The organism is Thermostichus sp. MS-CIW-36 (assembly GCF_054059035.1).
Window position 1 is genome coordinate 168444 of sequence record NZ_JBSSBR010000002.1, and the last position, 56047, is coordinate 224490.

At 59.8% G+C, this 56047-nt stretch carries 42 protein-coding genes (1 of these 42 running past the window's edge); 28 read left to right on the forward strand and 14 right to left on the reverse strand.

The annotated features are described in order from the left end of the window. On the forward strand, positions 1 to 360 hold the 3' portion of the coding sequence (locus tag ACVWVQ_RS02130) for a cofactor assembly of complex C subunit B (RefSeq protein ID WP_457506630.1). 180 nt of this gene lie to the left of the window's left edge; 360 of the gene's 540 nt are visible here — the last part of the coding sequence; the start codon falls outside the window, past its left edge; it ends in the stop codon at positions 358 to 360. Positions 361 to 378: 18 nt separating this feature from the next. Here ACVWVQ_RS02130 and mutS read toward each other — a convergent pair whose 3' ends face one another. Further along, a complete protein-coding gene (gene mutS, locus ACVWVQ_RS02135) occupies positions 379 to 3048 on the reverse strand; it encodes a DNA mismatch repair protein MutS (RefSeq protein ID WP_457506632.1) in 2670 nt (889 codons plus the stop codon). Between the two features lie 466 nt (positions 3049 to 3514). Here mutS and ACVWVQ_RS02140 point away from each other — a divergent pair, with 466 nt between their 5' ends. The 5 genes from ACVWVQ_RS02140 to ACVWVQ_RS02160 all read left to right on the forward strand — a co-directional run bounded on the left by ACVWVQ_RS02140 (position 3515) and on the right by ACVWVQ_RS02160 (position 10454). Beyond that, positions 3515 to 4558 (forward strand): FecCD family ABC transporter permease, encoded by a 1044-nt coding sequence (locus tag ACVWVQ_RS02140; RefSeq protein ID WP_457506674.1) that lies wholly within the window; start codon positions 3515 to 3517, stop codon positions 4556 to 4558. Beyond that, entirely contained in the window at positions 4555 to 5388 is an 834-nt protein-coding gene (locus ACVWVQ_RS02145; protein WP_457506634.1) for an ABC transporter ATP-binding protein, read from the forward strand. Before ACVWVQ_RS02140 ends, ACVWVQ_RS02145 begins: the two co-directional genes overlap by 4 nt. A gap of 65 nt (positions 5389 to 5453) precedes the next feature. Then, positions 5454 to 7883, forward strand: coding sequence for a TonB-dependent hemoglobin/transferrin/lactoferrin family receptor (locus ACVWVQ_RS02150; protein ID WP_457506636.1), 2430 nt, complete (start codon positions 5454 to 5456; stop codon positions 7881 to 7883). 46 nt (positions 7884 to 7929) lie between these two features. Further along, entirely contained in the window at positions 7930 to 9231 is a 1302-nt protein-coding gene (locus ACVWVQ_RS02155; protein ID WP_457506638.1) for an energy transducer TonB, read from the forward strand. A gap of 335 nt (positions 9232 to 9566) precedes the next feature. Then, positions 9567 to 10454 (forward strand): ABC transporter substrate-binding protein, encoded by an 888-nt coding sequence (locus ACVWVQ_RS02160; RefSeq protein ID WP_011434267.1) that lies wholly within the window; start codon positions 9567 to 9569, stop codon positions 10452 to 10454. A gap of 317 nt (positions 10455 to 10771) precedes the next feature. Here the strand turns inward: ACVWVQ_RS02160 and ACVWVQ_RS02165 are convergent, their stop codons facing one another. Next, a complete protein-coding gene (locus tag ACVWVQ_RS02165) occupies positions 10772 to 11155 on the reverse strand; it encodes a hypothetical protein (protein WP_457506640.1) in 384 nt (127 codons plus the stop codon). A 92-nt stretch (positions 11156 to 11247) separates the two neighbouring features. Between ACVWVQ_RS02165 and rppA the strand changes: the two genes are divergently transcribed. The 4 genes from rppA to recF all read left to right on the forward strand — a co-directional run bounded on the left by rppA (position 11248) and on the right by recF (position 15501). After that, positions 11248 to 11937 carry a two-component system response regulator RppA gene (gene rppA / locus ACVWVQ_RS02170; protein WP_414355523.1) on the forward strand — a complete coding sequence of 230 codons (690 nt, stop codon included), beginning with the start codon at positions 11248 to 11250 and terminating at the stop codon, positions 11935 to 11937. A gap of 22 nt (positions 11938 to 11959) precedes the next feature. Then, positions 11960 to 13426 (forward strand): sensor histidine kinase, encoded by a 1467-nt coding sequence (locus tag ACVWVQ_RS02175; protein ID WP_414374970.1) that lies wholly within the window; start codon positions 11960 to 11962, stop codon positions 13424 to 13426. A 49-nt stretch (positions 13427 to 13475) separates the two neighbouring features. Beyond that, positions 13476 to 14168, forward strand: a complete 693-nt coding sequence (locus ACVWVQ_RS02180; RefSeq protein ID WP_457506642.1) for a DNA-binding protein — start codon at positions 13476 to 13478, stop codon at positions 14166 to 14168. A 166-nt stretch (positions 14169 to 14334) separates the two neighbouring features. Further along, a complete protein-coding gene (gene recF, locus ACVWVQ_RS02185; protein WP_457502350.1) occupies positions 14335 to 15501 on the forward strand; it encodes a DNA replication/repair protein RecF in 1167 nt (388 codons plus the stop codon). 87 nt (positions 15502 to 15588) lie between these two features. On the opposite strand, the gene ACVWVQ_RS02190 is transcribed toward recF, so the two are convergent. Beyond that, a complete protein-coding gene (locus ACVWVQ_RS02190) occupies positions 15589 to 17139 on the reverse strand; it encodes a YifB family Mg chelatase-like AAA ATPase (protein ID WP_457506676.1) in 1551 nt (516 codons plus the stop codon). Between the two features lie 478 nt (positions 17140 to 17617). Here ACVWVQ_RS02190 and ACVWVQ_RS02195 point away from each other — a divergent pair, with 478 nt between their 5' ends. From ACVWVQ_RS02195 to ACVWVQ_RS02205, 3 genes are read left to right on the forward strand one after another with little or no spacing between them, the layout of a single operon-like run. Continuing rightward, the gene (locus ACVWVQ_RS02195; RefSeq protein WP_457506644.1) at positions 17618 to 19591 is read left to right on the forward strand and encodes a peptidase M3; all 1974 of its coding nucleotides are present in this window, start codon (positions 17618 to 17620) and stop codon (positions 19589 to 19591) included. A gap of 32 nt (positions 19592 to 19623) precedes the next feature. Next, positions 19624 to 20559, forward strand: coding sequence for a DNA adenine methylase (locus tag ACVWVQ_RS02200; protein WP_457506677.1), 936 nt, complete (start codon positions 19624 to 19626; stop codon positions 20557 to 20559). A 28-nt stretch (positions 20560 to 20587) separates the two neighbouring features. Further along, entirely contained in the window at positions 20588 to 20920 is a 333-nt protein-coding gene (locus ACVWVQ_RS02205) for a BolA family protein (protein WP_414330062.1), read from the forward strand. 171 nt (positions 20921 to 21091) lie between these two features. Here the strand turns inward: ACVWVQ_RS02205 and ACVWVQ_RS02210 are convergent, their stop codons facing one another. After that, entirely contained in the window at positions 21092 to 22213 is a 1122-nt protein-coding gene (locus tag ACVWVQ_RS02210) for a PP2C family protein-serine/threonine phosphatase (protein ID WP_414355531.1), read from the reverse strand. A gap of 442 nt (positions 22214 to 22655) precedes the next feature. Between ACVWVQ_RS02210 and ACVWVQ_RS02215 the strand changes: the two genes are divergently transcribed. The 11 genes from ACVWVQ_RS02215 to rsgA all read left to right on the forward strand — a co-directional run bounded on the left by ACVWVQ_RS02215 (position 22656) and on the right by rsgA (position 37137). Beyond that, complete coding sequence (locus ACVWVQ_RS02215) at positions 22656 to 24410, forward strand: hypothetical protein (protein WP_457506646.1); 1755 nt, start codon at positions 22656 to 22658, stop codon at positions 24408 to 24410. Positions 24411 to 24495: 85 nt separating this feature from the next. Continuing rightward, a complete protein-coding gene (locus ACVWVQ_RS02220; protein ID WP_414374974.1) occupies positions 24496 to 25536 on the forward strand; it encodes an NADP(H)-dependent aldo-keto reductase in 1041 nt (346 codons plus the stop codon). Positions 25537 to 25709: 173 nt separating this feature from the next. Continuing rightward, on the forward strand, positions 25710 to 27569 hold the full coding sequence (locus ACVWVQ_RS02225; protein WP_457506648.1) for an S-layer homology domain-containing protein: 1860 nt from the start codon (positions 25710 to 25712) through the stop codon (positions 27567 to 27569). A 134-nt stretch (positions 27570 to 27703) separates the two neighbouring features. Beyond that, positions 27704 to 28624: a hypothetical protein gene (locus ACVWVQ_RS02230; protein WP_457506650.1), complete on the forward strand. Its 921-nt coding sequence runs from the start codon at positions 27704 to 27706 to the stop codon at positions 28622 to 28624. Between the two features lie 87 nt (positions 28625 to 28711). Beyond that, entirely contained in the window at positions 28712 to 29932 is a 1221-nt protein-coding gene (locus ACVWVQ_RS02235; RefSeq protein ID WP_011434466.1) for a DUF445 domain-containing protein, read from the forward strand. 40 nt (positions 29933 to 29972) lie between these two features. Next, positions 29973 to 31634, forward strand: coding sequence for a bifunctional metallophosphatase/5'-nucleotidase (locus ACVWVQ_RS02240; protein ID WP_457506652.1), 1662 nt, complete (start codon positions 29973 to 29975; stop codon positions 31632 to 31634). A gap of 156 nt (positions 31635 to 31790) precedes the next feature. Further along, the gene (grpE, locus tag ACVWVQ_RS02245; protein WP_414407151.1) at positions 31791 to 32528 is read left to right on the forward strand and encodes a nucleotide exchange factor GrpE; all 738 of its coding nucleotides are present in this window, start codon (positions 31791 to 31793) and stop codon (positions 32526 to 32528) included. Between the two features lie 179 nt (positions 32529 to 32707). Then, entirely contained in the window at positions 32708 to 34516 is a 1809-nt protein-coding gene (gene dnaK / locus ACVWVQ_RS02250) for a molecular chaperone DnaK (RefSeq protein WP_414329166.1), read from the forward strand. A 130-nt stretch (positions 34517 to 34646) separates the two neighbouring features. After that, a complete protein-coding gene (gene dnaJ / locus ACVWVQ_RS02255; RefSeq protein WP_457506654.1) occupies positions 34647 to 35831 on the forward strand; it encodes a molecular chaperone DnaJ in 1185 nt (394 codons plus the stop codon). Next, positions 35828 to 36097 (forward strand): sulfurtransferase TusA family protein, encoded by a 270-nt coding sequence (locus tag ACVWVQ_RS02260; RefSeq protein WP_414329168.1) that lies wholly within the window; start codon positions 35828 to 35830, stop codon positions 36095 to 36097. Before dnaJ ends, ACVWVQ_RS02260 begins: the two co-directional genes overlap by 4 nt. After that, positions 36094 to 37137 (forward strand): ribosome small subunit-dependent GTPase A, encoded by a 1044-nt coding sequence (gene rsgA / locus ACVWVQ_RS02265; protein WP_414398405.1) that lies wholly within the window; start codon positions 36094 to 36096, stop codon positions 37135 to 37137. The genes ACVWVQ_RS02260 and rsgA overlap by 4 nt, the downstream gene beginning before the upstream one ends. Before the next feature lie 170 nt (positions 37138 to 37307). On the opposite strand, the gene ACVWVQ_RS02270 is transcribed toward rsgA, so the two are convergent. From ACVWVQ_RS02270 to rpmH, 5 genes are all read right to left on the reverse strand, one after another. Further along, positions 37308 to 37889, reverse strand: coding sequence for a Uma2 family endonuclease (locus tag ACVWVQ_RS02270; protein ID WP_457465401.1), 582 nt, complete (start codon positions 37887 to 37889; stop codon positions 37308 to 37310). Positions 37890 to 38074: 185 nt separating this feature from the next. Further along, on the reverse strand, positions 38075 to 38656 hold the full coding sequence (locus tag ACVWVQ_RS02275; RefSeq protein ID WP_414417340.1) for a Uma2 family endonuclease: 582 nt from the start codon (positions 38654 to 38656) through the stop codon (positions 38075 to 38077). An 88-nt stretch (positions 38657 to 38744) separates the two neighbouring features. Beyond that, positions 38745 to 42305: a chromosome segregation protein SMC gene (gene smc / locus ACVWVQ_RS02280; protein WP_457506656.1), complete on the reverse strand. Its 3561-nt coding sequence runs from the start codon at positions 42303 to 42305 to the stop codon at positions 38745 to 38747. 83 nt (positions 42306 to 42388) lie between these two features. After that, positions 42389 to 42790, reverse strand: a complete 402-nt coding sequence (rnpA, locus tag ACVWVQ_RS02285) for a ribonuclease P protein component (protein WP_414355543.1) — start codon at positions 42788 to 42790, stop codon at positions 42389 to 42391. Positions 42791 to 42883: 93 nt separating this feature from the next. Further along, positions 42884 to 43024, reverse strand: coding sequence for a 50S ribosomal protein L34 (rpmH, locus tag ACVWVQ_RS02290; protein WP_011434477.1), 141 nt, complete (start codon positions 43022 to 43024; stop codon positions 42884 to 42886). Between the two features lie 226 nt (positions 43025 to 43250). On the opposite strand from rpmH, the gene dnaA reads away from it, so the two are divergent. Together dnaA and ACVWVQ_RS02300 are read left to right on the forward strand one after the other, a co-directional pair. Further along, positions 43251 to 44654: a chromosomal replication initiator protein DnaA gene (gene dnaA, locus ACVWVQ_RS02295; protein ID WP_457506659.1), complete on the forward strand. Its 1404-nt coding sequence runs from the start codon at positions 43251 to 43253 to the stop codon at positions 44652 to 44654. 244 nt (positions 44655 to 44898) lie between these two features. Beyond that, entirely contained in the window at positions 44899 to 45504 is a 606-nt protein-coding gene (locus tag ACVWVQ_RS02300) for a hypothetical protein (protein WP_457506661.1), read from the forward strand. Between the two features lie 125 nt (positions 45505 to 45629). Here the strand turns inward: ACVWVQ_RS02300 and ACVWVQ_RS02305 are convergent, their stop codons facing one another. The 3 genes from ACVWVQ_RS02305 to ACVWVQ_RS02315 all read right to left on the reverse strand — a co-directional run bounded on the left by ACVWVQ_RS02305 (position 45630) and on the right by ACVWVQ_RS02315 (position 49499). Then, on the reverse strand, positions 45630 to 46451 hold the full coding sequence (locus tag ACVWVQ_RS02305) for a class I SAM-dependent methyltransferase (RefSeq protein ID WP_457506663.1): 822 nt from the start codon (positions 46449 to 46451) through the stop codon (positions 45630 to 45632). 107 nt (positions 46452 to 46558) lie between these two features. After that, positions 46559 to 48469 (reverse strand): ATP-dependent zinc metalloprotease FtsH, encoded by a 1911-nt coding sequence (gene ftsH, locus ACVWVQ_RS02310; RefSeq protein WP_457506665.1) that lies wholly within the window; start codon positions 48467 to 48469, stop codon positions 46559 to 46561. A 154-nt stretch (positions 48470 to 48623) separates the two neighbouring features. Continuing rightward, positions 48624 to 49499: an SDR family NAD(P)-dependent oxidoreductase gene (locus tag ACVWVQ_RS02315; RefSeq protein WP_414406525.1), complete on the reverse strand. Its 876-nt coding sequence runs from the start codon at positions 49497 to 49499 to the stop codon at positions 48624 to 48626. 235 nt (positions 49500 to 49734) lie between these two features. Here ACVWVQ_RS02315 and ACVWVQ_RS02320 point away from each other — a divergent pair, with 235 nt between their 5' ends. Next, positions 49735 to 50322 (forward strand): hypothetical protein, encoded by a 588-nt coding sequence (locus ACVWVQ_RS02320; protein WP_414374067.1) that lies wholly within the window; start codon positions 49735 to 49737, stop codon positions 50320 to 50322. 22 nt (positions 50323 to 50344) lie between these two features. Here ACVWVQ_RS02320 and ACVWVQ_RS02325 read toward each other — a convergent pair whose 3' ends face one another. Continuing rightward, positions 50345 to 52870, reverse strand: a complete 2526-nt coding sequence (locus ACVWVQ_RS02325; protein ID WP_457506679.1) for a DNA gyrase/topoisomerase IV subunit A — start codon at positions 52868 to 52870, stop codon at positions 50345 to 50347. A gap of 96 nt (positions 52871 to 52966) precedes the next feature. Between ACVWVQ_RS02325 and ACVWVQ_RS02330 the strand changes: the two genes are divergently transcribed. Then, positions 52967 to 54019, forward strand: a complete 1053-nt coding sequence (locus tag ACVWVQ_RS02330) for an arsenic resistance protein (RefSeq protein WP_457398334.1) — start codon at positions 52967 to 52969, stop codon at positions 54017 to 54019. Here ACVWVQ_RS02330 and ACVWVQ_RS02335 read toward each other — a convergent pair. Beyond that, positions 54016 to 55926: an ABC-F family ATP-binding cassette domain-containing protein gene (locus ACVWVQ_RS02335; protein ID WP_457506667.1), complete on the reverse strand. Its 1911-nt coding sequence runs from the start codon at positions 55924 to 55926 to the stop codon at positions 54016 to 54018. The two genes, ACVWVQ_RS02330 and ACVWVQ_RS02335, sit on opposite strands and share 4 nt — an antisense overlap. Between the last annotated feature and the right edge of the window lie 121 nt (positions 55927 to 56047).

Sequence of the window (56047 nt, forward strand, 5' to 3'; positions counted from 1 at the left end):
GCCACCTTTGCAGGGCAGGGTCAGGCTAGCGTGGGGCTGGCCCTTTTTTTGACGGGGCTGGCGGGGACGGGACTGGCCTGTTTGGCCTTGGTGCTGCAGACCCTTGAGCCGGGGTGGGGAGCTTGGCCCTGGATGGTGGTGCTGGCTTCTCCTTGGGCGGGTTGGTACTACCGGCAGCGCAACCAACGCCCGGAACAAATCCGCCTGAAACTGCAGGAAGCCGACGAGGACTCTGTCCCGCTCTCGTCCTGGGAACGAACGCCAACGGCTTCTGGATCCCACCTGTGGGTGGAGGGGCATCGGGATGAGCTGGATGGGCTGGCTGCAGCCCTGGGGTTGCAAGAACGGGATCTGGATTAGGGGTAGGGGAGTCTAAGGCTAATCGGGAAAGAGAGGTGCTGGGATCAAAGACAGTTGATCCCCAACGGCAGGGTCGGGGATCCCATTGGGAGCGGGCTCTTTTTTGGAGTTCTTTTGGGCGAGGCGGCTTTTCCCTTGGTTTCTCAAGCCCAGGCCGATGCGGCTGTGTTTTTCCACCAAGGCCAGCACCTGTTCGGCCCGCTGGATTACCGGCTGCGGCAGGCCAGCCATGCGTCCCACCTCGATGCCATAGGAGCGATCTGCCCCCCCAGGCTGTACCTGGTGCAAGAAGATGATGCGATCTTGCAATTCCTTGACCACCACCTGAAAGTTGGCCACGTTGGGCAGCAAGGTCTCCAGTTGGTTGAGCTCGTGGTAGTGGGTGGCAAAGACCGTACGGGCGCGCACCTGAGTGGCCAGGTATTCCGCCACCGCCCAGGCAATGGAAAGGCCATCGAAGGTAGCGGTGCCTCGGCCAATCTCGTCCAGCAGCACCAAGGAGCGCTCGCCGGCGTGGTTGAGGATGTTGGCGGTCTCGTTCATTTCCACCATGAAGGTGGACTGGCCGGTAGCCAGATCGTCCACAGCGCCAATGCGGGTAAATACGCGGTCGCAGAGGCCCAACTCTGCCCGCCGCGCGGGGACAAAGCTGCCCATCTGGGCCAGGATTTGGATGAGCCCAATTTGCCGCAGGTAAGTGGACTTGCCGGACATGTTGGGCCCGGTGAGGACGATCAAATCGGGGCCGTGGGGGGATCCCAGTTGCACCGAATTGGGCACGAAGAGGCCCTGGGGCAGGGATTTTTCCACCACCGGGTGGCGACCCTCCTCGATGATCAGCCGGCGGTCTGTTGTGAGGAGGGGACGGGTGTATCCCTGCTGCACTGCCACTTCCGCCAGGCCAAACAGAGCATCGACGGCAGCCAGGGTCTGGGCCACTTGGCGGATGGCTTCGGCCCGGGATCCTGCCTCTTGGCGCAACTGCACAAACAGCTCGTATTCCCGCTGGTTGATGCCGGTTTGGGCTGTGAGGATGCGGGCCTCTTTTTCTTTGAGCTCGGGGGTAATAAACCGCTCTTCGTTGGTCAGGGTTTGCTTGCGGATGTACTCTTTGGGGACTTGGTGGGCCTTGGCACGGCTGATGCTGAGGTAGTAGCCGAAGGCCTTGTTGAAGCCCACCTTGAGAGTGGGGATCCCAGTGCGGTCGCGCTCGCTTTTTTCCAACTGGGCAACCCACTGGCGGTCTTGCTCCACCTGCTGCCGCAGCCTGTCCAGCTCGGGATCCACGCCGGCTCGGATGAGGCCCCCCTCGGTGAGCACAGGGGGAGGGGAGGGCAGGAGGGTGTGCTCGATGCGTTGGCCCAGCTCAACCAGGGCGGGATCCACCTGTTGCAGGCTTTGCAAGAGGGGAGTCTTGGCTTCCCCCACCAGCTCGGCCAACTGGGGCAGTTTGCCCAAGGAGGATCCCAAGGCCACCATCTCGCGCGGGTTGGCGGTGCCCGATCCGACGCGGTTGGCCAGCCGCTCCAGGTCGTACAGAGAGTCCAGAAGGGATCCCAGGCGGGCCCGCAGAGAAGGGTTTTCCAAAAGCTCTTGGATGGTGTCTTGGCGAAGGCGGATTTGCTCTAGATCCCGCAAAGGCTGCAGCAACCAGCGCCGCAAAGTGCGCCCCCCCATGGCTGTACGGCTGTGATCCAGCACCCAGAGCAGGGATCCGACAAAGGATCCCTCTCGGATGGTCTGGGTGAGCTCCAAGTTACGCCGGGTTTGGGCATCCAAGATGAGGTAATCCGTCAACTGGTAGGTGCGAGGGGGACGTAGGAGGGGGTGGCCCCCCTGGGGAGAAGGCTGCACCAGGTTCTTTTGCGTCTCCTCCAGGTAGTGCAAGAGCCCTCCCGCCGCCCGAATTGCCAGGGGCAGCCCCTTGCAGCCCAAGCCCTCCAAAGAGCGCAGGCCATAGGTCTGTAGCAAGTTTTCTCGCGCCACCGCCAGCTCAAAGGGCTCCGCCGGGCGCAGGGTATAGGTGTACTGGCCGGGCAGGCCCAGGGGAGCTTGGGGATCCCCAGGCCGAATTAAGCCCAGGCCCAGCCCTTCCTCGGTGGGCAGCAGGATCTCCGCCGGCTGCAGCCGGGCCAGCTCCTGTTCTAGCTGCTCTTGCCCCTCGCTCTGACACACCCAGAACTCGCCGGTGGAGATATCCGCATAGGCTAGGCCCCAGCGGCAGGGAGCCTGCTTCGATCCTTTGAGCCGCACGACGGCTGCCAGGTAGTTGTTTTGCCGCGCCTGCAGCAGCTCCTCTTCGAGGACGGTGCCAGGGGTGATCACCCGCGTCACTTCCCGCCGCACCAAGCCCTTGGCCTGATCTGCCGGCTCCATCTGGTCGCAGACGGCCAGGGCATAGCCTTTGGCCACCAACTGGGCAGCGTAGCGGTCGAAAGCATGGTAAGGGATCCCGCACATGGGCACCCGCCCTATGGCCCCTGCTTCCCGCCCGGTGAGCACCAGCTCCAGCTCCCGCGACACCCGCTGGGCGTCCTGGAAGAACATCTCGTAGAAATCCCCCAGGCGGTAGAGCAAGATGGCGTGGGGATACTGCCGCTTCAGCTCCACATAGTGCTGCATCATGGGGGTGAGCAGGGTGGGATCCACCTCTAAGGCATCCCAAGTAGGCTCGGCGGAAGAACTCATGGCATCAAAACGTGGGCAAGCAATGGGCTGAAGGTTCGGAGTCTAGCCAACTCGGGCCGACCAGCTTGGGCCATTCTAGATCCAGGTCTAGATGAAGTTTGAGACGTTTCCCCAGCCCTTCTCCCCTGATTCCCATTTCGCGGTTGGTTGCCATGACCTCGCTCAGGGTAGTTGGATCCCCCCTGAGGTAAGTCTGAATGGCTGGGCAGAGGCGCTGCCCGGTCTTGTCCAAAAGCCCTGAAGCGCAAGAGGGAGAAATTTAAGCACAAGCTATTGAAACTGACTTGCAACATCCAAGAAGCCTTGCTATTCTAGCGACTACGTTTTGTTGAGTTTGACTTTCAATAAAGCTCGGGAGGGAGGCCTGGCCAACTTGGCTGAGTTTTCCATCCCGCCCTTGCGGGCGGAGGGGGTTTCTTGGCCTCAGAAGGCTCTCTTCCTGGGCAAAGCTCGAGAGGTTTTCCCGGTGCTGGTCGATCGCGAGTGTCCGTATACAGAGGTTGAGGGGGGCAGAGGCTGGGGGCAAAGAAAGCGGCTGCTCTCGCCAATCGGTTTGACCTGTTTGCTATTGAGTTTCATTTTCCTAGTACTTTTGGTCTCGATTGCTTTGGGATCCGTTCCCATGACTTTCCCAGAACTCTGGCAAGCCCTGTGGGGGCAGGGGGATCCCATTCGGCAGACGATTGTTTGGCAGTTGCGGCTGCCGCGGGCGCTCTTGGCCCAGTTGCTGGGGGCGGCTCTGGGGATGGCAGGGGCCCTGTTGCAGGGGATGCTGGGCAATGGGCTGGCGGATCCCTACCTGCTGGGCATTTCGGCGGGGGCGGGCCTGGCGGCGGTGGGGTTGCTCACCTTGGGAGAGTGGACGGCTTGGGTGCCCCTGGCCGCTTGGGTGGGCGGGGTGCTGACTACCGTGTTGGTGTACGGGTTGGCGCGTACTCCCTCGGGACTGGCGGTGGAGCGGCTGATCTTGGCGGGGGTGGCCGTCAGCGCCCTGTTTGGGGCCATTAGCTCCACCTTGTTGTTGATGGCAGATGACCGGGTGCAGGTGGCTCTCACCTGGTTGATCGGCAGCTTGAGCGGGCGGGGCTGGCCGGAGGTGCGGGTGGCCGGGGTGTACATCCTGGTCGGGCTGGGGCTGGGCTGGGCGCAGGCGCGGGCTTTGAACCTGCTGGGCCTGGGAGAAGAGATGGCGGTGAGCTTGGGGATCCCTCTGGCGCGGACGCGGGTGGTGATTGGTCTGGTGGCGGCTTGGCTGGCGGCAACCGCCGTCAGTGTGGGGGGGTTGATCGGCTTTGTCGGTTTGGTGGTGCCCCACATGGTGCGGCAGGGGGTGGGATCCGATTACCGCTGGCTGTTGCCCCTTTCTGCCTTGGCAGGGGCGACCCTGCTGAGCGGTGCCGACATCCTGAGCCGTTTGGGCCCGATAGAGCTGCCGGTGGGGATTGTCACCGCTGTGATGGGGGCTCCCTTTTTCGGCTGGCTGCTGCGGCAGCAGGGGGCGGGGCGATGAGAGAGCCCATCCTGCAGGTCGAGGACTTGAGCGGGGGCTACGGATCCCGGACGGTGGTGCGACAGGTGAGCTTCAGCGTGCAACAGGGGGAATGGCTGAGCATTGTCGGCCCCAATGGTTCGGGCAAATCGACGGTGCTGCGGCTGTTGAGTCGGGTTCTGATTCCCCAAGCTGGGCGCGTGTACCTGGACGGTCGGGATCTGCACCGGCAGCTCACCCCCCAACAGGCGGCACGGCAGTTGTCCCTTTTGCCCCAGCAGCCGCAGATCCCGGTAGGGCTGACGGTGCGGCAACTGGTGAGTTTGGGGCGGTCTCCCCACCAGCCCTGGTGGGCGTGGCAGTTGACGCGGGCGGATCGGCAGCGGGTGGAGTGGGCTCTGGAGCAGACGGGATTGGGATCCCTGGCCCTGCGGCGGGTGGAAACCCTCTCGGGGGGCGAGCGGCAACGGGCTTTTCTGGCGCTGGCTTTGGTGCAGGAGCCGCAGGTGCTGCTGTTGGATGAGCCCACCACCTTTTTGGATCTGCGCCACCAACTGGAGCTGCTGGAGCTGTTGCAGCGCTTGCAACAGGAGCAGGGGCTGACGGTGGTGACCGTGCTGCACGACTTGAACTTGGCCATTCGCTACAGCCGGCGGGTGGCTCTGCTGGGATCCGGCCAGATGCAGGCCCTGGGGTCTCCCTTGGCGGTGTTGACCCCCAGCCAGGTGCGACAGGTGTTTGGCCTGGAGGTGGAGTGGATCTCGACTCCGGTAGGGCCACAGCTTTGCCCCCTGCGCAGCACAGCTCCAGCGGCAGCAAGGCTCCTCTCCCTGCCGGTGTCAGGGTGCTGAGGGAGGGTTTGTCCGGTTTTGCAGTGAGTTTTTCCTGGGGTGGATTTCGAGGAGCATGAGAGGTTATGCGCGTGAACGGTCGTTGGTGGCGGGTGGTGAGTTTGGGGTTGAGTTTGGGAGTGGGCTGGGGATCCCTGTCCCAGGCTCAGCCCAATGCCCGGATCCCTGATTCGACAACTCCGCCGCTGTTGGCCCAGGCCACCCCTGCACCGACCACCCTGCCAGAGCAGATTAGGGAGCTGGAGGCGCAAATCGAAGCTGCCCGCCAGCGGGGGGATCAGGCAGAGGTGGAGCGGCTACAGGCCGAACTTCGGGCTCTCCAGCAGGAAGGCACGCCGATCTTTAACCTGCAACAGGTCACCGTAACCGGTACTCGCACCGAGCGCACCTTGGCCGACTCGCCCGCCAGCATTACCGTCATCGACCGGGAGCGGTTGCGGCGGGAGCTGGTTCAAAACATTCAGGATCTGGTGCGCTACGAGCCGGGGGTGAGCGTGCGGCGCAGCGTTCGCTACGGCCTGCAGGACTTCAACATCCGCGGCCTCGACGCCAACCGGGTGTTGATCCAGGTGGATGGGATCCGCCAGCCGGAGCGATTTTCCTTCGGCCCCTTCACCATTGGCCGGGATACCTTTGAGCTGGAGACCCTGAAAACTGTAGAAATTATCCGCGGCCCCGCCTCCACCCTCTACGGCAGCGACGCGCTGGGGGGTGTGGTGACCTATACCACCCTGGATCCAGCCAATCTGCTGGGGGAACGGGACAGCCATGTGGGCCTGTCCAGCCAGTACGACAGCAAAAACCAAGGGTACGTCAACACCCTCAGCTTGGCGGGTCGGCAGGATAACTTGGAGGCCCTGCTCATCTACACTCGCCGCGACGCCAGAGAGCCGGATATCCAGGCGGATCCCAGTTTCAAGGATCGGCAGACGGTGGAGGGAGACAATGTTCTGGCCAAGCTGGTCTATCGCTTCAGTCCCTTTGACAGCCTCACCCTGACGGCGGAATACTTCAACAACCGCACCACCACCACCTTTTCGCCCCGCAACCTGGATCCCGGCATCCGCTTTTTCAGGGAGACCATTGAGACCGAGCGCAGCCGCCTCAGCTTGGAATATCGCTACGCCAACCCCGATACCCCCGCTTTTGAGCTGGCCACCGTCCAGATCTACTACCAGCCGGCCCGCACCCAGGAGCCCAGCGTGGAAGAACGCACCCTCACGGTACAAGATCGGCCCGTGCCTGTGCGTCGGGATACCTTCAACGAGCTGGTCAGCAACATTCTGGGAGCCAGCGTACAGGCCCAGAGCCGCTTCCAAACCGGGGATCTCTCCCACCGCTTGGTGTATGGAATGGAGATCTCCACCACCCGCAACGAACGTCCCCGCAACCGCTTCCAAACCAACCTGCTGACCGGGGCAGTCACCCAAAACATCCCCCCGGACACTTTTCCCACCAAAGATTTTCCCGACTCCGATACCGTGCGCTTTGGGCTGTATTTGCAAGATGAGATCGACTTTGGGGGCGGCAACTTTACCCTCATCCCCGGCATCCGCTACGACACCTACCGCCTCACCCCCAGCCCTGACGAAGCCTTCTTGAAAAGTGGGGCAGAAGCCGCCAGCCTGTTTGCCGATGCCATTTCTCCCAAGGTGGGCCTGGTGTGGAGGATTAATCCCAACCTCACCTTTACGGCCCAGTACAACACCGGTTTTCGGGCCCCTCAGTACAACGAAATCAACAGCGGCTTCACCAACCTGGTCAGCCCCTTCTTCCGCTACCGCACCCTTTCCAATCCCAACTTGCGACCGGAAACCAGCCAAGGCTTTGAAGTGGGGTTGCGGGGGATCTACCCCCAGGCCAGCTTTAGCTTGGCCGCCTACTACAACACCTACAACGACTTTATCGAGGCTTTCCGGGAGGTGGGATCCGAGCCTTCACCCCCCGGCCCGCCAGGGAGCCCGCCACCTCCACCGGTGACTCTCTTTCAGAGCCAGAACGTCAGTCGGGCCCGCATCTATGGTGTAGAAGCCACCGGGCAGTACTTCTTCAGCCCCGATTTGACCGGCTGGAGCCTCAATGGCAGCTTTGCCTGGGCGGTGGGGGATAACCTCACCGAAAACAAACCCCTCCTTTCCATTGAGCCACTGACGGCAGTACTGGGACTGCACTACGACGATCCCAGCCAGATCTGGGGAGCCAGGTTGGTGGCCACGCTGGTGGCGGATCCCCGCGACCCGCAACGGGAGGTAGTGCAACCGAACCCCAACGCTCCACCTCAAATTCCGTTTGTGCCCAAGGGCTACACCGTGGTGGATCTGCTGGGCTACTACAACCTGGACGACAACTGGCAATTGAATTTCGGGGTGTTCAATCTCTTTGATGAAAAGTATTTTCTCTACTCCGAAACCCGCTCTCTCTTTGTCGGCCCTGAAGTGGAACGGCGGGCCCAGCCGGGACGGCATGCTGCGCTCAGTTTTTCCACCCGGTTTTAGGGGCCAAGACCTGAGGCCGTGTTTACTCTGGATCCTGCTCTAACCGATGCTTGCCGAGCCACCTGCCCGCACCCCCAAGGGATCCCTCTCTCTTCTTCGGAAGTCCTGTCCCCAGCTTTTGTGGCGACTGCAGGGGTGGTATTGGCAGCAGGCGGGCATGGCCTGGGAGGCGGGGCTGGCTTGGTTGGCGTTGTGGCTTTGGGCTGGCGCAAGAGAGAGCGGCTGGCTGGAGTGTGCCGAGGAGCTGCTGCAAGAGGCTTGGGTGGCCGGCTATAGCTGGGCTGCCCTCTGGACAGCTTGCCAGGAGGGGGAAGATCCGCCGGGGACCGTCCTCCACCTGCGAGCCAGGGATCCCCGACCGCTGCGCCGGGAGGGGTTGATTTCCCTCCTCTTGCACCTGATGGCGCTGCTGGGGCTGGCTTGGTGGGGATCCCGGCCTTTATCAGACGCAGAACTCCGGATCCCAGTCACGCTTTTGCTGGAGGATCCCGAGCCACAGTTGCTCGAACCGGATTCAGAATCCATAGAATCTCTCCCACCAGAGCCAACAGCAGAGCCGCCCGGCCCGGCCCCGGAATCGCCCCCTGCAGACGATCTATCCCCACCGGAGCCTGTGCCCCAAGAGATCGAGATGCCAGCCATCCCGGAGGCTGAATCTTTGCTGGCCCTGCAAACTCCGACCCCTACGCCCATTCCCACGGCAAAGCCAGAACCCACCCCTACTCCTCCACTGACCCCATTACCGACAGCCACCCCGCAACCCACTCCTCCGCCACAACAGCCCACCCCAACTCCGGCGGTTACCCCCACCTCTACAGCGACTCCACTCACCTCCGCCCCGGTTACCTCAAGCACCCCTCTGCCCCGCTTTACCCCCTTGATCCAAGGGATCCGTTCCAGCGTAAAGACTGCCGCCGCTCCGCCTTCCCCCGGCAGCGAGAGCAGATTGGGGCCAAGGGATCCTGAAACTGGGACACCTGGCGGTATAGGTGCAGCCCAACCCCATTCCTCTGCCCCAACACCTGCCACCCCCAGTTCCTCCCCACCGACAGTGGCTGCCAACCCCCAGCCGGACATCCTGGCCCGCCCGATCCCCGGTCGCAATCCTCCGCCCCCCTACCCTCCTCAAGCTCGCCGTCTCGGCCAACAGGGGCAGGTGCTGCTGCGGGCCAAGGTCAATGCCCAGGGGCAGGTGCAGCAGGTGGAGATCGTCTCTTCCAGTGGGTTTCCCGCCCTGGATAGGGCAGCGCAGGAGGCGGTGCAGCGGTGGGAATTCAGCCCGGCCTTGAGAAACAACGCCCCCATCGAGTCTTGGGTGGTGGTGCCCATCCAGTTCACCCTCAATTGATTGCTGTTTGGGAATTGTTTTGGAGCATGACTCTAGTCAATAATAAGCTCAACTATACTGAAAATAATGTATAATATGTTCAGTACGGATTACTACCAGTTGATCTTTCTGTTTACTTTCGAGTCTGCCAACATGGTAGCCAAAGCAAAGCAGAAAATTGGTAGTAAGACGACACGGAAACTGCGCTTTGGGTATTCTACTCAAAGCTTTGCGGGATACCGCCATTCTGTTTGGACTCCGTCCCGCTAACGCGAATGGAAACAAACAGAATGCTATCGCTGCATAGTTGAACAGTGATGTTCAGCAGTGTTCAGCGTAAATGTATCAGATTGTCTATGCTGTCTCGTCTTTCTCGCCGTCAACTGTTCGCCTTTGGTCTGGCCAGCGTGGGGGCCTGGGGAATGGGGCGTTTGGCCCAAGCCCAAGGTCGGATCCCTCAGGAGCCACTCCTGTCAGCGAGACAGAGTCCTTTTCGTCGGGTAGCCAGCCTCACCACCTTGACTGCCGATATCCTCTATCGCTTGGCCCCCGATAGGTTGGTGGGGATCCCTGCCGGTCGTTTGTTGGAGGAGGATCCCCGCTTCCAAGGCTTGACCCGCCTGGGGCTGGGCAACCAACCCAACCTGGAGCAGCTTGTGGCCCTACAACCGGACTGGGTGGTGGGGGCCAGTGGCTTTCACGAGGCTCTGGCAGAACGGCTGCAGGAGCTGGGGATCCCCACCTACCTCACCCGCGTGGACAGTTGGGCTGCTTTGGAAGAGACGATTGCCACCCTGGCTGCTGCTTTGGGGGCGGATCCCGATCCCTTGCTGCGGCAGTATGGATCCCTTTTGCCCCAGGAACTGCCCCGCGTTCGACCCAAAACCTTGCTCTTGGTGGGCACCCAGCCGATTCTTTCTCCCAACCGGCAAAGCTGGGCCGGGGATCTGCTGGAACGCTTTGGCGCGGACAATCTCACCGCTACCTTGCAAAGCCAAGGGCCTTTTCGGGGCTACGTCACCCTTTCGGCAGAGCGCATCCTGGAAGCCAACCCAGAAGTTCTGCTGGTGGTCAACCCGGAGGCGGCGGATCCCTTGGCGTTTTTCCGTTCCCGCCCCTTTTGGAATCGGTTGCAAGCCGTCCAAACTGGGAAAGTTTATGGATTTGACTACTACGGCTTGGTCAATCCCGGTAGCTTGGAGAAAATTAGAGTTGCCTGCGAGCAGTTAGCCCGCATTTTTTGAACGGACTTGGAGTGTCTCTGATACATTTACGCTGAACACTGCTGAACATCACTGTTCAACTATGCAGCGATAGCATTCTGTTTGTTTCCATTCGCGTTAGCGGGACGGAGTCCAAACAGAATGGCGGTATCCCGCAAAGCTTTGAGTAGAATACCCAAAGCGCAGTTTCCGTGTCGTCTTACTACCAATTTTCTGCTTTGGCTACCATGTTGGCAGACTCGAAAGTAAACAGAAAGATCAACTGGTAGTAATCCGTACTGAACATATTATACATTATTTTCAGTATAGTTGAGCTTATTATTGACTAGAGTCATGCTCTAGTCCAAGCTATAGCGGGTCAGGCGCTGCACTTGCTCGGGAGCAAGGCCAAGCTCTTGGGCAATCTGAGCCGACACCTGGTCTGGATCCAGTTGTGGAAATTCAAATTCCAGCTTGCGCAGGTGGGGATTGGTGGTAGTCACCTCCACCTTGGTGTAGCCACGGGAGCGGCGGATCCCCGCCTGAATGGAAAGAATATCCAGAGCCAAGGTGGCTTGTTGCTGGCTGCGAATCGCCAAAGGTTGCTCTAGCCGGCGAGGACGGCTCAGCGCTTGGCCCGTCACCCACTCTCCCCCCGCCACAAAAAGAAGCCCTGCCAAGGGCAGCACCAGCCAAAAATCAAACCCTAGATCTTGCCACCGATGGATTTTGGGCCACCCCACCGTTGTTCTCTCCCTTGCAGAGGGCTATTTCCGTGATCCATCCTAGCCTGGGCAGTGGGAACTGGCCGTCTTGGTCAACGGCGCACAGGACGATGCGAATTTTGCTGGTGGAGGACGACCCGGAACAGTTGGAGCCTTTACAGGCTGCCCTGTCCAAGTGCGGCCACGTGGTTGACTGTGCCAAGGAAGGGGAGATGGCTGCCTGGCTGATGGAGGAGAAAGCCTATGATCTCCTGATTTTGGATTGGATGCTGCCGGGGCCAAGCGGGATCCAGCTCTGTCGGCAATACCGCCAATCGGGGGGATGTGCGCCGGTGCTGATGTTAACTGCCAAAGACGCAACATCGGATGTGGTGCAGGGGTTGGATGCGGGGGCGGACGACTATTTGGTCAAGCCGGTGGATCTGGTGGAGCTGCTGGCACGGGTGCGGGCTTTGGGACGCCGTTCCCCCCAATGGCAAGGAGACAGCCTCAGCCTGGGATCCCTGCACTTGCACTTGGCCAGCCTGACCCTAGAGCGGCAGGGGAGGCAGGTACAGCTTTCGGGCAAGGAGTTTCAATTGATGGAATACCTGATGCGCCATCCCAACCAGGTGCTCAGTCGGGGCCAGATCGAGCAGGCGGTGTGGGAATGGGGCTGTGAGCCGGAGAGCAATGCCGTGGCTGCGTTGGTGCGGCGGTTGCGGCTACGGTTAAAAGAGGTGGAGGCCCAAGATTGGCTGGAATCGGTGTATGGCCAGGGGTACCGGCTGCGCATAGCCTCTCCAGAAGAGAACCCATGAAAGCAGTTTCTAGGGGGTGGCGATGGAGGTGAAAAGAGCTGAACACAAGCATTCTCTCCCATGGCTGGGCTGGAACTGGGTTTCCCTGGCACACCCCCTTCAGCCGCACCTGGGGCAGAAGGCTGCGACAAGAGGGACGGGATCCCTGGTGTTTCACCACAGCCGCCGTCGCTTGGCCCGCAGCTTTGCCGGGGTCATGGGGGGGATCCTGCTGGTGTTTGCCGCCGTCTTCTACCGCTTGGAAGTGGAGAACCAGTTGCAGGCTTTTGACGAGGAGCTGCAGGTTCAGGCCGGGATCATGGCGGCAGCCATTAAGTACGAGCTGCGCCAGGGGCAGTGGCGGTTGGTGTTGAACGAGGTGCCCTTTTTGGGGGGGAAAACCCAACCCCTCGACCATCACTTGGCCTATGTGCGCTGGTTCGATCCTGCTCCCGGCACCGGAAGGGAAAGCTTGGGATCCCTGCGCCAGTACACGGGATCCCGGCCTCCTCTGGAGCTGTTTGACTTGGATGGCCCGCCTCACCATCTCCAACTGGGTTTCCAAACGGTGGAAGGAGAGAGCGGCTTACTGTTGCGCCAGCTCACGCTGCCGGTGCAGCAGGAGGAAAAGCTACTGGGCTACTTGCAACTGGCGGTGCCCCTGGAACCGCTGCAACTTACCCTGGGTCGCTTGCGCTGGGGGTTGGGGATCGGGATCCCGCTGACGCTGGCGTTGATCGGCGGGGCCGGCTGGATCTTGGGGGGGCTGGCGATGCAGCCGATTCGTCGCTCCTACGAGCAGTTGCAACGCTTCACTGCCGATGCTTCCCACGAGTTGCGCGCCCCCCTGGCCGCCCTGATGAGCAATGCTCAAATGGCTCTGCTGGCCCCGGAACAAGCTCAACCTCGCCTGGAAAAGGTGGTGAGCGGTGCCCGCCGCCTCAGCGTGCTGATCGATACCTTGCTGCAGTTGGCCCGCCAGCAGGGATCCCTGCCCCTGGAGGATCTGCCGCTTCTGAATTTGCGAGCGCTGTTGCAGGAGCTGAGCGAGCAATACCGCCCCCAAGCTGAGGCCCTTGGCCTTCACTGGCAATGCCACCTGCCTGAGACGGATCTTTCTGGGGGTTGGCTTGTGCGGGGGAACGCTGCCCTGCTGCGGCAGGCCATCGAGAACCTACTGCGCAATGCCCTGCAGTACACCCCTGCAGGCGGCACAGTGCAGGTGAGCCTGGAAAGCCAGCGCCAGCGCGCTTACCTCCACGTCAAGGATACAGGCATTGGCATTCCCCCCGAGCATCTGCCCCATCTGTTTGAGCGGTTTTACCGGGTGGATGAAACCCGTGCTCGCCATACGGGTGGGTTCGGTCTGGGCCTGGCCTTGGCCCAGCAGATCGTCACCGCCCATCGGGGATCCCTGCGAGTGGCCAGCCAAGTGGGAGAGGGATCGATATTTACGGTAGAGCTGCCCTTGTCATCTTCACGTCATTTTTCTCCGCCATTCTCAAGATGAGCCGCGATAACCCAAACCGGCTTGTCCTGTCGATTGGAGTCTATGACCAATGACGATTCGTTCCTCTTTTGCTCGCGCTCTGGGTTGTTCTCTGCCGATTTTGGTTCTGCTCACCCCCCTGGTGCTGGGATCCCCGGCGCAAGCCCAGCGGGGCAGACGCTCTGCTCCTGAAGCCACAGCTCCCCTTCAGGTACAGCCAACTTGGCAGCGCCCGCGGGATCTTGAGCGAGCCAGCCGCGATCTGGCTAAGGCGCAGCGACACCTGGCCGAAGCCAGCTTCCTCTCTCAGCGGGGGTCTTCCCCAGAGGCTGCCCGCCTTTTGGAACACGGCCAGGAGAGCTTCACCAACGCCCAAGCCTCACTTGAGGCGGGGAACTTCTTCGCCGCCCACGAGCAGGCCAAAGCAGCGGAAAACTTAGCCAAAGCAGCCAAAGTTCTCTACGAAGCGGAGCTGGGTTTCATGGGCCGCCCTGGCCGTTCCTTCTTCGAGGCCCCTTTCCGGGCTCAGGAGTACCTCAGCCGGCTGCAAGCGGAGATGGCCTTCGCCAACATCAACTCCGGCAGCGTCTCTGACCTGCAGAATCAAGTGCAGAACCTGTTGGGCGACGTAAGTACGGATCCCAGCAGCTACACCTTCGCCGACTACAGCCGTAGCAAAGCTGCCCGCTACGCCGCCCGCGCTGCCCTACACCTGTTGGCGGCTGAGCGCCTCGGGGGGATGACTACCCTGACCAGGCGCTGATCTGGCCTACCCGGAACTGGGGATAGAGGGGATCCCTGCTGGCTGAGTTTCCGGGGTTAACCCCTCTATCTTCTCTGGCCCCTGCTGGAGTTGGGTTAAAGTGAAAGCCCCCAAAGCGGGGGCTGTTCTTGGTTAGATATTGATCGCGTCTTTACATCTGCCCTTAGTGTACCTGCGTTCTCTGCACCTGCGCCACTTTCGCAACTACCGGGATCAAGAGATCACCTTTGACGCGCCCAAAACCATCCTGGTGGGGGAGAACGCCCAGGGCAAGACCAACCTGCTGGAAGCGGTGGAGCTGTTGGCCACCTTACGCTCGCGGCGGGCCGCTCGGGATCGGGAGCTGGTGCATCAAGAAGAACAGCAGGCGCGGATTGCCGCCACGGTGGAACGGCTGGGGGTGGCCCACGAGCTGGTGATGGAGCTGCGCAGCAGCGGCAGGCGATCCCTGAAGGTGGACGGGCAGGTGCTGCGCCGCCAGGCGGACTTTTTGGGACAGGTGAATGCCGTGGTGTTCTCCAGCCTGGATCTGGAGCTGGTGCGGGGCGCTCCGGAGACGCGGCGCCATTGGTTGGACGGGGTGTTGCTGCAACTGGAGCCGGTTTATCTCGGCCTGGTGGAGCAATATCGCCAGATCCTCAGGCAGCGCAACGCCCTTTTGAAGCAGGATCCCAAGGACTCTGTCCCGCTAACGCAAGCGGCTGCTGGCGTTCAGTTCTCGCAGATGGCCTTCTGGGATGCCCAACTGGCCACCACCGGTAGCCGAATTATGCGCCGCCGCGCCCGGCTGCTGCAACGGCTGGAGCCTTTGGCTGCTCACTGGCACCGGGTCATTAGCGGTGGACGGGAAACCCTGACCCTTACCTATCGACCCCAAGTGCCCCTGCCGGATCCCCAGGCCAGCCCCGAAGTGATCCAAGCCCAGTTTTTGGCCGAGATCCGCGCCAAAGCCGCCGCCGAACACTCCCTGGGCAGTTCTCTGGTGGGCCCCCATCGGGATGAAGTGGAGCTGTGCATTAACGGAGTTGCCGCCCGCGCCTATGGATCCCAAGGCCAGCAGCGCACTCTGGTTTTGGCTCTGAAATTGGCGGAGCTGGAGCTGATCGAGCAGGTGGTCAGGGATCCGCCCTTGCTGCTCTTGGACGATGTGCTGGCCGAGCTGGATCTGCACCGGCAAAACCAACTCTTGGAAGCCATTCAGGAGCGCGTGCAAACCTTGGTTACCACCACCCACCTGGGATCCTTCGACGCCGGCTGGCTCAAAGCCGCCCAAATCCTTCAGGTGCAGGGGGGACAGCTTTTTCCCGACAAAACAGGGGGTGGGATCCCGTAGGGCAGGCCGGAGCTCTGGCAGTGAGGGAAACCCTATCTGGGAGGGGGGCTGGGGGTGGTCGCGTCAGCGGCGCCGAGCGCTTGGGCTTTACAGCCGAGCGCGATCCAGGCTGCGGTATTGAATCGCTTCGGCAATGTGGGTGGGGGCAATGGCCTCCGCGCCCTCGAGATCGGCGATGGTGCGGGCCACCTTGAGGATGCGGTCGCTCCCCCGCGCAGACAGGCCCAGCTTTTGGATGGCGTTCTCCAAGAGCTTGCGACAGGGATCCGAAAGGGAGCACCACTGCCGCAGGTGGCGGGATTGCATCTGGGCGTTGCAGTGGATCCCGGGCTCCTGTTGGAAGCGCTGCCGTTGCCGTTGCCGGGCTTGTTCCACCCGTTGCCGCACCGCTTGGGAGGGCTCGCCGCTCTGGGCGCGAACAATTTCTTCCGGCTTGAGGCGACTCACCCGCACCTGCAAGTCAATCCGATCCAACAGGGGCCCCGAAAGTTTGGACCAGTAGCGCTCCCGCTGTTGCGGCGTGCAGGTGCAGGGGTGAACCGGATCCCCGTAAAAGCCGCAGGGACAGGGGTTGGTGGAGGCCACCAGGGTGGTTTGGGCGGGAAACTCCAGGGAAACGCGGGCGCGGGAGATGGTAACCTTGCCGTCTTCCAGGGGTTGGCGCAGCACCTCTAACACCTCCCGCCGGAACTCCGTCAGCTCATCCAGGTAGAGGATGCCATGGTGGGCCAGCGAGATCTCGCCGGGTTTGGGGTAGGATCCCCCACCTACCAAGGCCACTGCCGAAGCCGAGTGATGAGGCGCGCGAAAGGGCCGCTGGGTGATCAAGGCGGTTTGTCCACCCAGGTGGAGATTTTGCCGCAACAGGCCGGCTGCCGAGTAGATGCGGGTGATCTCCAACATCTCTTCCCACTGCAACTGGGGCAAAATGCCGGGCAGTCGCCGGGCCAACATGGTTTTGCCCGCCCCAGGGCTGCCCACCAGCAACAGGTTGTGCCCGCCGGCTGCCGCGATCTCCAGAGCCCGCCGGGCATGTTCTTGCCCCTTCACATCGGCCAAATCCAGCAGGGGTTCCGTTTCGGTTGGCAACATCTGTTCTGGCTGGATCCGCACCGGCTCAACTCCCTCTGGGTTTTGCAGCCAGCCCACCACCGCCGCCAAGGAGGGCAGCCCATACACTTGGATCCCTTGCACCACCGCTCCTTCCGGCCCATTTTCCTGGGGTACCACCAGGCGGCGGATCCCCATCTCGGCAGCGCTGGCGGCAATAGGCAGAACCCCGGCCACCGGGCGTAGGGTGCCGTCTAGGGCCAATTCCCCCACCATCAGGGTGTTGGCCAGCGCTTCCCCCTCGATCACCCCGGAGGCCGCCAAGATCCCGATGGCAATGGGCAGATCGAAGCTGGGGCCCTCTTTGCGCAGATCGGCAGGGGCCAAGTTGACGATGATCCGCCGCTGGGGTAAAGCAAAGCCGGAGTTCTTGATCGCCGCCCGCACTCGCTCTTTGGCCTCCTGAACGGCAGTATCGGGCAGTCCCACCAAGGTGATCTGGGGCAAGCCACCGCCCACATCCACCTCCACCGTAACCTGCACGGCCCGGAGTCCCAGCAGAGCGGCAGCAGTGACTTGAGCAAACAATGCAGTCACCTCCCTCGGATAGTTCTTTTACCCTTTGCACAAGTGGCCGCAGGCCTATTCTGTCCCAACACGTATCCTGGCCGAAATTGGGATCCCCACGCTGCCGGCTGCATTTGCCCAAGGAGAATGTCACAATCATCTCAGGTTTTTCCTGCCCCAAAGGAGGCACGTCGGTTTTCGCAGTCGCAGTCTTTAATGAATGCGGGGAATGCGGGATCCCGGATCCGAGCTTGCCGAATGGCTCAGGCTTGGGTTGGCTGTTGCTGCCGCCTTTGCGCAGCACAGCAGCGGTGAGGCTATGTTCTGACCAGGATGGGAACCCCCAGGGGGGGATAGCAGGGATCCGGATCCCTCTGATCGCAGCCTGCACCTCCAACCCAGATTTCCCCAGCCATTTGCCCTTTGGCAGAGGTCAAAAGGCGGGCACACCCCTCTGCCGACAAGCCAACAGAGGGACGACCCCATCTCTAGGAGGCTGATGCCGGTGGTCTTTCCTGCTGCTGAACCCCCTTTCGAGCGTTTCTCTGGCTCTGGGAAAAAGCGCGCCCTAACCTGGAATGAACTGGAGGAGCAGGTGCAGCAGTTTGCCCAGCGCTACCGGGGGCAGGTGGTCCAGCTCAGCCCGCCAGAGCTGGCGGTGGCGCTGCAGGAGTTGTCGGAGCTGACGCAGGCGCTCGCCCTGGCAGCCCATCTTGCCGAGGGTTGCGAGAGCAGCAGCCTTCCAACAGCGATCCCGGCTGAGGCCGAACCAGAGATGGCCTGGACGAAGGCAAACCCCAGCTGGAGGGATCTGGAGCGGGTCATCTCCCTGCAGAGCCAGCTGTTGTTTTTCCCCCTGGAACTGCAATCCCTGACCGCCGTTCCCCTCGGCGAACCCGCAGCTGAGACGCCGCAGGAGCGAGAGGATCGGCCCTCGGATCCCTTGGCCGCTGCTTGTGCCGAGCCGGAGCTGCGCCCCTTTCGCCAGTTTTTGTGTCGCCTCCTGCAGCAGCGGGGTCACCAACAACCGGAGCCTCTGGAGTGCCTGCTCCACCAACAGTACCCAACAGGAAGGTTAGCTTGGCGGCAGTTGTGGCAAGTGACCCTGAACTCGCCTGCCGCGCTCCCAGATCACACCCTTGTCCAGCTGCAGAGCTTACAAACTCACGCCAGCGCGGAGATCCGCTGGGTGGCCTACCAGCGGCTAGTCCAACACCTAGAAGCCCATGCCGATCTGGGTGGGTTTATCCTCAGCACCCTGATCCGCGACCACCTGTGGGAGGCCCAATGGCGGGGCTATGACTCTGCTGCCGAGCTGTATCTGGCCCGCCAGGGCCTGACTCAGACCTTTTTGGAGAACCTATTGGAAGGGATCCGCGATCGGTTTGACCTGTTCCAGCACTATTACCGCCTCAAAAGCAGAACAATGGGACGTTCCATTCGCATCTGCGATCTGCATGCGCCCTGGGGGGATCCCGTGCCGCCCCTGACCTCTGCTGAGGCCACCTCTCTAATCTGGGCAGCCCTGCAGGACTTCTGCCCCGAGTGTGCGGCCCAGGCCAAACCCTGGCTGCTAGAAGTCGGCTCGGCAATCGAGGCAGACAAGCCCAATCGCGCAGCGGGCGCAGCCTTTCGCCCCGGCGAAACGGAGTTCTCGCCCAGGTCGGGAGAAACGGGATCCGGCGGGAGCGAGCTCCTGTTGAAGGTTCTTGCTATCATCAGCCAGCGGCTCCGGCCTGAGGATCCCCAAGTTTGGCTGGATCTGGAGGAGATGCAGGGGAGTTCCGCACTGCTGCCGCGAGCGTGGGGGGTGCAGGCCCACACCATCTTTTTGCAGCAAATACTCCTGGATCACCTGGTTGCCTCAGCAGTGGGATCCCCTCGCATGGGCAGGCCTGCTCTTTACGACCCAGAGGGGCAAACTGCTCCGCAGCGCTGGCGGGAACGCTCCGGCAGCCTCCAGTTGGCCCAGGCCCTGTTGATACATCATCTGGAAGCCCAGTTGCAGGCGGTGTTTTACCAGGGTTTGATCGGTCGGCTGGAGCTGCTCCTCTATCGGTCGGGGATCCCCGAATGGGAAAACGGTGTAGCCTACTCCTCCTGGGTGAGCGAAGAGTGGTTGAAGCTGTGTCAGGAGCTGTGCGGAGATGCGGTGGAACTGTTGCCGGAACACCAGTTCTACTGGGTGGGGATGCCGGAGCTGTTTCTCCGCCCCTTCAGTGCCTATCAGGCCAGCCTTGCCAGCCTGGTGGCCTTGGCCTGTCACCGCCGCTATCATGATTCTCCGCGCAACTTTCTGCCCCACTACCTTCGTTGGTTGGCCAGCCCGCCCGGATCCCTGACTTTGGCAGAAGCCACCCAGATGCTGCAGGCGGATCTGAGCGACCCAGGGGGAGTGTTGCAGGCGCTGGAGGAGCTGGAGCATTGGATCGAGACGCTAGAAAAGCTGCTGGAAGAGGATCCGGATCGCTGACCCACCCTTGTTCTCTTGGACGTAGGCATGCCCTGCGGCGGGAAGATCCTGCGCCCGACTCCTGCGAACCCACTCCGGCAGCACCAGCCATTAAAGCGCGTCCCTTCCTGAAATGGGCAGGGGGGAAAGGGCAACTGCTGAGCCAATACGAACCCTTTTTTCCTCGCGCCTGGAACACCTATCACGAGCCCTTTTTGGGGGGTGGAGCGGTCTTTTTTCATCTGGCCCAAGGGATCCCATCGGGTTCTCGACACTTTGTTTTGTCGGATATCAACCCTGAGCTGGTGAATGTGTATCGCTGCGTGCGGGATCACGTGGAGGAGCTTATCGCCCTGCTCAGCCACCACCAAGCCCACCACAGCCGGGATTATTACTACACCATCCGCGCGGCTCGATTTGAAGATCCGGCGCAACGGGCTGCCCGCCTGCTGTATCTGAACAAGACCTGTTTTAATGGCCTCTACCGGGAAAACTCGCGGGGAGAGTTCAATGTCCCTTTGGGCCGTTACCGTAATCCCCGCATTTGCGACGCGGAGAACCTACGGGCTGTGGCACGGGTTTTGCAAGGCGTGGAGATCGCGGTGCAGCCGTTTTGGCAGGTGCTCGAACGAGCCAAACCCGGGGATTTCGTCTATTTGGATCCCCCTTACCATCCCCTTTCTGCCAGCAGCAGCTTCACCGCCTACAGCCGGTTTGCCTTCGGCGAAGCGGAACAGATCCGCCTGCGAGAGGTGTTTGGAACCTTGGCCGACCGAGGCGTGCAGGTGCTGCTCTCCAATTCCGATTGCCCCTTTGTGCGGGAACTGTACCGGGATTACCCCATCCAGACCATCTCCGCCAGCCGTGCCATCAACGCCCAGGGCCACAAACGCGGTCCCATCACCGAGGTCTTGGTGCTGAGCCATCCCAGCCTGGCCACCGCCTGCAGTGGGCCGGAAGGGATCCCGTTTTGCCCCAGAACCGTCTAAGGTGGACGCGATAGCGGTGCGGAGCACAATGGATGAGCAGGTCGAGATCCGAGGCGGGATCTTGAGCTTGGACACAGTGAGACCACGGGGACAACAGCGCATGGATCCACGAGAAATTGAGGCATTGGTACGGGCTGCCCTACCCGGCGCAAGGGTGCAGGTGGAAGACACTGTCGGCGATGGCCATCATTTCCAGGCCATCGTGGTGGCGGAACAATTCCAGGGCTTGCCCCTGATCAAACAGCACCGGCTGGTGAATGAGGCCCTGAAAGCTTACCTGCAGGATGGCCGCCTACATGCTTTGGCCCTGCGCACCTTTACCCCCGCTCAGTGGGAGCAACTCCAGGGGCCGGATGGCTGATCGCGACAGCAGGACAGAGTCCCCTTGAGCCAAGAGGGTCATTTCCGGTCGCGCTGGGCATCGCCTCGATTCCCGGCTCCTCTCTTCCTTTGGGAAAGGGGCTGGAGCTGTCGCAAACGGGAATCCTCAAGGGATCGCCTCAAAGCGGCTTGAAACAGCCACAACCCACCTCTAACCAAAGCTGACGCGGAGCAGGGAAAAATCATCTTCAAAGTCCGTCCGCCCCTGAAAGGATTGGGCCTCATGGATCACCTGATCCAGGCCACCGTCAGCGCTCTTGCTCAGCAGGGCTATCAAACTGTTCAGCCCCCAGAGTTCTCTCTGCGGGTTTATGACTTCGTAAACTCCATCACTGAACAGGTAGAGATGGCTGTTCTCCGGGATCCGCACCTGATCCCTTCGAAAAGTGGGGTCGGGCAAAACGCCGATGGGCACGTTGGGGGTCGTCAACAGGAGCGAATCCTGGCCACGGGCGAGCAGAGCAGGTGGGTGGCCGGCACTGGCAAAAGAGAGCAGACGGGATCCCGGCTGGTAAACCCCATACCAAAGGGTGAAGTACATCTCATGGTGGGATCCCATTTGAAAAGAGTGGTTGAGGGCGCGCAAGACCGCGTCCGGCTGGCGGGGATCGGCATCGGCCAAGCCTTGAGTGCGCAACTGGTTCATCACCGACACCGACAACAGAGCGGATCCCACCCCATGCCCCGACACATCCAGCAGATAGATGGCCAGGTGTTCCTCATCCAGCCAATGATAGTTAAACGAATCTCCCCCCAATTCCTGGGAGGGTAAAAAGCGCCACTCGAGGGTCACTTTGCAGTCGGGAAAATAGGCCGGCTCCGGCAGGAGAGAACGCACATAGCTGGCCGCCTCGGCCAATTCTGCCCGTAACCTGGCCGTTTGCTGCTGCAGGTCATAGCTGAGCTGGTGCAAGCGTAATCCGGCTCGCACACGTGCCCGCAACTCATTGGGGTCGATGGGCTTGCTTAGAAACTCATCTGCTCCGGCATCCAGGCCCTGGATGCGGTCTTCGACCTCGGTGCGAGCGGTGAGCAAAATAAAAAACGTCGTGGAAAACTTGGGATCGGCTTTGATGCGTCGGCAAACCTCCAGCCCATCCATGTCCGGCATCATCCAGTCACAGATGATCAGCCCCGGCACCAGCAGGTGGGCTTGCTCCAGCCCCTCGGAACCGTTGCTGGCCATCTCCACGGTGTAGCCCTGTCGTTCCAGGGATCGCTTCAACACCAGCCGAATCGTCGGATCGTCGTCGACAATCAAAATGGTCGTCATGACCGCTGCACCCCAATCCTGAAGTCAAAACGCATTCAAGCCCAACTCCAGCCCGATATCCCATACCGATAGGCAGATCTCTCATCCTAGCTTAGGGGTTGCAGCAGGAAAACCGGCTCGGCAAGCAGTTCACGACAACGGGGAAGGCCTCAACAGCTTCATCCATCGGAGCTGAAGGTGCGTATCGATTTGTGGATCCTCAAAACCGTGGTTGCACGCTACCCAAAAGCTAACCGTTTCCAGATACTGGTGGCGGGAGACAATTCGAGGCAGATTCTGGGCAGATTCTTCTTGAGAGACTTTCATTGGATACAGAGATACAGATCACACTCATCCATCCTTCGCCGACTTAGAGTGAACGTTAAGATTCAATAGCCTTTACCGCATGAGCACATCTCCCCCATCCTTATCCCCTTCCGCCGTTCAGGATTCGCGGGCGAGCTTGCCTCCGGGACCTAGCGAAGCTCACAGGGGAGAAATTCGGCTGGAGGACTTGGACGAGAAGCAATTGTTGGCCTCCCTATCGTCGGTGGTGTTAAACCCGGCAGCTTGGAGTTGCTTCAGCGTCAGTGAAACCAGCCGCCTGCTACGCCCCCTGCAAATCTGCCCCGACTTGACAGGAACTCCCGTTCTCTCCCCAGGGGCCACTGCCGAAGTGGTCTATAAGTTCCTGCTGAGCGACGGTCGGATCGGGACTATGAAGGGGCTGATCTCCATCGAAGACTTCCGCAGCGAGCGGCTGCGCTCTGTTTACGATCAGCTTCACATCGAGAAGATTATACCGGCCTTCACCGAGTCGGTTGTGGTGCAGATTATCGATCATTTAAAACCGATTTTTGCCCGCGACTTGGATGAGCTGCTTTGGCAAGAAAGCTTTTACTTCACCCCTCAGGATCTGCGCCAGCAGGAGTTTCTGTTGCGTGGCCTGCGGCCCGAGGCGATCCCACGCAGCTTTCGGCCTCACCTGCAGAGGGTCTACACCCAGATTATGAGGGTGTGCCGCAGCTTGCCCAACATCGCTTTCCAACTGTGTCTGCGGGCCTACTTAGAGTACAACGAGGTCAAGAACAGGCATCTGCTGGCGCTTCTACTCAGCAAGTATTTTTACACGCTCTACCGCATTGGTGGGTTGGACGGTTGGGAAAGTGGGGATCCGGTGGAGCTGGGATCCCTGCGCTCTGCCAGTGGGCGAGTTCGTCTCCAGGCTCTTTCTCGCCTCTTAACCCTGAACAATGACAGCGACGCTCCCCTGGTGGGGATTGGGGGCAGCGGGCCGGGGGGCAGCTATTTCAGCGGGGAACGGGAGCCTGCCGGCGTTGAGATGGTGAGCTCAGAAGAGATTGAAAAGCTGCGGCAAGATGTGGAGGTGGCCCGCGGCCAGATCACCGAGGCCCAGCAATTGGTGGCCCAATATCAGGAGGAGAAAAAACAGGAACTGCTCACCCGCCTTCAGGATCCGGGAAAGTTTCTCCTCTTCAGCATTCATCAGTTTTTTGACACCCTCTTCGGATCCCTGCCCGGAGAGGTGAAAAGCGAGTACGGGGCAGTTTGGGTGCCGCGCACCTCCTACTTGGATGAGAAGGAGCGAGACAAGCTGACAGAGCATTTGCGCCACATCACCAGCGAGGCCTATTTGGTCAGCGTTCCCTCTGCCGAGGCCACCCTCATCGGCTATTGGCGAGTTTTGGCCGATTCCTTCTACAACCAATGGGTTTTGAATCAGTATAAGCAATTGCAGAGCTATGGGGTGGATTTGGAGCAACAGGGCATCCAGATTCTGGAACGAGAACGATTTCTGGATGAGGTTCAGTTGCGCTTTGCCGCCCGCCACCGAGAAATTGTGACTCAAAATGTAGAGAAAATCACCCGAATTGTGGTGGATAGCCTGGCCAAACGGGTGGCCCTCAATACCAGCCAGCAAAGTTTTCAGGCCATGCGGGCCAAGTTGACCACTGTTTTGGATATGGACATTTCCCGCAAGGACGTGGGAGAAGTCAAGCGGCTGATCGACTACTTCACCGATGTGTTTTTGGGCAAGCGGGAGGAGCTGCGCTCCCCCTATCCGGTGGGCACGATTTTACAAGTCAAGGCGGCCATTGAGGCTCGCCCCCCCGATAGCCGCACCCGCATTGGTCTGGAAATTTTGGGTCAGCTCTACCGCGAGTACGTTCCCCTGCTGGGATCCGCACCGAAATAGGAACGGGGGCATAGCGGGGGATCCCGTAGGCCGACAGGTTTTGGGCACAATGGGGACTGGCGCGCTGTCTAGATGGAGATTCCCCATGCGCTACCGCCAGCTTGGCCACAGCCCTTTGCAAGTTTCCGAGATCTGCCTGGGCACCATGACCTTTGGGCAGCAGAATACTTTGTCTGAGGCTTTCGAACAGCTCGACTACGCGGTGGAGCACGGGATCAACTTCATCGATACCGCCGAGATGTACCCGGTGCCGGCGCGGGCGGAAACCCAGGGATCCACCGAGCGCTACATCGGCGAGTGGCTGCAACACCAACCGCGGCATCGCCTGATCCTGGCCACCAAGATCACCGGCCCTGGTCGGCCCTGGCATTGGATTCGCGGCGGATCCCTGTCCATTACCCGCGACAACCTCAAGCAGGCGGTGGCCGATAGCCTCAAACGCCTGAAGACCGACTACATCGACCTCTACCAGATCCACTGGCCGGATCGCTACGTGCCCCTGTTTGGGGGCGTTGCCTACGATCCCAGCCAGGAGCGGCCCACCGTTCCCATTGCCGAGCAGTTGCAGGCTCTGGCGGAATTGGTGCAAGAGGGTCTCATTCGCTACATCGGCCTGAGCAACGAAACCCCTTGGGGGGTGAGCAAGTTCTGCCAGGTGGCCGAGCAACTGGGGTTGCCCAAGGTGGTCTCGATTCAGAATGCCTACAGCCTCATCAACCGCACGTTTGAAATGGGCCTGGCGGAAGTCTGCCGCCACGAGCAGGTGGGCTTGCTGGCCTACAGCCCGCTCGGATTTGGGCTGCTGACGGGCAAATATCTGGGGGGGGTGAAGCCGCCGGGATCCCGTTTGGCCTTGTTTGAAGGCTTTGGCCAGCGGTACCGCAAGCCGAATGTGGAAGAAGCGGTGGCCGCCTATGTGCAAATTGCCCGCCGGCACGGTCTGACACCGGCCCAGTTGGCTTTGGCCTTTGTGCGCAGCCGCTGGTTTGTTACCAGCACCATCATTGGGGCCACCAGCCTGACCCAACTCAAAGAGAACCTCAGTTGCCTGGATGTGGAGCTGTCCCCGCAGCTCCTGGCGGAGATCGAGGCGGTGCACCAGCGCTACCCCAATCCTGCCCCCTGAAAGGTTGGCGAAACCGGTGGCCAGACAGAACTTTTCAGAAGGTTTCCTCGTCTGGGTGTGCGGTTTGGATCATCCTCTCCTACACTTCTGTCCGGCCAGTTTCTATGGCCTCTCCCAGCCAAGAGTGGGGATCCGAGACCTGAATCCTGTACCAAGAACCTGAGGTGTGAACGATGCGTAAGCTTTCCCTTTGGCAGGGTTGGAAGACTGCGGCTTTGGTGATCAGTTGCAGCAGCTTGGCCTGGCTTGGGGATCCCGCTTGGGCCCAACTGTCCGATATCAGCACCTATTGGGGTGCCCAGTACATTGCCGGGTTGAATGAACGACAGATCATCGGTGGCTTCCCGGATGGCACCTTTCGTCCCAACGAGTCCATCACCCGTGCCCAATTTGCCGTCATTGTCACCAAAGCTTTTGGCCTAGATACCAACGTTCCTGTGCGCTCCTTTGCCGATCCCATTCCCAGTTGGGCGGCTCCCTCCATCGGCGCGGCGGCAGCGGCAGGGTTTGTTTCCGGCTTTCCGGACGGCACCTTTCGCCCCAACGATGTGCTCACCCGTGCGCAGGCCATCACCGTCCTAACCCGTGCAGCCACCAACGGCAGGCTCATCGAAGATGCCGGCCAAATTGACGCGATCCTATCCGCGTTCGGCGATGCCAATTTGGTTCCCAACTTTGCCCGCGCCCCCATCGCGACAGCAGTTCAGGAAGGGCTGTTGGTGCTCTACCCCAACCCCACCCAATTGAATGCCCAGGCGGTGGCCACGCGGGGGGAAGTGGCTGCTCTTACCTACCAAGCGCTGGCCAAGGTGGGCCGGGTGCCCAATTTGGATCCGCCGGTGGGGGCTGCCATTCCCGGCCCTGGGATCCGTACCGAGCTCCTTGCCCAGGTCACCCCTACGCCCGAACCCCTGGCCACGCCGGACATTCCCATTGAGCCTCTGGTAGAAACGCTGCCCGCCGCCCCAGAAGTGAGAACCTTCTTTGCCCGCGAAGAGCTGGGATCCGTAAACCCAGGGGATACCGTTACCGTGTTTTTGCTGGGATCCCCAGGGGCGCAGGGATCGTTTTCCATCCCCGGCATTGCCTACAACCTGCCGCTGCAGGAAACCCGCCCAGGGCAATACGAGGGCAGCTACACCTTCCGCAGCCAAGACCGAGCCTCAGAAGCGCCTGTTTTTGCCCGCCTGGAGCGGGATGGACTGGTGACCCTGGTGCAGCTGCCGGATAAGACCATCACCATCGGGCGGGTGACCGACACCACCTTCCCCACCATCAGCGAACTGGCCCCTCCCAACGGATCCCTAACAGACAACCCTCGCCCCTCCATCTCAGCCCGTTTCCAAGATGACCAAGGAATTGACCTGAATAGCTTTACCTTGCTGGTGAACAATGTGGATGTCACCGCCCAAGCCCAGCTCACCCGCACCGGCTTCGCCTACACCCCAGCCGAGCCGCTGCCCACCGATCGACCGACCTTGATCGCCGTCCAAATTGCCGATACCAGCGGCAACACTGCCATCCAGCAGTGGTCTTTCCAGGTGCAGGCCGCCCAGCCCACTGCCACACCGACCCCAACACCAACCCCGACACCAGCAGCGACACCCACACCGACCCCAACACCAACCCCAACACCGACAGCCACGCCCACACCGACCCCAACGCCGACTCCAGCTCTGACCCCAACGCCAACCCCAACACCGGTAGCTACGCCTACTCCCACACCCACGCCGGAAGCTACACCCACGCTGACTTCAACACCAACCCCGACACCTACGCCCGCCCCAACACTCACCCCCACGCCACCCACACCGACCCCCACGCCGGAAGCTACACCCACTCCCACTCCCCAGCCTGGCGGGGAGCCTTCACCTTCTCCTTCTCCAGAAGGACGGTCTCCTGCAGAACCCAAGCCGGAGTCCAGCCCCGAGGCTCAGGAGAGTGAGGCTACAGAGTCTCCTAAGCCAGAATCCCCAGCCCCCCAGCCAGGGGATCCCGGCGGACCGACTCCTTCTCCTTCCCCCAGCCCCTAGGGAAAACTCGATCCAGACCCCGAACAGGCTCAATAGTGTTTTAAGAGCTTCCGATCCCTTAATACCTACTAAATCTAGTGGGCACAAGCGGGGCAGGATGTTAAGCTACTGCCAGTTGCGACCGGATGGGATCCATGAGCTCAACCTTGCAGCCGTTCCTGCATTTGTTGCAGAGGAGTTCCTTTTGGGGGGTGTTGATAGCCGGTGTCGTTACCCCGGTTGCTGCTCAGCAGTTCGAGTTCACCCCTCAGCCGGTGCCCCCCAGGGGGGATCCCGTCCCTACCCTGCCCTTGCTGAGCCCTCCGCCCTCCCCCGGCTCTGCCACGGCCCTGCCACCGGTACCTCAGGTGCCGCAAATGCCGCTGGATCCCACGGCTCCGGTTTTGGATCCGATCCCGGTGGTGCCCGTTCAAGCGGCCCCAGGTGGACAACTCCCCCAAGGCGAGGCCTATTCCTATCAACGTCGGCCCGACCTCAGCCCAGGTGGGGATCTCCCTGGAGCCACGCGGGGCGAGCTGCCTGCCGGCACCCGTATTCTCCTCACGGTCTACCGCCCCATCACTTTCCAGCCCTACCAGGCCATTAACGGCCACCTGGAAGTCTCCGAGCCGGTGGTGGATCGCTTTGGCCAGGTGGTGATCCCGGCAGGGAGTGTAGTGTGGGGCACTTTTGAGCCGGTTTACCGAGAACTGAAGTTGTCTGGCCGGGAGGCGGAGAGCGCCGATCCCCAAGAGCGGGTCGTCGGCAGCCGCTTTGTGGCCAACCGCCTCACCATTGGGTCTTCCACCTACTTGGTGAGAGGCCAATCTGCGCCGCTACCAGTCGGGTTGGATCGCAACGCCGATGTCGGCACAACTGTAGCCCGCGGGGCAGGCTATGGGGCAGCAGGTGGGTTGGCCTTGGGAATTCTCACAGGGGGATGGGGCTTTTTGCCGATCTTGGCCGGCAGCTTGGCAGGTGCTGCGGCAGGCAGTACCAATATCGACCGGGTGGTGACGCTACAGCCCAATACGCTGGTGGAGCTGGAACTGACCGATAGCCTGATCATCCAATGAACTGGCCAACCCTCTTTTGCCCTATGGCTGGCTGAAGTGACTCGGGGCAGCTCGGTAGAGTAGAAGAGAGCCCCCTCCATTGGTTCCATGGCCTTCTGGATCTACGTTGTGCCCCCGCTGGCCGGGCTGGTGATCGGCTATTTCACCAACGACATTGCCATCAAAATGCTGTTCCGGCCCTACCGCCCCTATCGGGTTTTCGGCTGGCGCATCCCCTTCACCCCCGGTTTGATCCCGCAGAACCAACCCCGTCTGGCCAAGCAGATCGCCAAGACCATCATGGGATCCCTGCTCACGCCGGAGGAACTGCACAATCTGGCCCGTAAGCTGCTGCAAACCGAGCGCATGCAAGCAGGGATCCGCTGGCTGCTGGGGGTAGCCCTGGATCGGCTGCAAAACCCTGAGCAACAGCAGCAAACTGCTCAGGTGTTGGCGCGCATTTTAGCCGACCTGTTTAACGAGTCGTTGCCCCGCCTGGTGAAGGTGCTGGCCCGCCAAGAAACCTTTTTGGAAGGGCCCATTAACCAACTGTTCGACCAAGTGTTGCTGGAGCTGCGCCTCAGCAGCGAGCAGGCTAAGCAGCTCTCGGAGTGGATCTTGAAGCAGGCGCTGCCCCCAAAGGTGTTGCGGCAGAACTTGGTGGACTTTCTCACCGATCGCAACATCGAATCCCTTGACGAGGAGTTTCGTGAACGAGCGACCGGCTCCTACTGGGTGGTGGCCAACTTGTTCGGCCTGAAAAATGCCCTGTTGCGCCTGCGCACCTATTGTCTAGAAGAGCCGGAAGGGGCAGAAGCCATCTTGGAAGATCTGCTCAAAGACATCAACGCCTCCCGCCGCCTGACCGAGATCCTGCAGAACCTCTCGCTGCAAAACCTGCCGGTTTCCGCCGTGCGTCAGTTGCGCCGTGCCCTCCGCGACGGGATCCAAGATTACCTGCGCAGCCAAGGGCCAGAGGTTATCAAAGGGCTGGGGGAGACCATCGATTGGGAAAAAGTGGCCAGCCTGGTGTTGGGACGCCTGCGCAACTCCAAGGCGTTGATCACCTCCATCGATCAGATCAGCGCCGACCTGGCTTTGGTCTTGGAGCGCTACCTAGAACGGGATCTCGAATCCCTGATGATGCAGGTGATCCCGGTGTTGAACCTGGATCAGGTCATTGCCGATAAAGTCAACGCCACCTCCCCTGCCGACCTGGAGCAGGCCATCCAGCAGATCGTGCGCCAAGAACTCCAGGCCATCGTCAACTTAGGCGGCCTCCTCGGCTTTTTGGTGGGCTGTGTGCAGGTGCTGTTCTTGCTGGGCTGACGAGTTTGGGTTGGGCTTTGACTTTGGCTATGATATGAGAATGCGATTAACAATTCTCCACACTTCGGATCTCCATGCCAATCTACATCCCTGGAACTACTTCACTGGGATCCCTGCGGAGCACGGTTTAGCCAAGCTGGCCACCCTCATCAAGCGCGTGCGAGCAGCCAGTGAGGATCCCGTCCTGCTCATCGACAGCGGCGACACCATTCAGGGATCCCCCTTGGGCACCTACTATGCGCAGGTGGAGCGCGTCTCTCCCCACCCCTTGGCCCATGCCCTCAACGCCCTAGGCTACGACGCCTTTACCCCCGGCAACCACGACTTTAACTTTGGGCTGCAAGTTCTCCAGGATTTTATCGGCGATCTCCGCTGTCCGGTGCTCTGCGCCAACATCCTCCGCCAGAATGGGGATCCCCTCTTCCAGCCCTACCTGATCCGGGAATTGGCCGGGGTTCGCGTTGGCCTGTTGGGGCTGACCACCCCCCGCATCGACACCTGGGAGCGCCCGGACTACATCTTGGGCCTACGCTTTGCCCCCCTGCTGGAGACTGCCCGCCACTACCTGTCGCTGCTGCGACCTCAGGTGGATGTCTTGATCTTGATCCTGCACAGCGGCCCCAACCAATTGCCCCCCCTGCGCACCCCTGAGCATTGGCACAACCCAGATCGCTCCGGCTGGTGCAGCAACAAAAGCCTGGCAGGGGAAAACGAACTGTTGGCCCTGGCCGAACTGGACGGCATTGACGTCATCCTCTCCGGCCATACTCACCAGACCATTGCCGGTCTGGGGGGATCCCCAGCTCTAGTGGTGCAGCCCGGCTATTGGGGCAGCCACCTCTCCCAGGTATCCCTGGAGCTGGAGCGCCAGGGCAGCCGCTGGCAAATCATCAGCAAAAGCGCACAGCTCCTCTCCGCCGAAGGGATCCCTCCCGATCCCGAACTCTTGGCCTTGACAGAGCCCTATCATCAAGCCACCCTGCGCTACATCCGTCAGCCCATTGGCCAAGCCCGTTCTGCCTATAGCGGCGGTCTGGCAGCCCGTCTGGGGGCCAACCCTCTGGCAGAGCTGCTCCATCAGGCCCAATTGCAAGCAGTGCGGGAGGCAGGATTCCCCGCAGAGCTCTCCCTGGTCAACATCTGCAGCAGCGCCGGCCTGTCAGCAGGCCCCATCTCCCTGCAAGATGCCTACAGCCTCACCGTCTACGACAACACCCTCTGCGTTTTGGAGATCACCGGAGATATTCTGCGGCGCGCCCTGGAACAGACTGCCGGCTATTTTCGCCAGTTGGATCCCAATCACCTTCCCGCCGATCCTGCTGCCGTCGTGGCCCCCGAAGCCCGCGGCTACACCTTCGACCTCTACCACGGCATCGACTACTGCTTCGATCTCACCCGCCCCGTAGGAAAGCGCCTGGTGACCTTACAATTCCGCGGACAGCCGGTGGAACCAGCACAGACCTTTCGCCTGGCCATTAACCACTACCGAGCCGGCGGCGGCGGCGGTTACAGCATGTTCCAAGAAGCCCAAACCCTGTGGATCTCAGCCGATAGCATCCGCGACTTTCTGGTCTACTATATTCACACCCACTCCCCCCTTCAACCCATCTACAGCCCCAACTGGCGCCTAATCCCCGACTTGGCCAAGATCTACTTCCCCGATTGCCTGGGCCGGCCACGGGAACATCTGCTGGTCGGCTAGGAAAGAAAAGATATTGACTTCAACTGGCTGAAAGAGAACCCGGTAGAATACGATCAACACAGAGCCTGGTTTGGCTGAGTGCAGCGGCGGTTTTGAAACTGCCAAACTGGGGATATCCGAGTCACTGCTCATTGCTAACACTTGCCGACATCGCCCATGACTGCCGAAGAGAAGCAACCGATGGCCCCAGAAGATACCTATCCTGAACTACAGGAAGAAGAGATCGACGTAGAGGCAGAGCTGGAGAAGCTGATTTTGGAAGATAGCGAAGCAGAAGCCGGTACCTCCTCCGGAGAAACCGCAGCTGAGCCTTCTCCAGATCCCGGTGAAGCTCTCAAGCAGCTCCAGCACGAGTTGGAAGTTGTCCGCCAGCAACTCAAAGAGAAAGAAGACGCCTACCTGCGCCTCTACGCCGATTTTGAAAACTACCGGCGGCGTACCCAGCGGGAAAAAGAAGAGTTCAGCCAAAAAGAACGGCAGAAATTTGTGCTGGAGATCTTGCCTGTTGTGGACAGCTTTGAGCGGGCTCAGCAGCAGCTGAAGCTGGAAACCGACCGCGAGCGGGAGTTGCACAACAGCTACCAGAGCGTCTACCGCCTGCTGGTGGAATGCCTGAAGAAGATGGGCGTCTCCCGCATGAAATCGGTGGGCCAGCCCTTCGACCCCAACCTGCACGAAGCCATAGCCCGTCAGCCCAGCCCAGACTATCCTGAGGATGTGGTAGCCATCGAATATCAGCCAGGTTACAAGCTGGGGGACTTGGTGATCCGTCATGCCATGGTGGCCGTCTCGGCGGGCAGCCCCAGCTCTGAACCATCCCCCCCAGCCCAAGCCACCATCGAAGCTGGTCCGGAAAACACGCCCGCCTCTCCCCAAAACCCCCAACCTTCCTAGCCGAACTTGCTCACTTGAACCTTGACAAACAGAGCCAGAGCAGTCTCAGAAACGCTACAGTAAAGCTACGGAGACGAAAGCAACGTCTGAAGGTTTCTGCGGGATTCTGGGCAGAATGCTTTTAAGATCCGTGGAATCGCGTTCTTGGGTTGAGACTTGGCGCACGGGAAGAGGGGGCTATGGGTAAAGTCATCGGGATTGACCTGGGAACCACCAACAGTTGCGTGGCGGTTTTGGAAGGTGGTCAGCCCGTTGTGATTACCAACGCCGAGGGAGGGCGCACCACCCCCAGCATTGTCGGCTTCGCCAAGAACAACACCCGCTTGGTGGGCCAACTGGCCAAGCGCCAGGCGGTTACCAATGCCGAAAACACCATCTTCAGCATCAAACGCTTCATTGGCCGCACCTTTGCTGAGACCGAAGATGAGCGGAGGCGGGTTCCCTACAAAGTCATCCCCGGTCGAGACAACATGGTGGAAGTGGCGGTGCAAGATCGCGCCTACACTCCGCAGGAGATCTCCGCCATGATCCTGCAAAAGCTGAAGGCCGATGCGGAGGCCTATCTGGGGGAGCCGGTGACCCAAGCCGTGATCACCGTTCCCGCCTATTTTACCGATGCCCAGCGGCAGGCCACCAAAGATGCGGGCACCATTGCCGGCCTGGAGGTGCTGCGCATCATCAACGAGCCGACAGCAGCCGCCCTGGCCTATGGCCTAGACAAACAAGATCAAGACCTGCGCATTCTGGTTTTCGATTTGGGTGGCGGCACCTTCGATGTCTCGGTGCTGCAACTGGGCAGCGGCGTGTTTGAGGTGCAGGCGACTGCCGGCAACAACCACCTGGGGGGGGATGATTTCGACCAAAGAATTGTCGATTGGCTCATCCGTCAGTTTTTGGAGACGGAAGGGATCGACCTCTCGCGGGATCGCATGGCCCTGCAGCGGATGCGGGAGGCTGCTGAGAAGGCCAAAATTGAGCTGTCCAGCACCCAGGTTACACTCATTAACCTGCCTTTTATCACCGCCGACGATTCGGGGCCCAAGCACCTGGAAGTGGAGCTGACCCGCGGCAAGTTTGAGGAGTTGGTGCGGGATCTGGTGGAGGCCACCGTGGAGCCTACAGAACAGGCGCTGCGGGATGCTGGCCTCTCCCCTGCAGACATCGACCGCGTGCTGCTGGTGGGCGGCTCTACTCGTATTCCCGCTGTCCAGGAGAAAATTCGGCAAATCTTCAAAAAAAACCCAGATCGCTCCGTCAACCCGGACGAGGCGGTGGCCCTTGGCGCTGCCATCCAGGCAGGCGTGGTGGGTGGAGAAGTGAAAGATCTACTGCTGCTGGACGTGATCCCTCTCTCGATTGGGGTGGAAACGCTGGGGGGAGTCTTCACCCGCATCATCGAGCGCAACACCACCATTCCCACCAGTAAAACCCAGATTTTCTCCACTGCCACCGATGGCCAGAGTGTGGTGGAGATTCACGTCCTGCAGGGAGAGCGGGCCATGGCCAAAGACAACAAAACCTTGGGCCGCTTTCAGCTGACCGGGATCCCGCCGGCTCCCCGTGGGGTGCCCCAGATCGAGGTTTCTTTTGACATCGATGCCAACGGGATCTTGAAAGTCTCGGCTCGGGAAAAGGGGACAGGAATCGAGCAGAGCGTCAAGATCACCAACAACGGTGGCTTGAGCAGCAGCGAGATCGAGCGAATGCGTCGGGAAGCGGAGGCCTATGCCGAAGAAGATCAGCGCCGGCGGCAGTTGGTGGAAGCCCGCAACCAGTCAGATAGCCTGCTCTACAACTACGACAAAACCCTGCAGGAGCATGGCAATCGCCTCAGCGAAGCTCGAATCCAGCGGGGGGCTCAAGTGGCGGGCACATTGAGGGCATTGCTGGCAAATGATAACGTAGACTTAGCAACTTTACGGAACGCAATGGAAGAACTGCGGGCTGTCCTGCTGGAGATGGGTAGCGAGATCTATGGAGCTCGCTGAGGATTCTAGGCAACTGCTTGCTCTCCCCCAGCTCCGGTGCCTTGTAGGTCTGCTTCGGTTGTGCTGCCTGACAAGTTGCATCTCAAGTGTGTCTGATGTTTTGATCTTTAACCTCTTCTGAAGCGCTTCTATGGCTCGCGACTACTATGAAATCTTGGGGGTTAGCCGCGATAGCTCCAAAGAGGAGATCAAGCGCGCCTATCGACGGTTGGCTCGTAAGTACCACCCGGATGTCAACAAGGAGCCAGGCGCCGAGGAGCGCTTCAAAGAGATCAACCGTGCCTATGAGGTGCTCTCTGATAATGAGCTGAAAGCTCGCTACGATCGCTTTGGAGAAGCGGGTTTGAGTGGAGCTGCCGCGGCAGCCGGTGGATTCCAGGATTTTGCGGGGATGGGTGGCTTTGCCGACATTTTCGAGAGCTTTTTCACCAACTTTGCAGGGGCAGGAGCCAGCTATGCCCGCAGTCGCCAGGGGCCGGTACGGGGCGATGATCTGCGCTTTGACCTAAAACTGGAGTTTCTGGAAGCCATCTTCGGCGGCGAAAAGCAGATTCGCATCAGCCACTTGGAAGTCTGCAACGTCTGTGGAGGCAGCGGGGCTAAGCCCGGTACGGAGGTGAAAACTTGCCCCACCTGCGGGGGCAGTGGTCAGGTGCGGCGGGCAACCCGCACGCCGTTCGGCAACTTTACCCAGGTCTCGGTTTGTCCCACCTGTGGTGGCAGCGGTCAGGTGTTGGAGGAGCCCTGCTACAACTGCAATGGCGAGGGCTTGGCCCAAACCACGAAGAAACTGCGCATTAACATTCCAGCCGGCGTGGATAGTGGCACCCGTTTGCGGGTTTCTGGGGAAGGCGATGCCGGTCGACGCGGTGGCCCGCCCGGGGATCTCTACGTCTACCTATTCGTGGAGCCGGATCCCGACTTCCAGCGAGATGGCCTGACCATTCTCTCGGAGGTGCGGGTGAGCTATTTGCAGGCCATCTTGGGGGCCAAGGTCTCTGTGCCCACCGTGGACTCGAAAGCCGGCCTGGAGGAGGAGGTGGAGCTGACCATCCCAGCCGGATCCCAGCCGGGTACAGTGCTGACTCTGGAGGGCAAGGGGGTACCTCGCATTGGCAACCCGATGTCTCGGGGCGACCACCAAATCACGCTGGTGGTGGAGATCCCCACCCGCATCAGCTCAGAAGAGCGGGAATTGCTCATGCGCCTGGCTGAGCTGCACGGAGAACGCATCAACAAGCGGGATGGTTTCTTGGGCGGGTTGTTGCGGGGGCTGGCCCAGATGCCTGGCAACCGGGAGCGTGAGGAAGAATGACTGCAGAGGCTGTTTCGTCGGAAGAGGTCAAGTTTATCCTTGACCAGCGCGGGATCCCTTGCCCACTTAACTACGTGCGGGCGAAGCTGCGCCTGGAGCGCATGGCTCCTGGAGAATTGCTGGAGCTATGGCTGGATGCGGGAGAACCCCTGGAGCAGGTGCCCAACAGTCTAGCCATGGCCGGGCATCGGATTGAGGGACAGGCAGCTTCCCCCGAAGGCCATTACATTCTCTGGGTGCGTCGCGGCACGCCTGCGTCGCCATGAGCCCGGTGAAACCAGAAGGAAAGGGGGATCCGGGATCCAGTTGTACCGGCTGGGTGCGAGCAGCGCAGGCCAACTTTTATCGCGTGCGGATCGATCCGAGTTTGGCCGCCCTTTTTCCCGAGATCCCGGCTCGGTTTCCGGTTGAAAAGCCCACGCCGGCAGAGATTCTCTGTACCAGTCGGGCCAAGCTGAAAAAAATGGGTCAGCAGGTGATGGTGGGGGACTGGGTGGAGGTGCGCTTGCCGCCTGCTGCCGCCGACCTCTGGCCGGAGCGGGGGGTGATCGAGGCGATCCTGCCGCGGCGCACTCAGCTGCCTCGACCTGCTATTGCCAACGCAACCCAAGTTCTGGTGGTGGTGGCCCTAGCCGAGCCCGACCCTGAGCCCAATGCCCTCAGTCGTCTGCTGGTGCAAGCCGAGGCCAGCCAACTGCGGGTTCAGGTGGTGTTGAACAAATGCGACTGCGTGGATCCAGAAGTGGCGACAACTTGGGTGGAGCGTCTGCAGAGGTGGGGATATGAGCCTCTGTTGGTCAGTGCCCACACCCAAGCTGGGATCCCCCAGTTGCAACAGTGCTGTCGAGATCAGATCTCGGTGGTGATGGGCCCTTCCGGGGTGGGCAAATCCAGCTTGCTCAATCGGCTGCTGCCGGACGTTCGGCTGGCTACTCAGGCCGTCTCCAGACGTTTGGGCCATGGTCGGCACACCACCCGCCATGTGGAGCTGTTTCCTTTGCCGGAAGGCGGTTGGATCGCCGATTCGCCGGGATTCAATGCTGGCGAAGGGATCCCGCCGGTGCATCCTTTGCAGTTGATACGGTGCTTCCCCGAAGTAAGGGATCGCTTGGGCGCCTGTCAGTTTCGCGATTGCCTGCACCATCGAGAGCCGGGCTGTGGGCTCCGAGATCTGGATTGGGAACGACGGACTTTTTACTTGCAGCTTTTGCAAGAAGTCCAGCAGGTGCAAAAGGCATCGGTGGGCCTTATCCAGCCTGGCCAAGATCCCAGTCTCGCCAGAATTGCGCGAAAGACCCCAATCTGAGGACTATAGTCATTCCAAACTAGATTGAGACACTCCTCAAGCATTCCGTGCAGCTTCTGCGACCACTCCCAGCCCCTCTTCCTTTGGGAGAGGGGAGTTAGGAACCAATACACAATACAACAGAAATGTTTCATTCCTGTCTAAAATGACTATAAAACGACTGTAGAATGTCAGGTGGACCAGATCTTGCGGATGGGCAAGGTGAAGCCCGGCAGCACGTCCTCTCCCGATAAGGTTTCCGGATCTTCGACCAATTGCGGCGCTTGCCCTTGTCGGTAGATCATCACCCGCTTGGCCTTGGGATCCAGCAGCCACCCCAGCCGGCAGCCGTTGTCCATGTATTCTTGCATCTTGGCCTGAGTTTGAATCCAAGAGTCGGTGGGCGAGAGGATCTCCACCACAAAATCGGGGCACAGGGGCAAAAATCCTTGACGGACTGAGGGATCCAAAGCTTCCCACTTTTCAATCGGGATCCAGGCCAAATCAGGGGAGCGGTCGCTGCCTGAAGGCAAGGAAAATCCGGTGGAAGAATCAAAGCTTTTCCCTCGGCCCGATTGCCGATTCCAAACATAAACTTCCCCGGCAATTTCGAAGTTAAGATTGCCCGTTTCCCCACCGGTTGGAGACATGATGACCAATTCTCCTTGGGCAGTACGCTCCAGCTTCAGCTCAGGATTGGCGGCACAAAGCCGGATAAAATCTGCTCGGCTGAGGGTTATCAGGGGAGATAGATTCAGAGTCAGAGCAGCCATGGTAGTGTGACTCCGCCTGTTTTTGGCCTATCGCTCAACATTTTTACTGCAGCTGTTTCCAAGGTTGGGAGAGTTCTGCAATTGCGTGGGATCCCTGTCATGCAAGAGATCCATCAGAGTTGGCTGGGTTAAGGGTGTGGAAAAAAGCTGTATCAGGGATCGTAAATCCGTGAAAGCTACTCATATCAAGCCGACCAGATCTTGCGAATGGGCAAGGTGAAGCCCGGCAGCACGTCCTCTCCCGATAAGGTTTCCGGATCTTCGACCAATTGCGGCGCTTGCCCTTGTCGGTAGATCATCACCCGCTTGGCCTTGGGATCCAGCAGCCACCCCAGCCGGCAGCCGTTGTCCATGTATTCTTGCATCTTGGCCTGAGTTTGAATCCAAGAGTCGGTGGGCGAGAGGATCTCCACCACAAAATCGGGGCACAGGGGCAAAAATCCTTGACGGACTGAGGGATCCAAAGCTTCCCACTTTTCAATCGGGATCCAGGCCAAATCAGGGGAGCGGTCGCTGCCTGAAGGCAAGGAAAATCCGGTGGAAGAATCAAAGCTTTTCCCTCGGCCCGATTGCCGATTCCAAAGGGTTAAGTCTGTGGTGATTTCGGCATTCCAGTGGCCGGTTTCCCCGCCGGTTGGAGACATGATAACCAATTCTCCTTGAGCGGTACGCTCCAGCTTCAGGTCAGGATTGGCGGCACAAAGCCGAATAAAATCTGCTCGGCTCAGGGTTGTCAGGGGGGATAGATTCAGAGTCAGAGCAACCATGGCAGGCGTTTGGACACTCCTAAACCATTCTTAGAATGAGTCTAATGGGACCTCAGGATTTGCCCTCTGCTCTTAACCAAGCCACATCTTAACTGGGGTGAGGTGCGGGTTTGGTCAGGCCGATCACCTGAGTGTATGCACCGCGGGCCTGGGTTACACCAATGGTGTGCTCAGCTTTTTCGATCATGGGGCGGCGTAAACTGACCACCAAAAACTGCGCCTGACGAGATTGCTGCCAGATCATATTGGCCAATTTTTCCACATTGGCCCCGTCCAAAAACATATCTACTTCATCAAAGGCGTAAAAGCTGGAAGGGCGGAATCGCTGCAGAGCAAAAATAAAGCTGAGGGCTGTCAAGGATTTTTCTCCTCCCGACATGGCGCTGAGACGGCGCACCGGCTTACCTTTGGGGTGGGCCACCAAGGTTAGACCGCCTGCGAAGGGATCCTCTGGGTTTTCCAATTCCAAATGACCATCCCCATCGGAAAGTTGGGCAAAGATGGTTTGAAAATGGCCGTTGACGGCATGAAAGGCATCCAAGAAGGCTTGCCGACGCAGGGTGGAAAAGTTCTCGATGCGCAGCAACAACTCGGTGCGCTCTTGGTGCAGGGTTTCCAGTTTGGCGCTGAGATCCCGCAGGCGAGCTTGGGTCTGTTCGTATTCGGCAATGGCCAGCATGTTTACCGGCTCCAGGGATCGCAATTGCTCTTCGGTTTTGCGTTTTTGCCGTTGCAGCTCGTCTAAGGTCAGGGTGGCGGGCAAGTCCGGCAGCGGATCCGGCAGCTCTTGAACCACCGCTTGCAGTTGGGTTTGCAGTTGGGCCAGCAGAGCCTCTTTTTCCTGTTGTTGGGTGAGGGCGTTGTAGCGTTCCCACTCCAGGCGTTGGATTTGCTGTTGTTGGGCCCGCAATTGGAATTCTTGCCGATCCCGCTCTTGGCGCAGGTGGGAAAGTCGGGCCTCGATCTGGCTCATCTGTTGCCGTTGCTCGGCAAGGTGTTGCTGGATTTGGCCAAGGGTGGCTTGGGCTTGGACGATTTGCTCCTGCAGATAGGCTTGGCGCTGTTTGCTCTCCTGCAGGCGCTCCTGGTGGTGCTGGATTTGGGCCTGTTTCAGGTGTTGTTGGCCGGAGTTCTCCTGCTGTTGCCGCTCCAGTTGGGTCAGTTGCTGCTGCAGCTCTGCCAAGTGACTTTCCTGCTGCTGCACCGCCTGCTGCAGTTGCTGCCAATGCTGGTTCACCGGGGATCCCTCCAGTTGGCTGAGCTTGAGGGCGAGATCGGCTAGGCGCTGTTGCAAGGGATCCCAGCGCAGTTGAATCTGCTGGAGCCGCTGCTGGATCTGGTGGCTTTCGCTTTGCCTTTGCGCCAGGGATCCCTGCAGGTGTTGCAGGCGGGCCTGTTGCTTTTGGCAATCGGCTTGGTGACGCTCCAGATATTGCTGGGCTTGTAAGGCGTCCTGGCGAGCCAGGAGCAGGGCTTGGGCCAGTTGTTTTTCGCGGGCTTGGGCTGCTTGTAGGCGCAGGGTGAGGGCGGCCAGCAGTTCCTCCAGCTCGGCCAAGCGGGAGCGCAAGGCGGCCTCCTCGGAAGGTTCGCCGGCAGAAAAGTGGATCCCAGCTCGCTGGGGGGCGCTGCCGCCGGTCATGGCGCCCGAAGTTTCCAACAGCTCCCCTTCCAGAGTAACCATGCGGTGCTTGCCGATGTGGGGCTGGGCCAGCTCTAGGCTTTGGAAAACCAGGGTGGAGCCGAACACAAAGCCGAAAACATCCCGGTAGCGCTCTTCAAAACGCACCAAACGAATGGCGTAGTCGATCAGGCCGTCCAATTTCAGGGGGCTGGGGGGGCGGGTGGGCTGGAGCTTATTCAAGGGCAAAAAGGTGGCGCGTCCGGCTTTTTCCCGCTTCAAAAAGTTGACGGCGCTCACGGCCACGGTGTCATCCTCCACCACCACAAAGTGCAGCCGGTTCCCTGCCGCGATCTCCAGCGCCAGTTGATACTGGGGATCCACCTGCCCCAACTGGGCCACCAACCCCAAAACCCCCGGCAGACGGGCACTCAGGATGGCTTGGGTCGCTCGGGATCCCTGGGACTCTTGCAACACTTGGCGGCGGGTTTCCCATTTGTCCAGTTGCCGCTGCTTGGCGTGCAGCTCGACGGTGAGGCGCTCGTGGGTGGCGCGATCCAACTCCAGGCCGGCCTGCAGTTGCGCCAGCTCTTGGGCCAGGGTCTGAACCTGAGCTTCCGACTGTCGGCAAGTGTGTTCCAGCTCGGCGGTGAGGGCCAGGTGGGATCCCAGCCACGCCTCGATCTGGGCAATCTCCGCTTGGATCTCTTGGCTTTGTCGTTCCAGTTGCCGTTGTCGCTCTTGCAGGCGAATTTGCTCCTGTTGGAGAGGCTCCTGTTCAGCGCGGAGTTCCTCAATGTGGCGGGTGAGGTAGCGCTGCTGTTTCACCCAGGCATCAGCGGATTGGGCTAGGGCGCGCAGCTGTTCGCGGCTCTGTTCCAAGCTAATTTGGGCTTTCTGAACCTGGGCCTGCAGGGATCCCTGGGCTTGGGCCAGTTGCTCCTGTTGGCTGTGCAGGTGTTCCAGCTCCGCCTGCAGATGCTGCTGTTGGGTTTGCCGCTCCTGATGTAGGCGCTGCGCCTGCTCGATCTCCTGCTGCCAGGCTGCGATCTGTTGGCTGACCTGTTGCCGTTGTGTTTCGGCGGCGGCAATCTGGGCTTGCAGGTGCAGGTATTCCTCCTCTCCAAGGGCGTGGATGCGGCTTTGCAACTCGGCCAGGGCGGCTTCGGCTTGCTGCAAATGCTCGCTCAAGGTCTGCACCTGAGCGGTGGCCTGCTCCTGAGCCTCCAGAAGCTGCTGAATGGCCGCCTGGGTTTCTTCCACTTGGGCCTGCAAATGCCGCCAAAGCAACACCTGTTGCTGCTGCTCCAGCGTTTGCAACTGCAGCCGCAGTTGCTGATAGTGTTGGGCCTTTTCGCTCTCTCTGAGCAGCCGCTCTCCTTGAGCTTGCCATTCTTGTTCGATGAGCCGAAAACGCTCAATTTGTTCCCGCACCGCCTCCAGCTTGCTGTTGGCCTGGGCGATCTTGCGGTCGAAGGTGGCCACCCCCGCCAATTCGTCGATGATCTGCCGCCGTTCCTTGGGGTGCATGGAAATGATGCTGGTGACATCCCCCTGTAAAACGACGTTGTAGCCGTTGGGGTAGATGTGCATCGCCTCCAGTTGTTCGTGCAGCTCGCTCAGGGTACAGGGTACATCGTTGATGTAGAAAGTGCTGGTGTAGGGGAGAGAATCCGTCCCGCTATCGCGAGTGGGATCCTCAGCCTTTCCGGGCTTGACCCGCAGCCGGCGACTGACTTTCCATTCCCTGGGCTGACCATCTTCTCCTGGCCCCAGCTCAAAGGTGACAGAAACATGGGTTTCCACCTGCCGATTGCCGTTGAGGCTGCCGGAATGCACCAGATCCAAAAGCCTCTCTGCCCGCATCCCCCGCGAGGACGATAAACCCAGCGCAAACAGGATCCCATCCAGGATGTTGGACTTACCGGAGCCATTGGGGCCGGAAATGACCGTAAAGCCCGGCAGCAGGGGCAACGAGGTGGTGCTGCCAAACGACTTAAATCGGGTCAGCTCAATCCGCTTGACGTACATGACACCCCATATCTAGCGTGACCACCGGCAGATGATGGCAACAGGCTAGCATGGGTAGCAAAAACCTGTGCAGCTCAAGTTTCTTAGGACGGCTTGGCATCTGAGTCTGCACCTGTTGAGTCTACATCTGTGCCGACGAGCAGGTCGGCCTTTTGGAGAAGACGATGCACCTCCGCCCTCAGCTCCGGCCAGCGGTAGGTCAGCAGGTTTGCCTTGGAGATAAACAGCAGCCGGTAGCCGGGTTTCAGGTTTGGGCACAGGGGGCGCAAGATTTCTCGCAACTGGCGGCGCAGCCGATTCCGCTTTACGGCAGATTTGCTCACCTTTCTGCCGATCACCAGCCCCACTTGGCTAGGGATCCCTTCGCACCCTGCGGGCATCGGCTGAAACAGCAGGGTCAAGCCTGCACCGGAACGACGTTGGCCCCCCTGGTAGAGCGCCTGAAAAGCTCGTCGATCCCGCAATCGATGAGGAGCCGGCAACATTGGGCACCGAGGAGAGTCTGCCCCAGAAGTCAGCGAGTTTTGGGCTGCAACGCTCCAAAAAACCAAGACAAATCAAATCTCTGACCAAAGGGCTTAGGAAACCGCCAGGCGATAACGCCCCTTGGCCCGCCGTCGCCGCAAGACCTGACGCCCAGTTGCCGTTCGCATTCTGGCCCGAAACCCAGAAACCCGAATGCGTCTGCGATTGGTGCCACGAAGGGTACGCTGAGTCATGGTGAGAAGCCAACCAATGAAGCCAAGATCATCTGCCAGAGCTGACCAGACTGCCATTCAGCCTGCTGGCAACTGATCACAGGTGGTTAATCTTAGCAGACTCAATGGAAAATTGCTAGATTGGCCACCCCGCGCCGAGCAGTTAAATTGGGAATCCCGAAGCTCCTGTCGAGGAAGCCGCCGCTGTTTCCTCTGGGCTTCTGCTGTGTCGCTCTGAGTGTGTGGTGTGGATATTTCCCTGGATCAGCTCTGGGATGAAGCCCTGTGTCATCTGCAGGTGCAGCTCAGCCGCCCAACCTTTGAGGCTTGGATCAAAACGGCGCGGGCTGAATCGTTGGTGGACAACCGCCTCACCATCTGTACCCCCAGCGAATGGGCGCGGGGCTGGCTGCAAAAGCACTACGCCTCCACCATCACCGAGGTGGTGCAGCGGGTAGCCGGGATCCCTTTGCAGGTGGAGTTTTCCGTTTCCCCCCATGCTCCGGTCGAGGAAGAACCTCCTTCAAGAACCATTTCCCCAACATCGGGCAGAGCCGGCAGCTTACCTGCCTCCACCACCCTAGGACTGGAAGTCGGCGGCAGCCTGCCCATGCGGGCGCCGGATCTCAACCCCAAGTATTCCTTCTCACGGTTTGTGGTCGGCCCCAACAACCGCATGGCCCACGCAGCGGCCTTGGCCGTAGCAGACAAGCCCGGACGCGCCTACAACCCCCTGTTTCTCTGCGGCGGGGTAGGGCTGGGCAAAACCCACCTGATGCAGGCCATTGGCCACTACCAGCTAGAGGCAAATCCACAGGCCAAAGTCTTTTACGTGTCCACCGAACGGTTTACCAACGATTTAATCGATGCCATCCGGCGAGACAGCATGCAGTCTTTCCGGGAGCACTATCGAGATGTAGATATTTTATTGGTGGACGACATTCAATTTATCGAAGGCAAAGAGTACACTCAAGAGGAGTTTTTTCACACCTTTAACACCCTGCACGAGTCCGGCAAGCAGATTGTGCTGGCCGCCGACCGTTCCCCCCATTTGATCCCTCGTCTGCAGGAACGTCTCTGTTCTCGGTTTTCGATGGGCCTGATTGCCGAAATTCAATCGCCGGATATCGAAACCCGCATGGCCATTCTGAAGAAGAAAGCCGAGTACGAGGGAATGAACTTGCCCGCAGAGGTGATCGAGTACATTGCCACCACCTACACCAGCAACATCCGCGAGCTGGAAGGCGCCCTGATCCGCGCCGTCGCCTATGTTTCCATTTCCGGCTTGCCGATGAGTGTAGAGACGATTCAGCCCATCCTCAATCCCCCCAGCGAGCCGAAAGAGATCACCGCCGACATGATTACCGATGTGGTCTGTGAAGAATTCGGCATCGACCGAGAAAGTTTACTGGGATCCTCCCGCAAGCGCGACATCAGCCAAGCACGGCAAATTGCCATGTTCTTGATGCGCCACTACACCAACCTCAGCCTGCCCAAAATTGGCGACTACTTTGGGGGAAAAGATCACACCACCGTCCTCTATAGCTGTGAAAAGGTCAGTCAGCTACAGCGGCAAAGTCTGCAATTTGAACGGCAACTGCAAAAATTGGTCGAGCGCTTGCGGGTGGTTGCCAACAGCCGGAGCAGCTAGGCTTTCTGTTGTCGCTGGGCCGTCTTTGAGGTGTTGTTGCCGCGCTGTGGAGCACCTCCAGCCTTGCCCGTCTGCGTGGAGAATCCCTCGGAAAGCGGCTACAGTAGGGACGCGATGCATGGGGTTGCAGGCGGTGAGACAGTCTGGCAAAGGGCTTCGCCTGGGTATGCTGCTCCTCTGGGCTGGACTGGTGCCTGAGTGGCCAGTTTGGGCCAATTCCCAGCAAAACCCTATTCCAGATCCGATGCCGGCCCCCCTCTCAGCCGCTTTGGATTTGGGCTTGGATAGCCAACTTTTGGAAGGCAGCCCCGTGTTGCGCCGCTGGCTGCAAAACCCGCCCCATCTCCTGGAAGAAATCCGCAACACCCCTGTCTTGCCCACGCGCTTGCAGGCCGGTTTCGAGTCCTCTTCTCACTGGCGAATCAGCCTACAAGACTTGCGTCTGGGAGATCGCCTCACCCTCAGCGGTGACTATCGCCAATCTTCCGAACATCCCGAAGTGCGCCAGTACGGGTCGGAAATGCGTTACTTTCTGGCCCCCATGGGATCCCGTTTTAATCTGGCGCCACAACTGGGGTATCGGGCTTTGGAACAAAAGAACCGCAGCCTCAGTGGAGTTAGCTATGGGGCTTTTGCCGTTTTGGCCTTGGCTCCGGGAGGTGTAGATTTGACCGGCAGCTACAGTTGGGTTGCCCCCCAGGAGCCGGAAGAAGGACAGGCCACCCTGGCGGAGCTCACTGCTGCCTACGCCATTAGCCCTTCCTTTCGTCTTTCTGCTCGCTATAGCCTGCGCAACTCGACCTTGGATCGGGAGTTTAGCTTTGGCGTTGGGCTGGAGTGGATCCCATAGAGTGCGCCCTCACTCCTAGTCTCTCTCTTGGTGGAAGAGGGGAGCCAGGGATCGGCATGACTTGGATTGGGGTAATGGCTCCAACATCGACTCGATGGCCACTGCACAACTTAACCCGGCCAAGATCAGAGGCGCACTGCCCGCACAAAGGCCACCCAACCCAAGCTGAGATAACGCTCCAACTGCAGCCCCACCTGTTGAAGGTGCTCGCGCAACTGGGTTTCCGAGAAAAAATGAAGGCCGGTGGCTTCCAGCCATTGCTGCACCATCTGCCCCCATCCCTGTACCTGCTGGCTGTGCATCGAGACAAAGGCCCCTCCCGGTTTCAAGACGCGGGCAATTTCCCGCAAACAGGGATCCAAAGGCAATTCGTTCAAGGTGGCCCCGCTGATCACCGCCCCAAAAGTTCCAGAGGCGAGGGGAAGCTGTTCGGCTCGGGCCCGCATCAGGCTGTAGTGCTGCCAGTGGGGCTGTGCCTGTTGAGCGGCTTCCGCCAATACCCCTGCTGCATTGTCCAGGCCGATCACCGTCCGTTGTGGATCCTTGGCCAGGAGCAAGCGGCTCCAGTACCCCCCGGCAGTGCCCAAATCCAAGATGGGATCCCCCTCCCCCACCAACTCGGCCAGCAGTTGACTCTCCCGCTCGCTGCCAAAGCTCTCTCCCGTCAGCAGCGACAGGGCCCAGGGCCGCCAGAGGCGATCGTAGCCCCAGGCAAACCCAGGCAGATGGGCAATGGCTTGGGCCGGCGTGAGATGCAGGTCCGATGAGCTGCCGATAAAATCCACAGCCCCAGAAGCGGTGATGGGGTAAACCTGGCCGCAACTGGGACAATAAACCCGATCTGCCACGGATCCCTGCTCCCGCCCTGGTGCTTGGGTCAGCCCTTCCCGACCGCAGCTCAGGCAGCGATAGAGGTGAACCGGCAAAGCAGAGAGCGAAGAGAGCATGCGACAGCCCAACGCAACCCAAAACTCGCGAGGAAAAGGGGGCAGCTGCCGGGATCCAGCCCCAACAACCCCCCCAGTTGTCTATCTGGCAATGGAGATGGGATCCCTTAGACCAACTTTGGACTCCGTCCCGCTTCCGCAAGTGGACTGGGCAGGCCGACCTTCTCCGGGATGGGCACATACTCTGAGACAATCGCCCGGAATTCGTCGCCATCCAGGGTTTCCCGTTCCACCAAGGTATCGGCCAATCGATCCAGCAGAGGGCGGTGCTCCAGCAAAATCTGCTTGGCTTTCTGGTAACAGCTCTCCAGGATCTGCCGCACCTGGCGGTCGATCTTGGCGGCCACATCCTCCGAGTACTCGACGCGGTTCATCCAGCCGCCGCCCAAGAATACCTCGTTGTTGGGGGGATCCAACATCAAGGGCCCCAGCTCGGACATGCCAAAGCGGGTCACCATCTGCCGCACCAGATTCGTGTTCTGCTGCAGGTCGTTGCTGGCTCCGGTGGTCACTTCGGAGTAGCCGAAGACGATCTCTTCGGCCGCCCGACCGCCAAAGCCCACCACCACCCGATCCAGCAGCCAAGCGCGGCTGTACATGCCGGAGTCGATCTGCTCTTCGTTGGGCAGTTGCTGGGCAAAGCCACCCGCGCCGCCGGAACGGGGGATGATGGTCACCTTGTTCAAGGGATCTGCATGGGGCAAAAGTGTCATCAACAGGGCATGGCCGCACTCGTGGTAGGCGATCAGGCGCTTGCTCTTGCCGTCCAACAGCGGGGGCTTGGTCAGGCCAATGGTGATGCGGTCAATGGCGTCCTCAATGTCTTGGTTGGTGATGGCCATGCGCTGACGGCGGGCCGCCAAAATGGCCGCTTCATTGAGCAGGTTGGCCAGATCCGCACCGGCAAAGCCAGGGGTACGGCGGGCAATCGCCTCTAGGCTGACCTCTTCCGCCAGCTTCTTGTTGCGGGCATGCACCCGCAAGATCTCGTAGCGCCCCTTAAAGCTAGGCCGATCCACCGTAACCTGGCGGTCGAAGCGGCCCGGACGCAAGAGAGCCGCATCCAACACATCAGGGCGGTTGGTGGCGGCAATCACGATAATGCCGGTGTTGCCCTCAAAGCCGTCCATCTCGGTGAGCAACTGGTTCAGGGTTTGCTCGCGTTCGTCGTTGCCCCCGCCGATGCCGGCCCCCCGCTGCCGGCCCACCGCGTCGATCTCGTCGATGAAGACGATGCAGGGCGCATTCTCCTTGGCCTTCTTGAAGAGATCCCGCACGCGAGAGGCGCCCACCCCGACAAACATTTCCACAAACTCAGAGCCGGACAGGCTAAAGAAAGGCACTCCTGCCTCGCCGGCAATGGCCTTGGCCAGAAGGGTTTTGCCCGTCCCCGGCGGCCCCACCAACAACACACCCTTGGGGATCTTGGCCCCAACAGCGGTGAAGCGCTCCGGCTTCTTCAGGAAGGTGACCACCTCTTGCAATTCTTCTTTGGCCTCTTCGATGCCGGCCACATCGTCGAACTTAACGCCGGTTTTGGCTTCCATCTGGAAGCGGGCCCGCGATTTGCCGAAGTTCATTGCCTGCCCAGGGCCGCCCGCTCCGCCACCGGCACGCCGCAGGAAAAAGAACAACCCTCCCAACAGCAACAGCGGGATCACCAGGTTGCCCAGAAGCGCCCAGAAGGCGCTGCCATTGCGGGTGGGCACCACTGCCACTTCGATCCCCTGCTCGGTGAGGCGGTCCACCAGTTGCGGTACGGTGTTGGGCAGCAGGTTCACTCGGTAGCGGGTGGAATGCTGGGTCTGGGGATCCACAGCCGTAACTTCAGCTACCAGATTGTTGTCCGTGAGGCGCACATCCGTAACCCGCCCCTCCTCGACGTAGCGCAAAAAGCGATCGTAGGTGAGGGCCGAGGCCAAAGCTGCATGGGCAGGTACCAGGCCGGATCCCTGCCAGAGACAAAAGCCCAGCAGGAGGGCGATCAGCCAGCGCTGGGGAGATAGAGGCTTGTTCATAGGGAAGAGAACGCTCGGTTATTAAAAGTCCTTTAACAAACTTAACCTGTCCCTCCTGGAAGGCACAACCCTGCCCCCGCACCAAGGAGAACTCAATGGGCTTGAGATCTTGTAGGGATCCCTGCCCCATCCGATGCCCGCCACAAGCCTGCAGTTAGGCCGAGCCGGGGGATCCCAGACCATCCAGCCCATAGACGCGCCGCCACATAGAGTCGGCCAGAGCAGCGGGCATGAGCCGCATCAGCCCCAACGCCACCTTGCCCCCTGTGAAAGCAGTGTAGCGGTCGGAAGGGTGAGGATCCGTCATCGCCCTCAGGATCGGCTCCACCACTTTTTCCACCGGCCAGGCCATTTTGTTAAACGAGCTGGCCAGCTCGGCAGTCTTGTCCAAGATCGCTTTGTAGGGGCCATTGGGGTTGACAACGGCAGCAAAGGTTTCTTCCGCCACGCGGCCAAACTCGGTGGCTACCGGCCCCGGCTCGATCAAGATGACCTTGATGCCGAAGGGGGCCACCTCCACCCGCAACGCATCGCTGAGGGCCTCCACAGCAAACTTGGTGGCGCTGTAAACGCCGCTGAAAGGCATGGACAGCTGGCCGGCCACCGAGCTGAGGTTGAGGATGCGGCCACTGCCCCGTTCCCGCATTTGGGGCAAGAGGGCACGGGTGAGAGCATGCAGGCCAAACACATTCACCTCAAACTGGCGCCGCATGGCCGCCACATCCACCTCTTCCACCGGCCCCATCTGGCCATAGCCGGCGTTGTTCACCAGGATATCCACCCGGCCAAAGTGATCCAGAGCCTTTTGGGCCAGCGCCTCCACCTGGGCCGTATCGGCCATGTCGGTGGGCACCACCAGCGCCTCCGCTCCCCGACTCTCCACCAAGTCTTTGACGTTTCGCAGCAGCCCTTCCCGGCGGGCCGCTAGCACCAAGCGAGCCCCGCGTTTGGCCGCCTCCAGAGCGACTGCTTCCCCAATTCCAGCAGAGGCGCCGGTAATCAGCACCACCTGATTGGCAAGTGAAGGCATGGTTTCTTTTATCCAAACTCTCCACCATCCTAGAAGAACGACCGGGATCCCTGGAGAGGGGCAGCCTCGCCTTCCGAACTTCTGGATTCGGCATCCGGTATTATGGCTATGATGGGGTGAGCCCAAAAAACAGCCGGGACAAAGCCCGATGGACAAGCTTCCTCTTGGGCTGAGGTCTTGCGGCGCTTTGACCAAAGTCCAAAGTGTAGAGAATGGGGTATAGGGTGCAGCGACTGTGAAGTACTTCTGCAGACGAATTGGCCGAGGTCGATCTCTCTCCCCGGAAGAGCGTTGGGTTGTTACTGAGGTTCGATTGGCTCAATTGCTCAGGGCAGCGGAAGCCAACTTGCGGGCCAATTCTGAGTTGCGCCAACAGCAGCAGGAGCAGCAAAAGCAACTGGAAGCCGAGCGCCGCCACAGCGAAGCCCTGAGAGACTCGACCGCCGATTTGCGCACCAGCGTGATGGAGCTGCGGGAAGGACAGGCCCTTTGGCAGAGCCATGTGGAAGAGCTGCGCTCCTGTCTGCGGGAGTTGCTCAAGGAACAAAGTGAACTGGTGCAGATTGTTGCCCAGCAGCAGCACATCCTGAAGGATTGTCAGGAAGTCATCCGCGCCATGCTGGAGCAAATGCGAGATGACCACCGAGACTTCCGCTCTGCCATCAGCATTTTGCTGGAGGAGCTGCACCAAACCGTGCGCTGTTTGGTTATCAGGTCAGGTGGCACCCTACCCAAGCCCGTTCGCCATCCCGAAGTGCCGGAGACGGATCCCGGCTCCCCGCCGACCGATTCGGCCTCGCCTGGGGAAGGCTCTTCGTCCTAGGGATCTTCTGCTCCCCCAAGAGCTATCCCACATCGCCTTCCGGCAGCCACTGTGGCCAAAACAGGCGTAACTCCCTGACCCGCTCCCCTTTGACCAGGAGGGATCCGCCCCCGGAGCGGCTTTGCAGCGGGATCTCGGCAGGAGAGAAGGAGTACACCTGTTCAGACTCTGTGATCACATCCAGTTGCAGATGGGAAGGCCTCTCCAGCTCGGGGGGGAGACCCACCAAGCCCACCAGCACATCCCCTCGGTCGGAGAAGTGAAAGGCCGGCACGCCCACTTGACCCCGCTCCAGGATGGGGATCTCCTCCAGAGGCAAGCGCTTCAGGTGGCCCAACCGGCTGGCCAGAACCAGGATCCCTTGCGGGGGCAGCAGCGCCATACCAACTATTCGCTCGGCGCGCCCCAAACGCAGGGCCGGCGATCCCATAGCCGCTCGACCCATCAGGGGAATCTGTTGGACATCCAGCCGCAGCACCCGTCCCCCTGAAGTAGCCAGGACGACGCTGTAGCCTTGGTGGCCGGGATCCCAAAGGGCTGCCCAGCCCAGCTCATCTCCCTCTTTTAGCTTTAGGACAGTGGATCCCCGTTGGGTGAGGCCCATTAGCTCTGCCAGGGCCAGCCGCTTGATCCGCCCCTGCCGGCTGAGCACCACCAAACTTGCTTTGCCCGGATCCGGAGCCAACGTGAAGGTGGCAACCATCGGCTCGGGGTTGGGGAGAAGGGTAACCAGAGGCACCCCCCGTGAAGAGCCAGTGCTGAGGGGGATCCCTGCGATGGGCACGGTAAAAGCCTTGCCGCCGGCGGTGAGCACCAAGATTTCCTGCTCCAGCGTGGCGCATTCCAGGCCGACCAGCACATCTTCCCCCAGTTCCCGTTGCGCCGGGTTGCTGCGGGAGCGACGGCTAGGCAGAGGCAGGCGGCGCACATAGCCCTTGCGGGTGAATTGCAGCAAGAAGTGGGTCTCTTCCGTCTCTTCGCCGCTGGGGATTTGGGCCACTTCCGCTTCCAGCTCCGAGGCCGAGAGGATCTGGGTGCGCCGGGGATCCCCGAAGGTCTTTTTCAGGTGTCGCAGCTCTTTTTTCAAATAATTCAAGAGCTTGCGGCGGTCGCTGAGTAGCCCCTGCAGTTCTTCGATGCGGGTCTGCAACTGGGCGTGTTCCTGGTGCAGCCGTTCCCGCTCCAATCCCGTCAGGCGACGCAGAGGCATGGCCAAAATCGTCTCTGCCTGCTGGGGGGTACAGCCCAGGCGAGTTTGCAATTGGGCTTTGGCCGTGGTGCCATCGGGCGCTTGCCGCAGCAGCTCGATCACCCCCTCCAGATCCGCCAACGCCAGCAACATTCCTGCCACCTCTTCCGCCTTGCGCTGCACCTGCTGCAACTCGGCACGGAACATCCGGTTGAGGGTGGCCTCGCGAAATTGCAGAAAGTGCTGCAGGATTTCCTTGAGGCTGAGCTGCTTGGGTTTTCCGTCCACCAGGGCAAGCAGGATTACCCCAAAGGTGCTCTCCAGGGGGGTCAGCTTGTACAACTGCTGCAAAACCGCCTGTGGGTTGGCCTCTCGCTTCAGCTCCACCACCACGCGAATGCCGCTGCGATCCGACTCATCCCGCAGATCGGCAATGTCGCTGAGGCGGCCCTGGCTGGCCAACTCCGCCACCTTCTCGATCCAAGCGGCTTTGTTCACCTGGTAGGGAAACTCGCTGATGACTAGAGCAGGCCGCCGGTGGCGTCCTTTGCCCGGCTGGATCTCCTCAAATCGGGCTACCCCCCGCAGGGTGATGGAACCGCGCCCGGTGAGGTAGGCTTCGCGGATCCCTTGGGTGTCCAGGATTTGGCCGCCGGTGGGAAAATCCGGCCCCGGGATCCACCGCAACAGTTCCTCAGGGCTGAGGTCGGGATGGTCGATCAAAGCCAACAGGCCATCCACCACTTCCCCCAGGTTGTGGGGTGGGATATTGGTGGCCATGCCCACAGCAATGCCGGAAGAGCCGTTGAGCAGCAAAATGGGCAAGCGGGCCGGAAGAACGGTGGGTTCCGCCTGGGATCCGTCGAAATTGGGCATGAAATCGACGATCTCTTCCGACACCTGCTCCAGAAGCGCTGTGTGGCTCAGCTCCGCCAGCCGACACTCCGTGTAGCGCATGGCCGCCGGTGGGTCATCATCCACAGAGCCGAAGTTGCCGTGCCCCGCCACCAGGGGATAGCGGCTGGAAAAGTCTTGCACCATGCGCACCAGCGCGTCATAGACCGCCTGATCCCCGTGGGGGTGATATTTCCCCAGCACATCCCCCACCACCCGTGCGCATTTGCGGTAGGGGCGATCCGGCGTCAGGCCCAGCTCGTGCATGGCGTAGAGGATGCGGCGGTGTACCGGCTTGAGGCCATCCCGCACATCCGGCAAGGCCCGCCCCACGATCACGCTCATGGCGTATTCCAGGTAGGAGCGCTGCATCTCCCCCTGCAAATCGGTCACAATCACCCGACCCAGACGGGATCCCCCATTCGATCCCAATCCCAGTCCGTCGAGAGTCAGTTGCTGAGTCATGGCACAAAGGAGCGGAACGCTTTCCAGGTTACTGTAGCCGTTTCTCTGGTTCTTGCGAGGTGGGATCCCACACTGACAGGGGCTGAGAGACTGGAAATGCTGCTCACTATCCATCGAGTTGTATCCATGCGTTTCTCTGAAAGAGCTCAACCTTTGCTCGTTGTGGTATCGATCGGCGTGGGTCTGGCCCTCACAGGATGGCCAAACTCTGTCCAAATCTTAAGAGGCTGGGTACAACCTCTGTTGGCTTTGCTGCTTTATCTCACTTTCCTGGGCATTCCACTCGCATCTGGGGGAAAGGTTTTTTTTCAGAAACTTGAGCAGGTTAATCGCGCTTCTAAAGCTGTATTGGCAGTGGCGTTGGCCAGTTTGTCGATCAACTTTCTGTGGACTCCGATTTTTGCCTGGGGATTGGGGGCTGTTTTTTTATCGGATCTGCCAGATTTGTGGGTTGGCCTGCTCATGTTGATGGTAACTCCTTGTACGGATTGGTATTTGGTTTTTACAGGGATAGCGGGTGGAAATGTGGTTTTAGCAACGGCCCTGTTGCCTGTTAATTTGGTTCTGCAAGTTTTGCTTTTGCCAGTTTATCTTTTGCTTTTGGCAGGAGATTTAGTCGAATTAAATGTTGAAATTTTATTGTCAGGCTTGTTTTGGATCCTTTTCTTGCCTTTGCTGGCAGCAGCACTCACACAATACTCCATTCGGCAAATCAAAACGGAACGTGGAGAGAGGGGATCCCTTGAAAGCTATCAAGACCGGATTAGCATCATGCAGATTGTGGCTTTGAATCTAGCGATAGTTTTTATTTTTGCCACTGAAGGAAGCATTCTCGCTGAGAATCCAGCCCTACTTTTCAAGCTTCTGCCTCCCATTCTGGTTTTTTTCGCCGTCAACTTCCTCTTGGCTTACCAGGTCAGCCGCTGGCTGGGTTTGGCTTATGAGGAGTGGGTCTGTTTGACCTGTACAACCTTGGCTCGCAATTCTCCGCTTGCTTTGGCCATTGCTGCTTCTGCTTTTCCGCAGCGTCCGTTGATCCTTCTGGCTTTGGTGATCGGCCCCCTGATCGAGCTGCCGGTTTTGACGATTGTTGCCCAGATGCTGTTGCAAATTCGACAGAAGAGATGCTGGAAGCAGGCTCGACGCTAGTTGAGGTGGCGCTCGGCCAATTCTAGCCAACGGGCGGTCCCGGAGTCGATGGCGGCGGTTAAGTCTGCCAGTTTCTGGGCTAACTTTTGCACTTCGCTGTAGCCGCTGGGAGGGTTGCGATAAAGGATCTGCTCAATTTCAGCTTTTTCTGCCTCCATCTGCGGAATTTGGCTTTCAAGCTGCTCATATTCCCGTTTTTCTTTGAAGGAGAGTTTTCTGCTTTGTGGGATCCTATCAAGCTCTTTTTCAGGCTGGGGAATGAGAGGGACAGACTCAGGGCGGGCGGATTTGATCTCACTCTCTTGGCGCTGCTTATGCTCCAGATAAACAGAATAGTTGCCAGGATATTGCCGGATTTGGCCGGATCCCTCAAAGGCGAAGATGCGATTCACGGTGCGATCCAAAAAATAGCGGTCATGAGACACCACGATCACACAACTATTGAATTCTTCCAGATAGTCTTCCAATACTGCCAAGGTTTGCACATCCAGATCATTGGTGGGCTCATCCAAAATCAACACATTCGGCGCTTGCATCAACACCCTCAACAAAAACAAGCGGCGGCGCTCACCACCGGAAAGTTTGTGGAGTGGGGCATATTGTTGATTGGGGGGAAAGAGAAAGCGCTCCAACATTTGCGATGCGGTGATCGTCTCCCCATCGGCAGTTTTCACCAGCTCTGCCACTTCTTTGAGGTACTCGATCACCCGTTGGTCGGGGTTGAGGCTGAGATCGTCAGAGTATTGGTCGAAGTAGCCAATGTGGATGGTGGGGCCAATCTCCACTCGGCCCGCATCTGGAGCCAATTTGCCGATGATGATATTCATCAAAGTCGATTTTCCCGCCCCATTGGGGCCAATAATGCCCACCCGATCATCGGGGGCAAAGGTATAGGTAAAGTCTTGAATGAGGAGTTGGTCGCCGTAGGATTTGTGGATCCCTTCTAGCTCGATCACCTTTTTGCCGATGCGACGCCCGGCGGTCGCAATATCCACTTGTCCCAGAGCTTGCTTGAATTCTTGATTTTGTAGGTCTTCGATGCGCTGTTTGCGGGCTTTTTGCTTGGTGCTGCGGGCTTTGGCGCCTCGTTTGAGCCATTCCAATTCCCGCTGTAAGAGATTGGCATACTTGCGTTGGGATCCCTTTTCGACCGCTTCAGCAGCCGCTTTTTTCTCCAGGTAGTAAGAGTAGTTGCCGCTGTAGGCATACAGATCGCCGCGATCAATTTCCAGAATGCGCTGGGTAACCCGATCCAAAAAATAGCGGTCGTGGGTGATCAGCAGCACTGCCCCAGCAAAACGATTCAAATAATCTTGCAACCATTCCACCGATTCGGCATCCAAGTGGTTGGTGGGCTCATCCATCAGTAGAGCATCTGGCTCTGCCAAGAGGGCTGACGCAATGGCAATCCGCTTACGGTATCCCCCCGACAAATCGCCAACGCGGGCCTGAAAGTCTGCAATGCCCAAACGGCTGAGAATGGTTTTGGCCTGGGTTTCCAGATCCCAAGCGGATTCCACCTCGATACGCTCGCTAATACTGGCCAACTGCGATAACAGACTGGGATCCCCACCTTGATGGGCCAAGCGATGGGAAAGCTCCTCGTAGGCTCGGATCAGGCGCATTTTTTCTCCGGCAGCCGCAAACACCTGCTCCAGCACCGTATGCTCGGGATCCATCTCTGGCTGTTGGGGTAGGTAGATTATCCTCGCCCCAGAACTGACCCAGAGGTCGCCCCCATCGATGGGTTCTAGGCCAGCGATCATCTTGAGCAGTGTGGATTTTCCGGAACCGTTGGTGCCGATGATGCCGACTTTATCGCCTTCTTCTAGGCTGAAACTGGCATTCCTCAGGAGTTCCTTGATGCCAAAATCTTTGCGAACGGAGTTGAGGGTGAACAGGGCCATGGGGGATCAGGATGCTGGGATCTGCAGGATACAGCCTGTTAAGGGCTCAAGGGGTACAATAGCAGCACTTAGCAAACCAACTTCGGAAGGAGGATGGATTGATCAGTAGTAAAGAAGTCTT

Coding starts and splice junctions, on each gene's coding strand:
- ACVWVQ_RS02315 (WP_414406525.1), bottom strand. CDS start 49,499: ATGCCTTCACTTGCCAATCAGGTGGTGCTGATTACCGGCGCCTCTGCT.
- rnpA (WP_414355543.1), bottom strand. CDS start 42,790: ATGTTGCCGGCTCCTCATCGATTGCGGGATCGACGAGCTTTTCAGGCG.
- ACVWVQ_RS02275 (WP_414417340.1), bottom strand. CDS start 38,656: ATGGTTGCTCTGACTCTGAATCTATCCCCCCTGACAACCCTGAGCCGA.
- ACVWVQ_RS02225 (WP_457506648.1), top strand. CDS start 25,710: ATGCGTAAGCTTTCCCTTTGGCAGGGTTGGAAGACTGCGGCTTTGGTG.
- ACVWVQ_RS02180 (WP_457506642.1), top strand. CDS start 13,476: ATGACGATTCGTTCCTCTTTTGCTCGCGCTCTGGGTTGTTCTCTGCCG.
- ACVWVQ_RS02145 (WP_457506634.1), top strand. CDS start 4,555: ATGAGAGAGCCCATCCTGCAGGTCGAGGACTTGAGCGGGGGCTACGGA.
- ACVWVQ_RS02305 (WP_457506663.1), bottom strand. CDS start 46,451: ATGCTCTCTTCGCTCTCTGCTTTGCCGGTTCACCTCTATCGCTGCCTG.
- dnaJ (WP_457506654.1), top strand. CDS start 34,647: ATGGCTCGCGACTACTATGAAATCTTGGGGGTTAGCCGCGATAGCTCC.
- ftsH (WP_457506665.1), bottom strand. CDS start 48,469: ATGAACAAGCCTCTATCTCCCCAGCGCTGGCTGATCGCCCTCCTGCTG.
- mutS (WP_457506632.1), bottom strand. CDS start 3,048: ATGAGTTCTTCCGCCGAGCCTACTTGGGATGCCTTAGAGGTGGATCCC.
- ACVWVQ_RS02240 (WP_457506652.1), top strand. CDS start 29,973: ATGCGATTAACAATTCTCCACACTTCGGATCTCCATGCCAATCTACAT.
- ACVWVQ_RS02300 (WP_457506661.1), top strand. CDS start 44,899: ATGCCGGCCCCCCTCTCAGCCGCTTTGGATTTGGGCTTGGATAGCCAA.
- ACVWVQ_RS02160 (WP_011434267.1), top strand. CDS start 9,567: ATGCTGTCTCGTCTTTCTCGCCGTCAACTGTTCGCCTTTGGTCTGGCC.
- ACVWVQ_RS02330 (WP_457398334.1), top strand. CDS start 52,967: ATGCTGCTCACTATCCATCGAGTTGTATCCATGCGTTTCTCTGAAAGA.
- ACVWVQ_RS02205 (WP_414330062.1), top strand. CDS start 20,588: ATGGATGAGCAGGTCGAGATCCGAGGCGGGATCTTGAGCTTGGACACA.
- ACVWVQ_RS02210 (WP_414355531.1), bottom strand. CDS start 22,213: ATGACGACCATTTTGATTGTCGACGACGATCCGACGATTCGGCTGGTG.
- grpE (WP_414407151.1), top strand. CDS start 31,791: ATGACTGCCGAAGAGAAGCAACCGATGGCCCCAGAAGATACCTATCCT.
- ACVWVQ_RS02270 (WP_457465401.1), bottom strand. CDS start 37,889: ATGGCTGCTCTGACTCTGAATCTATCTCCCCTGATAACCCTCAGCCGA.
- rpmH (WP_011434477.1), bottom strand. CDS start 43,024: ATGACTCAGCGTACCCTTCGTGGCACCAATCGCAGACGCATTCGGGTT.
- ACVWVQ_RS02195 (WP_457506644.1), top strand. CDS start 17,618: ATGCCGGTGGTCTTTCCTGCTGCTGAACCCCCTTTCGAGCGTTTCTCT.
- ACVWVQ_RS02235 (WP_011434466.1), top strand. CDS start 28,712: ATGGCCTTCTGGATCTACGTTGTGCCCCCGCTGGCCGGGCTGGTGATC.
- rppA (WP_414355523.1), top strand. CDS start 11,248: ATGCGAATTTTGCTGGTGGAGGACGACCCGGAACAGTTGGAGCCTTTA.
- ACVWVQ_RS02175 (WP_414374970.1), top strand. CDS start 11,960: ATGGAGGTGAAAAGAGCTGAACACAAGCATTCTCTCCCATGGCTGGGC.
- dnaK (WP_414329166.1), top strand. CDS start 32,708: ATGGGTAAAGTCATCGGGATTGACCTGGGAACCACCAACAGTTGCGTG.
- ACVWVQ_RS02325 (WP_457506679.1), bottom strand. CDS start 52,870: ATGACTCAGCAACTGACTCTCGACGGACTGGGATTGGGATCGAATGGG.
- ACVWVQ_RS02150 (WP_457506636.1), top strand. CDS start 5,454: ATGCGCGTGAACGGTCGTTGGTGGCGGGTGGTGAGTTTGGGGTTGAGT.
- ACVWVQ_RS02220 (WP_414374974.1), top strand. CDS start 24,496: ATGCGCTACCGCCAGCTTGGCCACAGCCCTTTGCAAGTTTCCGAGATC.
- ACVWVQ_RS02335 (WP_457506667.1), bottom strand. CDS start 55,926: ATGGCCCTGTTCACCCTCAACTCCGTTCGCAAAGATTTTGGCATCAAG.
- ACVWVQ_RS02230 (WP_457506650.1), top strand. CDS start 27,704: ATGAGCTCAACCTTGCAGCCGTTCCTGCATTTGTTGCAGAGGAGTTCC.
- ACVWVQ_RS02155 (WP_457506638.1), top strand. CDS start 7,930: ATGCTTGCCGAGCCACCTGCCCGCACCCCCAAGGGATCCCTCTCTCTT.
- rsgA (WP_414398405.1), top strand. CDS start 36,094: ATGAGCCCGGTGAAACCAGAAGGAAAGGGGGATCCGGGATCCAGTTGT.
- ACVWVQ_RS02260 (WP_414329168.1), top strand. CDS start 35,828: ATGACTGCAGAGGCTGTTTCGTCGGAAGAGGTCAAGTTTATCCTTGAC.
- smc (WP_457506656.1), bottom strand. CDS start 42,305: ATGTACGTCAAGCGGATTGAGCTGACCCGATTTAAGTCGTTTGGCAGC.